A 57,671-nucleotide genomic window follows, 5' to 3' on the forward strand; every position below is an offset into this window, starting at 1 on the left:
CAGCAGCAGAGAGAGATGCAAAATCTGACAAATTACCTGTAATTACTTTTGATAAAAAAGAGCATGACTTTGGTCAAATAGTTTCTGGTACTCCTCAAGAAACAGTATTTACTTACACAAATACAGGTGAGGCACCATTAGTAATTACAGATATTAAAAGTACATGTGGTTGTACTGTACCAAAAGATTGGTCAAGAGAGCCATTAGCAGTTGGAGCATCAGACAAATTTACTGTTAAATTTAACGGTAAAGGCGCTAACAAAACATCTAAAGTAATCAACATAACAGCTAACACAGCTTCAGGAAAAGAGTCTGTAAAGATTTCAGCTTTTATTACTCCAGACCCTAATGCAGCAGCAAAAGGAGCTAATACTAATTTAGGACCAGTTATTAAGTAATGGAAAGTATTAGCAGTTTTTTACCTATAATTGCCATGTTTGCTGTAGTGTATTTCTTTATGATTGCACCACAAATGAAACGTGCAAAAAAAGAAAAGCAATTTGCTGCAGATTTAAAACGTGGTGATAAAGTAATAACTAAAAGTGGTATGCATGGTAAAATTGCCGAGCTTAACGACAAAGACAATAGTTGTGTTATTGAAACCATGTCTGGAAAATTAAAATTTGATCGTTCAGCTATTTCAATGGAAATGAGCTCTGCGTTAAATAAACCAGCAACTAGCTTAAAAAAGTAAATACATTTTACATTATATTATAAAAAGGCGACCAATTAATTGGTCGCCTTTTTTTATTCAACAGTTTTTGTATTTATCATATAATCCTTTATGGTCTATTATTAAGGGTTTGATTTTTTCTATTCGTTTTTGTTTAGTTTGCCTCTGTTAAGTAATTACAATATTCATGTTGTTTATAGATTTAAGTGTTTTAAAAGCTAATAGTTAACGTTAGCCTAAAAGCAAAACTGTCTCAAACTTTTTTAAGGATTTTTAAGTGTACGCTATTTATTCTTCTTTTTTGATTATATAGAGCTTTTTTTAAATAAGTATTTATAATATTTAAGTCTACATCATTAATGGATTTAAATCTTAATTGTCTAAGTAACTTGGTTTTTCCTTCTTGTGTATTATATAATAATCTATGCTTATCTTTTAATTCTGTTTTAATATTTTAAGTATTTATTAAATTTAGGACCTCTCTATAGACATGATTATTTTGGATATATTCTTCAACAGAAGATACTTTTTTCATTATATATTATTTAGAGCAATTTAAAAAACTACATTTTTTATCTCTATCTATTTCTATCTCTGACTAATATTTATTTTTATTTAGATTAAATATAAATAAACTTTGAAATTTTAGTTTTGAAGATTATATTTGCGCTTTATTTAAAATCAATCTAAATAATATTATGTTTAAGCAAATAACTTTTATATTAATTATGGCAGTTCAGTTGTCATTTTCACAATCTAAAATAACTGGTACTGTTACTAATGAAGCAGATGAAATAATTCCGTATGCATCAATCACCTTAGAAGGAACATATATAGGTGTATCAGCAGATGCTGATGGTTTTTTTATGTTCGAAGATCTTAAAAATGGGACTTACACTATTAAGGTGTCTTCAGTTGGTTACAAAATAGTAAATCAAGTTGTCAACTTAACTGAAAACGAAACAAAAACATTAACATTTAAACTTCAATTTGATGGTGATTTAGACGAAGTAGAAGTTTTTGGTAACCGTTTTAAGCATCCTGATAAAATTGAAGCTTTGACTAGATTACCATTAGCGCCTTATGAACAAATTCAAAGTATATCTATAATATCAGATAAATTGATAGAACAGCAAGGTAATTTAACAATTTCTGATGCAACCAAAAACGTTCCTGGTGTGTATACATTTGCTACCTATGGTAATAAAAGAGAAAGTATGTCTTCTCGAGGCTTTAGAGGAATTCCTGTTTTAAAAAACGGAGTTAGAGTGCATTCAGATTTTAGAGGTCAAGGTATTTTGACAGATATGCAAGGTGTAGATAATATACAGGTTTTAAAAGGTGCAGCATCAATTACGCAAGGTGTTGCAACCGATTTAGGAAGTCCAGGAGGTATTATAAATCTTGTTACTAAGACTCCTAAATATGAATTTGGTGGTAATGTATCTTTACGTGGTGGAAGCTTTGGTCAAGCTAGAACTACTTTTGATGTTTATGGTCCTTTGGCCAAAACTGAAACAACTGCTTTTAGATTAAATGGAGCTTTAGAGCGTGCCGATAGTTATAGAGATGGAATAAGTTCTGATCGATTTTACATCAACCCTTCTTTTCAATGGAAAGCAGATGACAAAACAACTATAACTTTAGAATTAGATTATTTTGAAGATAGCCGAACTCCAGATTTAGGAACTGTAAACCTTGGTGAAAATGATCAGAATTTAATTTATGACTTACCATATGATCAGTTTTTAGGTTTTGAAGATGATAAAGCATTAACGACTAATACAACTTATGCTGTTAGATTTGATAGAGTATTATCTGACAAATTAAGCTTAAAAGGAGCTTATTATAAATCTAATTTAGAGCTTGATGATAAAGGAGCTAGTTTAGGTGGTGTAGTTAGTGATGTAGATGGTAATTCAATTTATAATCAAAGATCAAGAGGGTATTCTCTGTCAACTAGAGAAGACAATAATAGTGTCATTCAATTTGACTTAATAGGTGATGAACTAAAAACAGGAAATATTTCACATACTTTTCAAGTAGGATTTGACTATCGCACCAATAATTATAATACAACTTCACAACGTGCAACTACTGTAGATACCATAGATGTTTTTACTAGCAATACAAGTGTATTGCCTAGTGATATAGACTTTTCAGCAATTTCAATTCAATCAGCTAAATCAAAAGCGTTAGGATTTGTTGCTCAAGATGTTGTAAAGTTTAACAAGTATTTAAAAGCCTTTTTTGGATTACGTTACAGTAAAACCAGAACAATCACAGAAACTGAAACAACTGAAAGTGATGCTTTTAATCCATTAGGTGGTATTATTGTTTCTCCAATAGAAAATGTAAATGTCTTTGCTTCTTATACCAATAGCTCCTATCCAAGAACAGCAACAAGATTAGATGTTAATGGAAATGAGTTAGGTAATGAGCGTTACGACCAATTTGAAGCAGGTATTAAAACCAATTGGTTAAATAGCAGATTGCGTTTTAACTTAACTTACTTCAAAATAAATAATAAAGATATTAATCTACCGGTATATGATGTTAACTGGGAAGAAACAGGGTATTATGCTAAAGGAGGTAATGATGAAAGAAAAGGAATAGAAGTAGAGCTTACAGGTCGTATTTTAGATAATTTAGAAGTCATTACTGGATATTCATACATTGTTGCACAGTACAAAGAACACACGTCATATGTATATGGTTCAGCACCTTTAAACACACCTAAGCATACGTTTAATGTGTATGCTAATTATAGTTTTAAAGAAGAATTACAAGGTTTATCAGTTGGAGCAGGAGTCTATTATACAGGAGAACGTCCAATTAATGACTGGAGTGCAGGAGCAGTAACACATGAAGGTATTGTACCAAATCAAGAACCATTTGATGTTGATACTAATACCCAAGTTAATGCCCAATTAGCTTACAAAGTTGATAATCATTGGAATTTTAGAGTATTAGTTAATAATGTATTTGACTCTATAGGTTACAATGCCTATAGAACAAGTTTTATTAATCAAACAGATCCAAGAAATTTTTCAGGAGTATTAACCTACAAATTTTAACCCAAATCTACTTTGTTTAAAGCGTAACATTAAAAAATGTTACGCTTTTTTTATGTTTTAATTTTTTATTTAATTTTTTTTCAGGTCTAACTTATTAAAAATCAACTCCGAAAAAAAAGACGTCAAAAAACTGCACTTTTTTGTTTGTTATATATTAAAAGTTAGTATATCTTTGCCGTCAGTTTTGGGGAGATACTCAAGCGGCCAACGAGGGCAGACTGTAAATCTGCTGACTACGTCTTCGCAGGTTCGAATCCTGCTCTCCCCACATTATAACTAAAAAAGCCTTCTTATAATAAGAAGGCTTTTTTTTATGCTTTATATTTTAATCTTTAATGACTTAGTAGTCCATTAAAGCTTTTTTGTAATATTTTAAATCTAAGATATTCATGCTGTTTTCTAGATTACCTATTAACGCAATTAAATATTTTAAACTCTCAACAGGATCCAATGTCGAAGCTTCAGTGGTGTCCACATCAATATCTTCATCTTCAATTGGACTATCTTCAGGAATAGGAATTAAAAAAGAGTCGTTAGCTTCAATATGCTCATAAGCATAACGTAAAACTTTAACAGCTAAAGGAACTTCTAATTCTAAAACATAAGTTCTTAATTGTTTGATGTCGTCAATTAAAGTATCTGTATTAATACCTGTAGCGTCTAGGTTACTTTGGATACTGTCTATTAATTTAAGTGCTTTTTTATTTTCCAAGATGTAAAATTAAAATAAGGTTAGTTACTGTGTTTATGCAAATTTAATTTTTTCTTTCCTTACGGGAAATCAATTACAGATGTTTATTTTAAAATAAATATTATTCCTGATGCTTTTTCCAGTAAGCTTTACCATAACCACAAAAAATCTCTTGACCAGATTTTATTTTTTTTGTTGCTTTAATGCAGACGTTTTGATTGTCATCTAAAGTGATTTCTGCATTGTTTTTAAACTTAGTATTGATGCTTCCTTTGGTGTCGTTAGCATATTTAGCAAAACAATCAGTATGCATACTATCCATTATAGTACCATTTAATAGATTAATAAAATATCTGTCGTTATTTTGTTTAGCTCGTTTATGTGCTTCATTACTATCTAAAATTTCACCTTTAAAAAGCGTTATAATTTCATCTTTATAAATTTCAATTGCAGTAAACAATCCATTACCAGCTTTAGGTATTTGTGAAGGTTGTACGTATAAGTAATCCGCTTCATCTGCATCAATTGTATTGTTTTGTGAACTCGTATTTTTGATGGAATTTAATTTAATTATTAGTAATAATTTTTAAAATAATCTTAGTTATTTGTACGAAGTTAATTAAAATAGCAAAAGCCAAAACATAAGTTTTGGCTTTTTTAGGTTATATTTTGTGATTAATTGGTTTTGAAATGTTACAATTCAATTGTTTTTAAATCAATGTAATCACCATTCCAGTCTTTATGTTTTTTTACAATTTCTAAAGTTTTTGGAATCGAAAGGTTTTTTGAAACTTCTAATTTTTTATTGAAAATACTTAAGGTATTATTACTGGTATTATAAATCATATTAGCTCCATTTATAGGTGCTTTTATAGCTTTACCATTACTCATTTTTATGCTATTGGTAATAACATTTTCTCTTAGGTATTGTTGATTACCATCTGTACTTACAGTACCTTCAAATTGTAATAGTGTATAAAAATTTAATGTACTATCATTAGATTTTTGATTTTGAACCTTTTTAGTAGCTGTTGATAAAAAATCAATGTGATAAGCACTGTCTTTTACTATTTTTAGCACAACAATTTCATTGCGACTGGTTTTGTAAATAGACTGTTTAATGTGGCTGTTTTCGCTTTTTGTATCAGTTTTATCTTTGCAACTAATAACTACAGATAGTATTAATAATAAAAGTATGGTTAGTTTTTTCATTTGGGACATTACATGGTTATTTAAGACTTATTTTATTGACTTGAAAAGTCATGGTAGGTATTGGACCAGATATTTCGTTTATTCTAGAATTAGTATAATATAAGGTGTCATTATAAATGCTAAAAGTATCAGCCCAACGTACTAAATCACCTTTAGCTATAGTGGTTGTCTTTCCGTTTAAATCTCTTTTTAATATGGCGTTATTTTCTAGATCTGCGTAATAAAGATTACCAGATTGGTCAAAAATCATTCCGTCAGGTGCTGCGGTTTTATCAACAACTTCAACAGCTGCTTCAATTTGTTGATCTGTACCATTAATTAACACATCAGTTGATACTGCATATAAAGTGTAACCAGTTAACGCATGAAAATATAATGTGTTATCTATTTGGTTTAATGCAATTCCGTCCGAATGTACAGTGTTTACCCATTGCTTACCATTAATCGTTAAATGATCTACTTCTGCTGTAGTAGATTTATGATCAGTCAATACACGTTTGAAAATTCCTGATTCTAAATTTAGAATTATTAAACCAGCATGTCCAGAGTCCGTAAAATAAGCAACATTATTTTTTCGATCTATACGCACGTCATTTATATATGAGTCTTTAAAAAACACATCGTTTGTTAGCGTAAAGGTTTGTTTTAAAGCGTTTTTTTGTAAATCAAAAACAAAAATTTTAGGGTTAGAAATAACACCTTTAAACATAGGGTTTCTTGTGTCCACTACAAACAATTCGTTTTGAGAGGCAACTACAGATTGTACAGCTACAAAAGTAGAATCTGTTACTGTTGCGTCTTCTGTCCAGTTGTTCCAATTTTTATTTGGAAATGGTATAGATTGTCCGTTTACAATTTCGGTTACAGAGTGCTTTACTGTTGGTCTCCATCTAGGAAAATTAACAAACATACGTCCAGTCTCACTAACAGTAACACCTGTAACTTGTTGACCTGTAAATTGTGCAACTTCTGTAATAACAGGTAAAGTGTCTGTTTTTGTAGCAACTTCTGTTGTAATATTTGATTGTTTTTTATCTGTTTTGCAAGCTATTGTACACAGTGCAATAGCAGAAAGTATTAATATTTTTTTCATCATATTTTACTTGTTTTGTTCAGCACTAATTTCTGCAATTTTGCAAATCACTTCAGTAGCCTTGATCATGCTTTCTACAGGAACATACTCATAACGACCATGAAAGTTATGTCCACCAGCAAAAATATTAGGACACGGTAAGCCCATATAACTTAATTGTGACCCATCTGTACCACCACGAATGGCTTTTATAAGTGGTTTAATGTCTAACTGTTTCATAGCTTCTTCAGCAATATCTACAATATGCATTACAGGTTCTACCTTTTCTTTCATGTTAAAATACTGATCTTTAATTTCAATAGTAACAACCTCTCTTTCGTATTGGTTATTTAATTCATCAGTTAATTTTTGCATCATTTCTTTTCTAGCTTCAAAATGACCTAAATCATGATCTCTGATAATGTATTCTAAAACAGTTTCTTCCACTTCACCTGAGATAGAGTATAGGTGGAAAAAACCTTGGTAACCCTCAGTATGTTCTGGCGTTTCAAGTCTTGGTAACGAGTTTATAAACTCGGTTGCAATGTACATTGAGTTTACCATTTTACCTTTAGCATATCCAGGATGTACTATTTTACCTTTTACTTTGACAACAGCACCTGCAGCATTAAAATTTTCGTATTCTAATTCTCCAATTTGACTACCATCCATAGTATAAGCCCAATCAGCACCAAATTTTTCAACATCAAATTTGTGAGCTCCACGACCAATTTCTTCATCAGGAGTAAATCCAACTCTGATTGTTCCGTGTTTGATTTGTGGATTAGCAATAAGGTATTCCATTGCCGAAATAATTTCTGTAATTCCAGCCTTATCATCAGCGCCTAAAAGTGTTGTTCCGTCTGTAGTAATAATAGTTTGACCTTTATATTGTAATAAATCTTCAAAATAATCTGGTGATAATACAATGTTTTCATCTGCATTAAGGACAATGTCTTTACCATCATAAACATCAATAATCTGAGGTTTTACATTAGCTCCAGTAAAATCTGGAGTCGTATCAAAATGAGATATAAAACCAATAGTTGGTACGTCATGATCTACATTACTTGGTAAAGTTGCCATAATGTAAGCGTGCTTATCTATAGTTACATCTTGCATACCAATAGTTTTTAGCTCGTCAACCAAAGCATTAGCTAAATCCCATTGTTTGGCAGTACTTGGTGTGGTGTCACTAGCAGGATCAGACTCAGTATCTACAGTAACATAACTTACAAACCTTTTAATTATATCTTCTTTTGAAATCATTTTATTGTGATTTTATATTTTAATTTTTGTCTTAAATTTACAGCTAAATTAATTAATTTAACTGTAGGCCAAAGTTACGATTATTAAGTTTTTCAGCTTTTGAATTGCTCAATTTTTTAATTAGAATTACTTTTGTGCAAACCTATTACAATGTACAAATCCCTTCTAAGACCATTTTTTTTTAGTTTCGATCCTGAAAAAATCCATCATTTCACGTTTTCATTAATAAAATCGACCTCTAAAATACCTGGAATGTCTAAACTTTTTAGACGTTTATATACCATTGAAGATCCTAAACTAGAGCGTGAACTCTTTGGTTTAACCTTTAAAAACCCAGTCGGATTAGCAGCAGGTTTTGATAAAAATGCAGTGTTATATAACGAACTTGCTAATTTTGGTTTTGGTTTTATTGAAATAGGAACCGTTACACCAAAGGGTCAAGCTGGTAATCCAAAACAACGTCTATTTAGATTAAAAGACGATCAAGGGATTATTAATAGAATGGGCTTTAATAACGAAGGATTAGAACAAGCAATACTTCAACTTAAAAAAAATAAAGGTAAACTTATTATTGGTGGTAACATTGGTAAAAACACACAGACTAAACCTGAAGATTATACTAAAGACTACTTGGAGTGTTTTAATGGTTTGCATCCATATGTAGACTATTTTGTGCTAAATGTTAGTTGTCCAAACGTTGGTAGTCATGCTAAACTAAATGATAAAGACTATTTATTAGAGTTAATAGGAGCTGTGCAAAAAGCTAATAAAACGTTTGATAAACAAAAACCAATTGTATTAAAAATTGCTCCAGACTTAAATAATAATCAATTAGATGAAATTATTGAGCTTATTGCAGAAACCAATTTAGATGGTGTAATTGCTAGTAACACTTCTGTGGATCGCTCCAATCTTAAAGCTTCCGCAGAAAGATTGTCAGACATAGGTAATGGAGGTGTTAGCGGTCAACCAGTGAAAGAAAAATCTACTAAAGTCATAAAGTATCTAGCTGAAAAAAGTAATAAAGCTTTTCCTATTATTGGAGTTGGCGGAATACATTCGGCTAAAGACGCATTAGAAAAAATTGAAGCAGGAGCAGATTTGGTTCAAATTTATACAGGATTTGTTTATGAAGGTCCAAGTCTAATTAAAAATATAAACCAAGCTATTTTAAACAAAAGCTAAATGAATTTTGAAATTCTTTTCAGTTTTGTTCTAGCCACAGCAGCATTAGCTATCTCTCCAGGACCAGATAATATTTATGTGTTAATGCAAAGTATTACAAATGGTCGTAAATATGGATTAGCGACGGTATGTGGTTTAATTTCTGGTTGTTTAGTCCATACAACTTTAGTAGCCTTTGGTGTCTCTGCTATTATAAAAGAAAGTGATACTCTTTTTTTTATAATAAAAGCCTTAGGCGCAATATACCTATTGTATTTAGCCTATAAAGTTTTTAAAAGTGATGCTAATGTAACCTTGTCTGATGCAGCAGTCCCTAAAAAAAGTTTAGGACAATTATTTAAGCAAGGTGTGATCATGAATGTGTTAAATCCAAAAGTATCTATTTTCTTTTTGGCATTTTTTCCAGCTTATTTATACAGTGAAACTATTAATACGGTTACTCAGTTTTACGTTTTAGGATTATTATTTATGACTACGTCTTTTGCTGTTTTTGCATTAATCGCAATTTTAGCTGGATTTATTTCGGATTACTTAAAACAAAATAAAAATATTGGTCTGATTTTAAAATGGTTACAAATTGTGGTCTTTATTGGAATTGCAATTTTTATCTTTCTTTCAGAAAAATAAAGTACTTTTATAGAACAATACAAAGTGCAAATGTCAAACCAAGTTAAAGTTATAGAATGTCCTAGAGATGCCATGCAAGGCATTAAGCAGTTTATTCCTACAAAACAAAAAGTACAATATATCCAATCTTTGCTTCGTGTTGGTTTTGATACTATTGACTTTGGTAGCTTTGTGTCACCTAAAGCTATACCACAAATGGTTGATACAGCAGAAGTATTGGCACAATTAGATTTAAGCCAAACTAAAAGTAAATTGTTATCAATTATAGCTAACTCTAGAGGTGCTACTGATGCTTGCAAGCATCCAGAGATTGATTATTTAGGCTATCCATTTTCTATTTCAGAAAATTTTCAAATGCGTAATACACACAAGACTATTGCACAATCTATAGTTTTACTTCAAGATATTTTAAATCAGGCAGATGCAGCTAACAAAGAAGTTGTGGTTTATATATCAATGGGATTTGGTAACCCATATGGTGATCCTTGGGATGTGAATATAGTAGGAGAGTGGACTGAGCGTTTAAGCAAAATGGGAGTAAAAATCTTGTCTTTAAGTGATACTGTTGGCACTTCAAACCCTGAAAATATTGACTATTTATTTTCTAATTTAATTCCAGAATATCAAAATATAGAGTTTGGTGCGCACTTGCATACCACACCAGATACTTGGTTTGAAAAAGTGGATTCAGCCTATAGAGCAGGTTGCAAGCGTTTTGATGGAGCTATTCAAGGTTTTGGAGGTTGTCCAATGGCTAAAGATGACTTAACTGGTAATATGCCAACAGAAAAGGTATTGTCTTATTTAACTTCAAAAAAAGTTAATAATCTAAATGCGATGTCTTTTGAAAGTGCTTATAATGAATCTTCTAAGATATTTAATGCATATCATTAACTACTACACATTGTCTTTCAATTAAATTGAAAGATTTTTAACTATTTTAAAACGCTGTAATATAGGTTTTTATGTTGTTTTTTTTGTTTTAATTTAAATTTGGTCTAAATAAACTTGTAATAAAAGCTTTAGGTTTTTATTTTTGCATAAAAAATACAGAGCTATCTGTATTTAGTCTAAATAATAATAGAAACAAAATTATTTTTAAATGAAAAAAATCGCATTCGGATTAGCAGCATTAGCAACCTTAGCATTAACCTCATGTTCTAGCGACGATGATGGTGGAAACGTTACACCAACGACTTCTGTAACAACTCCAGACACATATACTTTTGAAAGAGATGGAAGTACAACAGTAAACTTTAGTGGTCAAACAACACGTATTCAAATGGCTCAAGAGTTAATCGCAGGTTTTTTAGATACTTCAAATACAGAAGCAACTTTAGATGCAATGTTTGCTCATGAAGAAGGTAATGCAGATTTTAGTGATGCAGATTTAAATGCATCAAACAAAAGCATTAGAAGTAAAACAGCAGCTTCTACAGATTATTTTTCAGCAAATACTACAGATGCAGCAGTAATAAAAGCAATATTCGATTATTATATTTTTGCACAAGTAGAGGATGTATTCCCTAACTGGACAACTATCGCAACAGCTGGTTATGCAGGTCAATTACAACAAGCTGGTGGAGGAACTACACGTTATGTAAATGAACAAGGTTTAGAATATAACCAAGCCTTTGCAAAAAGTTTGATAGGTGCTTTAATGACAGATCAAATATTAAACAACTACTTAAGTCCTTCAGTTTTAGATGCGGGAGATAATGTTGCAAATAATGATGCAGCTGTTTTAGATGGTGATAATAATTACACTACTATGGAACATAAATGGGATGAAGCTTATGGTTACTTATATGGTAACGAAGACAATCCAGCTGTTCCAGTTTTAGGAGCAGATAACTTTTTAAACGAGTATTTGTCAAGAGTAGATAGCGATACAGACTTTAATGGTATTGCAATGGATGTATACAACGCGTTTAAATTAGGTCGTGCTGCAATTGTAGCTAAAGATTATGACGTACGTGATGCTCAAGCAGACATTATTAGAGAAAAAATATCTCAAGTAATTGCAGTTAGAGCAATCTATTATTTACAACAAGGAAAAAATAATCTAGGAACAAGTAATGCATTAGCTTTTCACGCATTATCTGAAGCTTACGGATTTATTTATAGCTTACAGTTCACAAGAAAACCAGGGACTACTGAACCATATTTTTCTAAAGACGAAGTATTGTTTTTAACAGACTCTTTAATGCAAGGTGATGGTTTTTGGGATGTAACTGCCGAAACTTTAGATACTCTTTCTGATACAATTTCAGCAGAGTTTAGTTTCACAACTGAGCAAGCAGGAAGTTAAGATTTAAACTTATTAATAGTAGTCATTTATTTAAATGGCTACTATTAAGTATTTTTGCTCACTGAAAAAAGAAAAATTATTATTTATATGAAAAAGTTAATTTACATTTTTGCGGTATTTGTACTAGTAGCAGCATGTTCAGAATCTGATGATTCTAATGACAATGGTGTTGTAGACAATTATAATAGAGCTGCCATGCAAACCAATTTAGCAGACAATATTATAATACCAAGTCTTGAAAGCTTCAAAACCTCTTTAGAAACATTTTCTGATGCTAACTCAACATTTGTTGCTAGTCCAGATCAAGTTAATTTAGATAATTTAAGAGCAGCTTGGTTAGATGCTTACAAAAAATGGCAGTTAGTAGAACCTTTTGATATCGGTCAAGCCGAAGTTATTGGTTACCGTAACCAAATGAATATATATCCTACAGATGTAGATAATATTGAAAGTAATATTGAAAACGGAAACTATGACTTAACGCATGACAATAATAATGACGCAGTTGGATTTCCTGCATTAGATTATATGCTTTATGGTTTAGCAGATTCTGATACAGAGCTATTAAACAAATATCAAGACGTAAAATACATTACGTATTTAACAGATTTGATAGAAGCTATGAGCATGATTACCGAAGAAGTTCTTACAGATTGGACAACAAATTACAGATCTTTATTTGTCTCTAGTACAAATAATACCTTAACAAGTGCTGTAAATAAATTCATCAACGATTATATTTTTTATTTTGAAAAAGGTTTAAGAGCAAATAAAATTGGTATTCCTGCAGGAGTTTTTTCAACAAATCCATTATCTGAAAAGGCAGAGGCTATATACAATGGAAGTAATTCAAGAGATTTAGCAATTTTAGCTTTAGATAATGCTCAAAATATTTTTAACGGTAAAACTTCTATTAATTCAGAAATTGGAGAAGGTTTTTATTCTTATTTAGTTCAGTTAGGTAGAACAGATTTAGCAACACTTATTAATACCAGAATAGATGATGCTAGAGAGAAAATTCTACTTTTAAATCAAGATTTAAAAACTCAAGTTGAAATCGATAATACTAAAATGAACGAAGCTTATGATGCATTACAGTTAGTAGTCGTATCTTTAAAAGTTGATATGTTACAAGCGTTTGATGTAAGTGTTGACTATCAAGATGCTGATGGTGATTAATACTAAATAACACTAATTTTAAAGGTTGATTGTAATATATCAACCTTTTTTTGTAACATGAATTTTAGCTTTAAAACATATTTAAATAAAACCACAGATGCTGCAACTTTAGCAGTGTTCAGGATTGGTTTTGGTGTAATGATGTGCTATGGTATAATTCGTTTTTGGGCCAAAGATTGGATTGACACAGTTTACCTACAGCCCAAATTTCATTTCAAGTATTATGGTTTTGAGTGGGTTCACGTTTTAGGTAATTACACCTATTTATTATTTTTAATATGTGGTTTGTCTGCCATTTTTGTAGCTATAGGTTATAAGTATAGATTAGCCATAATTACCTTTTTTATTAGCTTTACTTATATAGAGTTAATGGATAAAACTGTGTATTTAAATCATTATTACTTTATAAGTATACTTAGCTTTTTAATGATTTTTTTACCTGCTAATGCCTACTTTTCTTTAGATAATTATAAGTCTAAAAAAGCTTTTAATACCATGCCTAAATGGTGCGTTGATAGTATCAAACTGCTATTAGGTATTGTTTATTTTTATGCAGGATTGGCTAAAATTAATAGTGATTGGTTATTTAGAGCACAACCTTTAAAAATTTGGCTACCCTCTAAATATGATTTACCATTTATTGGCGAAACTGTGATGCAGCAAGAGTGGTTTCACTTTGCCATGAGTTGGTCAGGTATGTTGTATGATTTACTTATTCCGTTTTTTCTATTGTATAAACGTACACGCTTTGTAGCCTTTTTATTTGTTATTTTTTTCCATGTATTTACAAGAGTGTTATTTCCAATAGGTATGTTTCCTTTTGTAATGATAGTTAGTGCAATCATCTTTTTTGATGCTACAATACATCATAAAATATTAAATAAAATAAAGTCGTTGCTTGGCTTTATTTCCGCGAAAGCGAAACCTATACAATACAAACAAGTATACGCTGTAAGGTATAGTAAATTAATACTACCTATAATAGGATTATTTTTTGCGATACAATTATTATTTCCGTTTAGATATCTATTATATCCAGGCGAATTATTTTGGACAGAGGAAGGTTACCGTTTATCATGGCGTGTGATGTTAATGGAAAAAATGGGAAACACTACGTTTAAAATTGTAGATAAAAATGGGAATTCATTTTTGGTTAACAACTCAGATTTTTTAACACCATTACAAGAAAAACAAATGAGTTCTCAACCAGATTTTATATTAGAATACGCTCATTATTTAGGTGATCATTTTAGTAGTCAAGGTCATAAAGGTGTAGAGGTTTATGCTAAAAGTTATGTGGCTTTAAATGGAAGATTAAGTCAATTATTTGTTGACGAAAGCGTAAATTTGTACCAAGAAAAAGAATCATTTAAACACAAAGATTGGATTTTACCATTTAAAGATGAAATTAAAGGACTTTAACCTATTATTACTAGTAACGTTATCTGCTTTTAGCATGATGGCACAACAAAAAATTTCTGGTACTATTATTAATCACAAAGGCGAAGCATTAAGTAATATTGGTGTTTATGACTCTGCTAAAGGGTTGATAACCATGTCAGATCCTAATGGTTTTTTTAGTTTTACTACTGAAAAAGAAACTTTAAAATTAACCTTTTTTGATTATGAATACGAAGTTTTAGAACAAACCATAAATACAGCTGATGCTGAAAACTTAAGCATTAAATTATTTCCTTTAACGGAAACCACATTATCAGAAGTAGAAATTACCGTTAGAAAAGCAAAATTATTTAGTTTAAACCGACTGGCAGATGTTGAAGAAACTGCTATTTACGCAGGAAAAAAGACAGAAGTGGTTTTAGTAGACCAATCTATGGCTAATCTTGGCGCTAACAATGCAAGGCAGTTATATAGTCAAGTGGCTGGTTTAAACATTTATCAAAATGATGATGCAGGTTTACAGCTAAACATTGGTGGTCGTGGTTTAGACCCAAACAGAACCGCTAATTTTAACACTAGACAAAATGGATATGATATAAGTGCAGATGTGTTAGGTTATCCTGAGAGTTATTACACACCAACTGCTGAAGCTTTGCAAGAAATACAGATAGTTAGAGGTGCTGCATCACTACAATACGGAACGCAGTTTGGAGGTTTGGTAAACTTTAAAATGAAAACACCAAACACACAAAAACCATTAGAAATTATTACAAGAAATACCGTTGGTAGCAATGGGTTATATACCAACTTTACAAGTGCTAGTGGTACTAAAGGTAAGTTTAGTTATTATACTTTTTTTAATTATAAAAAAGGAGATGGGTTTAGAGATAACTCTAACTTCGAGTCTAAAAATTTTTACGCACATTTAGGGTATCAATTTAATGATAAAACCAAGTTGAAAGGTGAGGTCACGTATTTAAGATATTTAGCAAAACAGGCTGGAGGATTAAATGACGATATGTTTGAAGACGATCCTTACCAAAGTAATCGAGAGCGTAACTGGTTTCAGGTAGATTGGTTGTTGTATAATTTAAAGCTATCACATCAGTTTTCTGAAAACACAAATTTTACATTTAACGCATTTGGATTAAATGCTTCAAGAAATGCATTAGGTTATAGATCCAATCGTGTGGATCAAGGAGATAGTAATGGCGTTAGAGATTTAATTAAAGGCGAATTTGATAATATTGGTTTTGAAACTAGAGTTTTGACCAATTATAACCTGTTTAATAAAAAAGCTATAGGACTTTTAGGTGCTAAATTTTATAAAGCAGAAAACACCTCTGAGCAAGGACCAGGAAGTGATGGTTTTGATCCTAATTTTGATTTTCAATATGAAACTTTTCCTAATTATTCTAATCAATCAAGTTATACGTACCCTAACTTAAACTTGGCTATTTTTGGAGAAAATATTGTGTATTTAAACGATAAGCTATCTATAACACCAGGTTTTAGATTTGAATATATTAACACCCAAAGTGATGGTTTTTATAGAGAAATTAATACCGATGGTGCTGGTAATGTTATTTTAAATGAATATACAGAGGATGACTTAACCAGAGAACGCTCGTTTGTACTTTTAGGCTTAGGTGCAAGTTACAAACCAAGTAATACGTTTGAAGTCTACGGAAACTTATCTCAAAACTACAGATCTGTAACATTTTCGGATATTAGTATAAATAATCCAGCCTTCATAATTAGTCCTGATATTGATGACGAAAGTGGTTTTACTCTAGATGCAGGTATAAGAGGAAAACTATCCAATAAAGTATCTTTTGATGTTAGTGCTTTTAGCTTATTTTATAACGATAGAATAGGTTTAGTTCAACGTGTTATAGAAGATACAAGTATTAAAACCGAAAGAGGTAATGTTGGTGATGCTATGATGTATGGTATTGAGAGTTTAGTAGAATTTAACTTAGAAAGCTTATTACTTAAAAACGAAGATTATATTTTTAACTACTATGTTAACTTTTCTTATGTAGACTCCGAATATACAAGGTCTAATGCAATAGGAGTAGTAGGTAATAAAGTTGAATTTATACCAAACTATAACTTTAAAACAGGTGTTAGATTAGGTTATAAAGACTTTTTATCTAATATACAATATACCTATTTATCGTCTCAGTTTACAGACGCAACAAATTCCGTTGATGGAAATTTAAGTGGAGTTGTTGGTCAGATACCAGCTTATGATGTTTTAGACGTGTCTTTATCTTACAAGTACAAGCAATTTAAGCTTGAAGCAGGTGTAAACAATGTATTGGATAATGCTTATTATACAAGACGTGCTACAGGTTATCCAGGACCAGGAATTATACCGTCTGCCAACCGTAATTTTTACACAACATTGGAAGTGAAATTTTAAAATCACTCATTTATTTTAAGACAGTCTAAATAGAAACTGTTGCTAATCAGTGTGTTTGTTTGGTTTTTGACTTAATGTTTTAATATCTTTAAGTAGTATTAATCTATAAAAGAAGAAAAATTATGTCAATAAGAATAGGAAATAGCTGTGTAAACTGTGAGAATTTAACTGAGAATGAAGTATGTAAAGTACACGCTGTAAAAGTAAGTGATAATTATACTTGTGATAGCTTTGAAATGAAAGCTGCACTAAAAAATGATCCTAATTGTGGGACTTGTGCACGTTATGAATCTACTAACTGTGTTAATCCGCAAAAAGCTGCACCAGGAATGTTATGTTCACATTGGGCACCACAAAATGCTCAAGCTTAATTTTAATTATAGTTAAAGTAAAAGCCCACTTTTAAAGTGGGCTTTTTTATTTTTAATCTCCATCATTATCTGTAGATGTGATAATGATGGATAAAATACTTCTAACATCAACACTAAATAATATACCTAATGCATCAAGTTCTGTATGCAAGTGTGCAACCAAATCAGGATGAGAGTTTATAGCGTCAAATAAAGGTACAGGAATAGCATCAATTGCATTTTGTACGTCTTCAATTTTATTTTCTACTGCTTGATTTAAATCATTATTTTTAATAATGTGGTAGACATAATCATCAATACCTAAACCTTCAGAATTAAAATAAACGTTTTTTACACTATTAATGTTTTCTTTTAAAATAGTTAATGATAAACTACTAAAATAAGCTTGTGTAAGTTCTGGATTGGTAATTTGAGAATTTTCTAAACCTGCAGGTTTTCCAATTTTAGTTACTTTTCCTGTATCTATCAAATTATATAAACCATTGTATAATCTATTAAAAGAATCTCTTATTCCGCTTTCATTATTATCAATAAATGCACTAGCATAATTACCAGGACTATTCCAGATACCAACAAGTCTTTCTGATTGTGATTTTAAATCTAAGGCTGTGTATTTTAAATAATCTTGTCTTTTAATATCATTAATAAATTGAGTGTTTATAGTAGTAATATCTGTATTAAACAATAAATACTCTAAAGCAGACAGTGTTTTAATTTGTGGACTTTTAGTTGCTAACAATTCTTCAGTAATAGCATCATTGTCATTAATAACGTTTTCTAAAGCACTTGGTAGTGTTGGCCAATTGTATACTGCTAAATGCATAAACTGATCTCTAACATCACCAATATTAAAGGCGTAAATATTAGCATACGCTTTAGCTGTTATTTTCCATTGGTCTTTAGCAAGACTTAAATTAGCTTCAGTTAAAGTGTTTAAATAATTTTTAATACTAGTATTCAAAGTATTGCTTTCAGTATTAAAATGTACGACACTTGGTAGTATTTGGTAATTTGTGACATCTTCTAAAAGTTGCATAACATTAAATGCTACCTCTTCTTCTTGATCGTTATCACTATTACAACTTAATGCTAATAGGCAAATTAGTAGTAAGGCTTTATATATGTTTTTCATAATTATAATGAGTTTACAAAATCAATTAATTGTTGACGTTTTTCAGCAGGTAAATTTTTGAAGTTTTGTTTAATAGTTTCAGCTTCTCCACCATGCCATAAAATAGCTTCTTCTATGTTTCTAGCACGACCATCATGAAGTAGGTTGGTGTGGTTATTAACGGTTTCAATTAAACCAATTCCCCAAAGTGGTTGTGTTCTCCATTCGTTTCCGTTGGCATTAAAATCGTCTCGATTATCAGCTAAATCGTCTCCCATATCGTGTAATAAAAAATCAGAATATGGTTTGATTGTTACATTTTTTAAAAATTCGCTTTCTGCATCAGTACCTGTAGTTTGGTTAATAGCATGACATGCTATACAGTTAAGTTCATCAAATAATATACGTCCTTGTATGACATCTTCATCTAAATAATTACGACGATTAGGTACTGCTAAATGCGCTTGATAAAATACGACTTTATCCAATTGGTCATCGGTTACCTCAGGAGCTCCTCCATTAGGAGCATCAAAACAGTCTTGTTGTGGAGACGGACAGTTTTGCTCGCTAAAAATTGTTGTAGTTAATCCCATATCACCATGAAAAGCACCTGCTACTTGTTGTTTTAAGGTTGGTGCATTAGCTTTCCAACCGTATTTACCAACTTCCGTAGTATTGGTTTCATAGTTATATACAAAATTAGCACGACCAGAGATACCATCGTTGTTACTATCATTAATATCTTCAAATTTAGTGATTTCAATATCTGGTAAAGCAGAAATTAATCCTAAGCCAATCGTTTGTTGCCCAACTCTTGGAGATGTATTTACACCATCTAAACTTCCAAATTGTTCGTCTTCAAACGTATAAATTGGTTTTTGTAACTGGTAAGTTGTTCCATCAGGATAAGTCCCTTCTATTATTTGATAGTTAACAATAACTTTGGTTTCATATTGTATACTATTATTGGCTAGTTCTTGTAGTTGTAAACCATAACCTGGTACAGGAATTGCGTCTCCATTAACATCTTGTCCATTTAAACTAACACGCATTAAAAATCCGCTAGAATTTTGTCCATTTACTAAAGGTTGACCTCGACCATCTTTAAAATGGCAGTTTGCACACGCACGAGCGTTAAACGTTGGACCTAATCCATCTCTAGCTGTTGTAGACGCTGGAGAAGAAACCCATGTTTGATTAAATAAAGAATTACCAGTTGCAAATTTAGCTTGTTCTTGAAAGGATAATCCATCTATTTCAAATCCAAACGCATTTCCACTAGTAGAGTTAACACCTAGTGCACCAGTTAATAATTCTTCTCTATCAACATACCCATCTAAAGGGGTTTGAATATCGATATAATTATCATCATTTTTGCAGCTTATTACTGTCAAAATAATTAGACTAAGTGTTAATAATAGGTATTTCATTATGTACATATTTAAAACAGAAAAAATCTCGAAACTTAATTCGAGATTTTTAAATCATTGTATTTTATAATCTATTATAAGCTAATTCCTATAGCATTAGCAGATGCACTAATCTCATCAGCCCACTCTTGAAGAGCTACTACACTTTGCATAACTACTCCAAAATTAGAATCTGTTGAGCTTTCTAAGGTTATTAAATAATCAAATGGTTGAGCGTTATTAGCAATAGCATTTACTTTTTCCATTGCATTTTCAGCAGCAGTTAATAAAGTTGCAGCTTGCGCTGGGTTAGCTTGTTTAACTAAGTCGTAAAAAGAAGCACCACTCACAGTACTATATTCACCAAAAACCACATTGTAAACTCCTTTTGCATTAGAATAAATATCACGATGAGTGTTGTCACTAAAACAAGAATGTTCGTCTTCTTGACCTAATCCACCAATACCATCGGTAGAATCTACAGGAGCAATGATACGTTCAGAGCTTAACTCATCTCCAGCAATAAAAAAGGCTCCATTTATTAATTGTTTAAGTGCAACATCTTGATCTAAGTTTTCAAAAACAGTTCTGTATGTTCCTCCAGTAGCCCAAGTTGTTGTTAAAGCATTTAAATCGCTAACTAGTAAATCGGTTGCTGTTTGTAAATACAGAGCGCGTCTGTCTGCATGATCAGCAGTTGTATAATCGGTAAATGCTCTTGTTCCTGGTAAGTCGTCCACTGGCATTGTGTTGTCTTGTCCCCAAAGTAAAAACTCAATAGCGTGCCATCCAGTACTTATAGACTTTTCTTGCTCTACGTCAAAACCTTCATTGTAATTTGCAAGAGTAGCTTGATCAATAGTAATAGTGTCGTCACCTATAATACTGTCGTAATCGTTAGCATATTCCTCTGTCCCAGCAGCAACATAGTCGATATAACTTTCGTCTATGGGCCAAGCATTCATTTGTCCCTCTGTACCTAAAGACCAAGTTTCAGATTCAGTATCAACAGGTCCAGTAGCTTCTCTAAAGGCTTCTGTTAATCCGTAAAATTCTCTTGCATCTAACCAGGCTTGCTTAGCAGCAGTAAAACTGTCTTCTGTAGGAGTAGCTATAAAATCTTCAATAGCTGATTGCATATCTAAAGCACTATTGTAGCTATCTAAATAGGTTTGATAAACTAAGTTACCATAAGTTGCAGTCACATCAGATTTACTAACTGCATTTGCGTCTTCTGTAATTGTATAATCATCATTATTACATGAAAATATAGATAAAGATAATCCAAGTACTAATGTGGTTTTAAAAAAATTGGTTTTCATTTGTTGTTATTTAGACTTAATAAAAATAATAACGCAAATATATTTTTAGATTCAATACAAAACAAGTTATTTAGAATTAATCTTAATAAATTTTTAAGATTAAATTTCAATTCTAAAATCATTGAATTAAATATTTAGTTTTCATTCTGATTGTTAAAAAGTATTGTAGTAATAATATAATGATTACCTTTACACGCAATTAATTCTAATTGCAACATGACAGCACACGAAAACAAAATTGTCGGAGAAGGTCTAACGTATGATGACGTACTTTTAGTTCCAGCATTTTCAGAGGTACTTCCACGCGAAGTCAACATTCAATCTAAATTTACAAGAAATATTACCATTAACGTACCAATAGTTTCTGCAGCTATGGATACTGTTACAGAAAGTCAAATGGCAATTGCTATGGCTAGAGAAGGAGGTATTGGTGTGTTGCATAAAAACATGACTATAGAGCAACAAGCGACTAAAGTACGTAAAGTTAAACGTGCAGAAAGTGGTATGATTATAGATCCTGTAACTTTACCTTTAACCGCTGTTGTAAGTGATGCTAAAAATGCAATGAAAGAACATAGCATTGGAGGAATTCCAATAGTAGATAAAGACGGAGTTTTAAAAGGTATTGTTACTAACAGAGACTTACGTTTTGAGCATGAAAATAGTAGGCCAATTGTTGAGGTTATGACAAGTGAAAAGCTAGTAACAGCTCCTGTTGGAACATCATTAAAAGATGCTGAAAAAATATTACAACAAAATAAAATTGAAAAGCTTTTAATAGTTGAAGGTGATAAGTTAGAGGGTTTAATAACCTTTAGAGATATCACTAAAGTCACACAAAAGCCTATAGCAAATAAAGATACTTTTGGACGTCTACGTGTTGCTGCAGCAATTGGTGTCACTGGAGATGCTGTAGATCGTGCTGAAGCTTTGGTTAAAGCCGATGTTGATGCCATAGTAATAGATACTGCACATGGACATACAAAAGGTGTAGTTAGTGTTTTAAAAGAAATAAAATCTAAATTTCCTAAACTAGAAGTTATAGTAGGTAATATTGCAACAGGAGCAGCTGCTAAGTATTTAGTAGAAGCTGGAGCAGATGCAGTAAAAGTTGGTATTGGACCAGGTTCTATTTGTACAACTCGTGTTGTTGCAGGTGTTGGTTTTCCTCAATTTAGTGCAGTATTAGAGGTGGCAGCAGCTATAAAAGGAAGTGGAGTGCCAGTTATTGCAGATGGAGGAATCCGTTACACAGGTGATATACCTAAAGCCTTAGCTGCAGGAGCAGACACTGTTATGTTAGGGTCTCTTTTAGCAGGAACCAAAGAAAGTCCAGGAGAAACGATTATATACGAAGGACGTAAGTTTAAGTCGTATAGAGGTATGGGATCTGTAGAAGCTATGAAAAAAGGAAGTAAAGACCGTTATTTCCAAGATGTTGAAGATGATATTAAAAAATTAGTACCAGAAGGTATTGTCGGACGTGTCCCTTATAAAGGTGATTTATATGAAAGTTTACACCAATTTATAGGTGGTTTAAGAGCAGGAATGGGTTATTGTGGAGCAAAAGATGTAGCCACTTTACAAGATACTGGACGTTTTGTTAAAATTACGGCTTCAGGAATTAATGAGAGTCATCCACATGATGTGACTATCACCAAGGAAGCTCCAAATTACTCAAGATAACACCTTGTTAAAATATAAAAAAAAGCACAACTTTTGAGTTGTGCTTTTTTTATTAAGATTAGTTATGTTATTGAAAATTACTTGAAATATGAGCTAAATTGAAACTTTAATGGTTTATTTAGAATGTTAATTTTACTTTAAGATAACTTGATGAATGCATATTTATATTTATTTTCAAATTATTGTTCACTAGAAGAGTTTCTCTTTTAGAATTAATACAAGTAATCAACTTACATAACCATGGAAATTATAGGAAATATTATAAAAGGTGCTATTCATTTAAAGGATGCTTTAACACCAGAGGTCAATCCAATTGAAGCACAAGAAAAAGTATTGGAAATGCTTTTAAAAACAGCCAAAGACACCCAGTTTGGTAAGCACTATAATTTTGAAACTATACTAAATCAAGAAACGCCTAGTTTAGCTTTTGCAAATCAAGTTCCGTTTTTTGACTATAATCAAATTAATGAAGCTTGGTGGTCTAAATTACATGAAGGAGAAGAAGATGTTACCTGGCCAGGAAGTCCTACTTATTTTGCATTAAGTTCTGGTACAACCGGAAAAACCAGTAAGCGTATTCCTGTTACAGACGCAATGTTATCTGCTATAAAACAAGCAGGAATAGATCAAGTTACTGCACTTAGTAATTTTGATTTGCCAGCAGAATTTTTTGCAACAGAAGCGATGATGTTAGGTAGTTCTACCGATTTAACAGAAAAGGACGATCATTTAGAAGGTGAGATTAGCGGAATTACTGCAAGTAATATTCCATCATGGTTTAAAGGTTTTTATAAACCAGGCGAAGCGATTGCTAAAATAAACGATTGGGATAAACGTGTTGTTCAAATAGCAAAACGAGCAAAACAATGGGATATTGGAGCATTAAGTGGTATTCCTTCATGGATGGAGTTAATGCTTAAAACAGTTATAGACTATCATAAAGTAGACAATATTCATCAGGTATGGCCAAACTTACAAGTCTATACTTCTGGAGGAGTCGCTTTTGGGCCTTATAAAAAAAGCTTTAATGTCTTACTTGGTAAACCAGTCACTGTTATTGATACTTATTTAGCTTCAGAGGGCTTTTTGGCTTTTCAAGCCAGACCAGAAACCACTGCAATGCAGTTAGTGACTAATGGCGGAATTTATTTTGAGTTTGTACCCTTTAAGCCAGAATACATAAATCCTGATGGATCCATAACACAAGATGCACCAAGTTTAACTTTAAAGGATGTTGAACTTGATCAGGATTATGTTGTAATAATAAGTACTGTTAGTGGAGCTTGGCGTTATTTAATAGGTGATACTATAGAATTTACAAATATTGAAAAAGCAGAAATAAAAATAACAGGTCGTACTAAATTCTTTTTAAATACAGTTGGTTCTCAGCTATCAGTTAATAAGTTAGATGATGCTATTAGGTTTTTAGAAGAAAAATTTAAGACTACAATTCCTGAATACACATTATGTGCTAAGCGTTTTGATGATGGTTTTTATCATTCTTGGTATTTAGGTTCTGATAATTTAACATCAGAAACTGTTGCTGATGTTTTAGATGAATTTTTGAAAGACGCTAATAAAAACTATAAAGTTGCTAGAAGTAAAGCTTTAGAAGGTGTTAAAGTAGAAGTAGTCAGTCCAGAAGTGTTTCATGATTGGAGTGGAGCTAATAAGAAAAAAGGTGGTCAAGTTAAAATGGAACGCGTTATGGGAGAAGATAAGTTTAAAACTTGGGAGGATTTTGTCGTTAAATATTAAGATTTAGAGATTTCTAAGTCACGTTGATGTATTAGTTCCATAATTTCTTCTGGAGATAAATAGTATTTTTTGATTCTAGCAATATATGATGCATCAATATTTGCTTGACTTAAGATAAACTCTTTTGTAATCAAAATATATTTTTCCATACCAGATTTAACAGCATAAGTGTCTGCAGCTCTTTCTGCTTCAGCAATATGGTTGTCTGACAATAAATACTTAATACCAAACCAAATTAAATTACTGTTACTGCGGTTTCTGTAATCCATAATATGACCTAATTCGTGACCAATCCAACCTATAATAACATCTTTTGGCATGTCTTTAGTATAAAAGGTTTCGCCTGAGATTTTAACAGTTTCACTAATAAAAATATTATAGGATCTGTTACCTTTTTTCTTAAAAAAACTACCAAAACTAGGTTGTGCTTGCATGGTAGATTTTTTAATGTTTTTCTTAAACTCAAAATTAATAGTCGTATCCTTTAAATCAGGATAGTAAGATAGAGCAATTTCTATTTCTGTTTTAATAGATTCTGGTATTGTACATTGTGGATAGGTCGTATTTGTCATTAAAAGTATTAGGATTAATTTTAGTTTCATTTATACAATAATATATGATTTTACTACTTTGATTGAAAGTCTTTTAACTTTTAATAGGTTGTTTTTAACAGACATAAAAAAAGCACAACTCTAAAGTTGTGCTTTTTTTATGTAAATTATATTTATTTAATGCGATCTGGCCAGAAGTTAGGATGCTCTCCACTAAAACCCAATTTTGGTATTGCATTGATTTGTTCCATTTCTGAAGTTGATAACTCAAAATCAAAGATTTTTAGATTTTCTTCCATACGTTGAGGTGATGAAGATTTAGGAATTACAATTACGTCATGTTGTAAAACCCATCTTAAACAAATTTGCGGAATAGTTTTTTGATGTGTATTGGCAATGTCTATTAATATTTGATTATCAAACACGCGACCTCTGGCTAAAGGAGACCAAGACTGTACTGCAATATTTTTAGATTTACAATACGAGGTTAATTCTTCTTGCCAATATCCAGGATGGAACTCGATTTGATTTACAGCAGGTATAACATTAGCTGTTTTAAATAAAGCTTCTAAGTGCTCTTGAAAAAAATTACTGACTCCAATGGATTTGATTTTACCTTCAGCTTGTAATTCTTCCATTGCGCGCCAGCTTTCCGCATTAGCGTGTTCCCAGTCCTTATAGTTTTTAGCATTTCCAGGCCAATGGATAAGGTAAAGGTCGATATAATCTAAATTTAATTTTTTAAGAGATTTATTAAATTCAGCTTTAGCTTGGTCATAACTTAAGTTTTCTCGCCAAAGTTTGGTTGTAATATATAATTCGTTTCTGTCGATTCCACTTTTTTTGATGCCTTGTGCTACAGCTTCTTCATTACCATAAATTGCAGCAGTGTCAAATAATCTATAACCTTTTGCTATAGCATTGGCAACAGACTGAATACCTTCTTGCTCTGTACATTTATAGGTTCCGAAGCCTGCGATAGGTATTTTAGTGTCATCATTTAAATGTTTAAATGTCATGATTTAATATTTAATAATTGCTAATTACAAGGTACGTCTTATCTAATTTTATATAAAATTGCTTAATCTGTTTAACGACTTTTTAGCATTTGTAAAACTATTTTATAAAGGTGTAATACAATTTACTTCTACAATTTGACCAGCCATACAAATATCCATTCTGTCTTTAATTTCTGTATAGCTAAAAGTTATTTTCTTTTGATCTTTTAATGTGATATCAAATGTTTTTAAGTTAATGGGATTAACTTTTTTATTATTTTCTAATAAAATCATCCAACCACAACCATCTAATCCAGTCATATTTACTAATGTTCCATTAACTTGATTAGGACAGGTTTTGTTTTTAGTTGTTTTAGAGTTTGCGCATGACAAACCTAAAATAGTAATAGCAATTAGGTAAATAAATTTCTTTTTAAAAATTAAGTTCAATTGGCTTTTTGACATGATTTTGTGTTGGTTTAAAATTAGTTTAAATAAAAAACACAACTTATAAAGTTGTGTTTTTTATATCTATTATAGGTTATTTACAAAGTCTTTAAAAACTTTTTTATGTAGTTCTAAATCTAAATTTGGAGATAATGATGCACGTACAATATAATCTTTATCACCTTCTTTGGTGGTTCCTTGTGTAGAGGTTGCAGGAATAGTCCAATAACAACCTTTTAACTGTCCATAACTAACGCAAAATTTACTTTGATCAGGAATCTCAGTAATCATTAAATTAATTAATTTTAAGTTAAGTGCTCTTTTGTAAGTTTCTTTTTCTTCGTCTGTGTTTCCTTTTGTTGGAAGATCTAAAGAGAATACAGAAGGTGTAAAGCCTTGTGAGGCTAACTCTTCTGATACAAAATTGATTTTAGCATCAGGTAATGTCTCTTGTATAAATGTTACAAAATCGCGAGTGTTAGTATACGCATCAGCAATTCTTTGGTTCATAGACGGTAACTGTTTTGCTAAAATCTGATATTGTAAAGCGGTTGCTTCGTTATCACACAATAATAAATGTTGTTCTATTTTTTCGATTAAATCGAAAGTCTTAGAGTTACCAATACAATAACCAGCTGTACATTGTCCACCACTAGGAAACTTAGATCCACTAGCAAAAGATATAGTTCTAACCGAAGCTAATATTTTATCTTCTCCTAAAAACTGAACATTTGGGCAAAACGTTTGATCTAAAATAAAAACAGGATCAATAGCGTTTTGTCCGTTAGGTGTTTGACGCACTTTAGTTAAAGCAGCTTTTAATTGTATTAAATCCGGAACTTCAACTCTAGGATTTGTTGGTATTTCGGCAATTATTAATGGAACTGCATCTTGCGTTGCAATAGTGTTTAATACATTATCGATGCTTTGTACCATATCGTTATCACCATCTACTAGTAAATCAACAATGGATACATTGTCAATACATGCAGCAACACGACGTGCTTGGTCATTTGTTCCTCCATAACAATTGGGTGGTACAACTATTTTTATGTCTTTACCCTTGTGATTTTGTTTAGCATCATCAATTAATCCCATTAAAATAGCATATTGAATAGATAATCCACTTGATGCCACTAATGCTTTTGTGTTAGATCCTGTAACGGTTTTAATAGCATCTAATACAGCTGTTTTATTTTGCTGGTTGCTTTCGGGAGTATTGTAATTGGCTTGATTAGCTAAAGCTTGCAAAGCCAACAGAGTGTTTGATGGTGTCATCGCAACAGTTTCACGACGACGTACATGTTGGATATCAGAAATATAATGGTCGTTTTCTGATTCATTTATAATTAAAATACTTCCTAATGGTCCATGAAGATTAATATGAAAATCAACTGTATTAATTAAGTTTGTTGCTCTAATATGTTTGTCTTCAGCTATAAAAATAGTGCTTCCATCAAAATCAGAAATGTCGTTAATATTTTTTATCTGATTTAACTCAAAATTATAACCGTAAACACTTTTAATAATGTCATTATTAAACACTTCTGGTAATTGGCCAATATAATTAATTTGAGTGTTTTTATTATCTAAAAGGTTTTTTCTTAAAACCGCTAAGATTGGTACTGTTTGAGAGTCAAAGCTTATTACGTTTTGAGCACTAATGTTATTTAATTTAGCAATGGACCACTCTAAAACACAAGATAGAGGATGACCTAGGCGTATGTAATCATAGGCAGTTGGAAGATTATCTAAAGCTGAGGTTTCTGAATTATTGTCGTTGTAAAGCGTTTCAAAAAGTTCTAAAAACTGAACTTTTGCTAAAGCTTCGTTATAAATATCTAATCTGTGTGTTGTGGTACTTAGCCAACCTTCAGGTTTGTTATTTAATACGTCTTTTATATAATTTAATAAGTTATTGTTTGTCATGAAGTTTAAACTTTAATAAGTTTGTTTGTAGTGTTGCAAAATTAAGTCGATAATTTATACTTAAACTTACATTGTTTTAAAATATAAGTTAGCATTGCAAATTTAGTAATTTTAGTAGTTTACTGGATTAGTAAATGGTATTAAACCTTTGTTAATTATGGTTGATATACCTGTCCACGATGCGGTTTTAAGGCGTCCCGAATTGGTTTCATTTCGGTTTCATTTACTACCATATATGCAATACAATGCATATCATTTATAGTCTCGACACCTGTGATGTTTAATTGGGTATTTTTAATAGTTATGTATTCTTTAAGATGTATAACGTGGTGTTCTGCTATTTTTAAAGCGTCAGGTCCTCTAAAATCCCAAATTAGTTTAAGTTGTCTCATTATTATTTTTTAGTAGCAGTTTGTTTTTCGGCGAAAGCCTTAAAATCAATTAAATATTTTTTAGACTGTTTTTTAAATGCTTTAGGCATTAACAGCATCATTAATCGTGAACTAAATTTGGTAGGTACAAATTGATTTATACTAGACCATTTAGTAGTATTTTTATCTATAATCTCAAAATAATTCTCTTGAATATTATGCATGTTACTAGTGTCAAAATTAAAATTTAAAACACAATTTTCTTCTATTTTGGTTATAATTTCCTTGACACTCATTAGACGTTTCCCAAACGCATAATTAATTTTAATAGTTTCTCCAACCATACCAGGTTCGCCTGACAGATGCTCGTAACTTAATAAGCCATCTTGCCAATACTTCATGTTGTCGTGATTTTTAAGTAAGGCAAAACAATCTTCAACAGATTTGTTTATGATAATTTGTGTAGTGTATTTCATATTTTGGGATTATATATAAAAATATAAATTATTACTTTATTTACCCATTACAATCGCTAAGGGTATAAAGATTACCGATTAAGTACAATTTAGTTTTAATTTAAAGTTTTTAGCTAATTTTTGAGTTAAAATGTGAAATGCTAATTTTAGATTAAAATTAACAAATTGTTTACTTATTTATCATGCAATAAGTTGTTTATTGTATCACTGTCAAAAGTGCTTGTATTATAGTGTAATATTGCTATTTTTGCAGACATTGCTAATTAAACTAAGCTTTTTATGAAATTGAATATGTTACGCTTAACATTATTTGTTTTTTTTGTCTCCAATTTTATGGTTAAGGCGCAAAATAAGTCTGTATTGTTTACTGTTAATGATGTGCCAGTCTATGCTTCTGATTTTAAGCGTGTTTATAATAAAAACCTAGATTTAGTTAAGGACGATTCACAAAAAGACATTGATAATTATTTAGATTTATTTATAAAATATAAGCTAAAAATTGCCGAGGCTAGAGCTTTAGAGCTGGATAAAAAAACATCTTACATAAGAGAATTTGGTAACTATAAAAACCAATTAGCCAAAAATTATTTAAATGATAATAAAGTTACAGATCAATTAGTAGAAGAGGCTTATCAACGCTTATTGACAGAGATTGATGCCAATCATATTTTAGTTAGAATAGAAGAAAACGCTAGTCCACAAGATTCTCTTTCAGCCTATAAAGAAATACAAAAGCTTAGAGGTCGAGTTATAAATGAAGGTTTTGAGGCTATTAAGCAAGATGTACATAATGGACGTACTATTTTTGCTGAGCAGTTAGGCTATTTTACAGCTTTTAAAATGGTGTATCCCTTTGAAACTGCTGCATACAATACAGCTGTTGGACAATGGTCACAACCGTTTAGAACGCAGTTTGGTTTTCATGTTGTTTTTGTAAAAGACAAGAGGAAAAATAGAGGAGACCTTACTGTAGCACATATTATGCTTACAGATAAAGACGGACAGCAAACAGCACAACAACGTATTGACGAGATTTATAAACGTATCCAACAAGGAGAAGCTTTTGGTGCTTTAGCAAAACAATTTTCTGAAGATAAAAGCTCAAGTAGTAAAGGAGGACAACTTAATACGTTTTCGTCTGGACAATTAAGTTCTAAAGCTTTTGAAGAAGTTGCTTTTGGATTAAAAAATATAAACGATGTAAGCAAACCTTTTAAATCAGAATTTGGTTATCACATTGTTAAACTTATTGATAAAAAAGGAATTAAGTCTTTTGAAGAACTTGAGCCTGAATTAAAAAACAAAATTAAGCGCGACTCTAGGTCTAAAGTTATTAATGATAAACGTATAGAGGCACTATATGCTAAGTATAACGTATCCAAGACTCTGCCAAACCTTCAGCCAATTACTTCTATTTTAAATGATAATTATTTTAAAAGTACTTGGAATATTCCAAATAATTTTAAAAACGAAACAGTTTTAGTAAGCATTAAAGATAAGCCATTAACATACATGGATTTTGCTAAGTTTTTGGCAAAAAGCCAACGTCAACGTCAGCCTAAAATAGATCTAAATCAATTAGTAAAAAACAACTATAAAGTATTTTTAGAAAGTCACTTAAAAGCTTATCAAGAAGAAAACTTAGAAAATGAAAATGAGGAATACGCTCATATTTTAGGCGAATATAGAGATGGGTTATTACTATTTGACCTTATGGAAACACAAATTTGGAATGTTTCAAAACAAGATTCAGTTGGATTACAATCCTTTTACAATGCACATAAAGACAATTATTTTCATGACGTTAGATTAGATGCAATTGTAGCGTCTTCAGCAGAAAAAAGTATGATTAAAAAGACAGCAAAACTGTTAAGTAAAAATACTACTGTAGATCAAATTAAAGGGCAATTAAATTCTGATTCAAAAATTAACGTCAGTTTTATTACTGATACATTAAATGTAAATCATCAAGCTTTACCAAAAGGTTTAGATATTAAGACTGGAGTATCAAAGATATTTAAACATAATGATGCTTATAGTGTTGTTAAAATCATACGTGTATTACCAAAAACAGCAAAGACTTTTGAAGAGTCAAAAGGTAATGTTATTGCAGATTATCAAGCTAAAATTGAAAAAGAATGGTTAGAAAAATTAGCTAAAAAATACACAGTAAAAATTAATCAAGATACTTTAAAACAAGTCAAAGACGAACTTAAATAAATTTGAAAAAATCAATCTACATAGTGTTATTAGTTAGTGTTTTGTGGTCTTGTGACTACTTTAAACCAGTACAGGAAGATGAAGCAATTGCTAGAGTAGAGGATGCCTTTTTATATCATAAAGATTTAAAAAAGGTTTTGCCTGAAAATTTAAATGCAACTGATAGTACCATTTTTGCTAATAATTTTATTAACAGATGGGCAACACAACAATTGCTTGTTCAAAATGCACAAGTCAATTTATCAGATTCAAAATTAGAAAAATTTGATAGGTTAATTCAACAATATAAAAGTGATTTATATAGTAAAGCATATTTGGAGGCTTTAGTGTCTAAAAACCTAGACACAACAGTATCAAATCAAGAAGCAACAATATATTATGATATCAACAAAGATGCTTTTAAATTAAACGAAGACTTAATAAAGTTTAGATACATTAATTTGGATGCTAATAGATTGGACCTTGACGATGTCAAAACTAAATTTAAACGCTTCAATATTGAAGATAAGAAAGAATTAGATTCAATATCAATACAATTTAAAACGTATTCATTAAAAGATTCAGTTTGGATAAGAGTAGACCAAGTCATAAATAAAATTGCAGCAGTACAACCTGAAAATCGAAATGAATTGTTAAAAAAATCTAATTTTATACAACTCAAAGACTCATTAGGATTATATTTGATGCAAATAAATGATGTGTTGTTACGAAACGAAACAGCTCCATTAGAGTACGTAAGACCAACAATTAACCAAATCGTTATTAATAAACGAAAACTGGAATTGATTAAACAATTAGAAAAGGACATTACTAAAGATGCCATTAAAAACAAACAATTTGAAATTTACAATTAAATCTAAAACGTTAACAGCTTTTACGTTTTTATTATTAGCAAGTTTTACTGCTTCTGCTCAAGAAATTATTGAAGAGACAGCTCCAGAAAAAACTATAGATTCTACTTTAACAACAGGAGCAACTAAAGTTGATGGTGTTGCAGCAGTAGTTGGAGATTACATTGTTTTGGATAGTGATGTAGATAAAATGATCTTACAATTAAAAGCACAAGGCGCATCTTTACAAGGTGTAACACGTTGCCAGTTATTTGGTAAATTATTAGAAGATAAATTATATGCACACCATGCTATCCAAGATAGTATTGTAATTAGTGATGCAGAGATAAGATCATACGTTGACCAACAAGTTGAGCAGTTTTTACAGCAAACTAATGGTAATATGGATGAATTATTAAAATTTTACAACAAAGAAGACGAAGCTAGTTTCAGAGAAGAAATGTTTGAAATTAACAAGAGTAACAAGTTAGCTTCAGAAATGAAGAAAAAAATTATTGATGAAGTAGAAGTCACTCCAGAAGAAGTAAGACAGTTTTTTAATGACATACCAAAAGAAGAAAGACCAAGATTTGGAACAGAACTTAAAGTAGCACAAATTGTAATTGAGCCTAAAGTTAGCGAAACCGAAAAGCAACGTGTTATTGATAGATTAAAAGAATTTAAAAGAGAAGTTGAAGAAGACGGAAAAAGCTTTAGATCAAGAGCAGCCTTTTATTCTGATGATCCAGGATCAAAAAGATCAGGAGGAAAATTACCTCCAATGGTACGTTCTACACCAAGAATGGTAAAAGAATTTAGAGATGTTGCATTCTCATTACAAGAAGGTGAAATTTCAGAACCTTTTGCAACAGACTTTGGGTATCATATTATATACCTTGAAAAAATTAGAGGTCAAGAGTATGATGTAAGTCACATTTTATTAGTTCCAGAAATTTCTGATGATGAAGTGTTAGAAGCTAAAGAAAAGATTGAAAAAATTAAAACAGAAATTGCTAATGGTGATTACACTTTTGCCGAAGCAGCTTTAGAGTTTAGCGATGAAAAAGAAACTAAATTTCAAGGAGGTCAATTAATTAACCCTCAAACTCAGGATTATAATTTTGAATTAACAAAAATGGATCCTGAATTATATGGTCAATTACAAGATTTAGAAAACAATACAATAAGTGAAGTCTTGACTGATACAGACAGACAAGGTAACATTAAGTTTAAGTTAGTAACAGTTACAGATAGAATTGACGAGCATGATGCAGATTACGCACGTGATTATTTGAAAATTAAAGAACTAGCTTTAAACGAAAAACAATACGACGCTATTGGTAAGTGGCAAAACGAAAAAATTAACGATACTTATATTAAAATTAGCGAGTCTCACAGAGATTGTGATTTTTCAAGTAACTGGTTAAAAAACTAACAAAATTTATGTCAGACGTTGCAGCAGTAAAATCTCTAGTAACTAAATACAATTCATTAAGACAAGAAGTTGCCAAAGTAATAATTGGTCAAGACGATGTTGTAAATCAGATTTTAATTTCTATTTTTTCTGGTGGTCATGCGTTATTAATTGGTGTTCCTGGTTTAGCCAAAACACTAATGGTTAATACAATTTCTCAAGCTTTAGGATTGGATTTTAAGCGTATACAATTTACTCCAGATTTAATGCCAAGTGACATTTTAGGAAGCGAAATCCTTGACGAAAACAGACAATTTAAATTTATTAAAGGACCCATTTTTGCTAATATTATTTTAGCAGATGAGATTAACCGTACACCTCCAAAAACTCAAGCAGCTTTACTAGAAGCAATGCAAGAGAGTGCTGTTACAGTATCAGGTCATCATTATAAATTAGATTTACCTTATTTTGTATTAGCAACCCAAAACCCAATTGAGCAAGAAGGTACGTATCCACTTCCAGAAGCACAATTAGACCGTTTTATGTTTGCTATTAATTTAGATTATCCAACATTTCAGGAAGAAGTAGATGTTGTTAAAGCAACCACATCAGACCATAAACCTAAAGTTAATGCATTGTTTACTGCTAAAGAAATAACAGATTTTCAACAGTTAATTAGACGTATTCCTGTAGCAGATAATGTTATCGAGTATGCAGTTACAATGGTTGGTAAAACAAGACCACATAGTGATGCAGCTTCAGATTTAGTAAAACAATATGTAGATTGGGGAGCAGGACCAAGAGCGTCTCAAAATTTAATATTAGCAGCAAAAACTCATGCAGCAGTAAATGGTAAGTTTTCTCCAGATATAGAAAATGTCCAAGCTGTTGCAACAAGTATTTTGCGTCACAGAATGATTAAAAACTATAAAGCTGAAGCAGAAGGAATCACTATTGAGCAGATTATAAAAAGTTTATTTTAGTATGAAGCTTAAGCAATTATTAGTGCCTTTTATTATCTTACTAATAGGTATTGCATTAACAATCGTAGGTGCGTTATTTAAAATACAACATTGGCCAAACGGAAGTTTACTACTAACTTTAGGAACTTTTATAGAGTTTTGTGCTATTTTTTATGCTATCATTAAACTAGTAAAAATAGCAAGACAAAAATAATTAAATCTAATTTTTGAAATCAATAACAACTTACAAGCAAAGAGTATTTGGTTTAGACGTTGTTAGAGCAATCGCTATTTTACTGATACTTTGCTCACATTCTACTATTTTATTATTTCCAGAATCATCCTCAACAATTGTCAAAACCATTCAGTTTTTTGGTACAATAGGCGTAGACATATTTTTTGTGCTCAGTGGATTTTTAATTGGTACTATATTAATAAGACATATACAAAATCAACAAACTAGTCTTAAGCAATTTATTAGTTTTTGGATACGTCGTTGGCTTAGAACACTTCCAAACTATTATCTGGTTTTAATTGTTAATATTGGTTTATTGTATGTTTTTAATAGCGAAATACCTAAACAGCTTTATAAGTTCTTTTTCTTTCTTCAAAATTTTAGCTCACAGCAACCTGATTTTTTTACCGAATCTTGGAGCTTAACAATAGAAGAGTTTGCATATATTATTGGTCCCGTAATATTATTAGCCTTGGGCTTATTCTTTAAAAAACTTAATAAATGGAGTTTTTTAATAATGACTTGTTTAGTAATTGTGTGTATTACAATACACAGATTTATTTTTGATGTTCATTTAACCAAAATCCCAGAACATCTTTCATGGAGTAAGATTTTAAGAAAAGTAGTTATTTATAGAATTGATAGTATTTATTATGGTTTTTTAGGAGCTTTTTTTGCTTTTTATTTCACAAAATCTTGGAAACAACTAAAATGGTTAAGCTTTGGTTTTGGGGCTTTTTTATTTGTAATTATTCATTTAAATATATTTTCAAATCAATTAAATCCAGATCATTTCTCAACGTTTTTTAATATTTATTATTTACCCTTAGTATCTATAAGTATTTTGCTGACGTTTCCTGTGTTTTCAAATTGGAAAAAACATGTTTTATTAACACCTTTAATTACTAAAATAAGTTTGTGGTCTTATTCTATTTATTTAATTAATTATTCAATTGTTTTGTTAACTATAAGACAATTTATAGATGTCGATCAAGTCAGTCTAATTGCTAAATTTTCAATTTTAGTGTTGTATTGGATCTTAACATTTGCATTTTCTTATCTATTATTTACTTTTTTTGAATATCCATTGATAAAATTTAGAAACTCTATAAATAACAAGTATTTATATTAAATGTAATTTTTAGTTAATAAATTTTGATAATGATTTTTTTGTGGTATCAAAAATGTGGAATTAATAAAATTAAAGATATTATCTCATCAAATTTATCAATAATTCAATTTTATAATTAGCTTTCAAAATACCTCAAAATTTTCGTAATTTTGCTAGACTTGAATTGTATGTAATTTTCTAGTTTACCTATGATTTTAGTTCGGTTAAAATGTACACTTACAACATTTTTTTCAGTAATAAATTTAAAAGAATTCTATTTTAAACTATATGAACATTTATAAAGATTACCTTAAAGAGATTGAAGACAGAAAAGAATTAGGTCTTCATCCTAAGCCAATTGATGGTGCAGATTTATTAAGCGCAATTATTGAGCAAATTAAAGACACAGATAACGAATATAGAGAGCAGTCTCTAAACTTCTTTATTTATAACGTTTTACCAGGTACCACAAGTGCTGCAGTTGTTAAAGCTAAGTTTTTAAAAGAGATTATTTTAGGTGAATCTATTGTTCCAGAAATTTCAACCGAGTTTGCTTTTGAGCAATTATCACACATGAAAGGTGGACCATCTGTTAAGGTATTATTAGATTTAGCTTTAGGTGAAGACAAGTCAATAGCTTTACAGGCAGCTAAAGTGTTAAAAACACAAGTTTTTCTTTACGAAGCTGATACAGACCGTTTAGAAGAAGCACTTAATAATGGTAGTGAAATAGCTAAAGATATTATCGAAAGCTATGCTCAAGCCGAGTTTTTTACAAAACTACCAGAAGTTGAAGAAAAAATAGAAGTTGTAACTTATGTTGCAGGTGTTGGTGATATTTCAACAGATTTATTATCTCCTGGTGGTGATGCACACTCTAGGTCAGATCGTGAGTTACATGGTCAATGTATGTTTGAGCATAACAAAGACATGCAAAACGAATTATTAGCATTAAAAGAAGCACATCCAGACAAGCGTGTAATGCTAATTGCAGAAAAAGGAACAATGGGAGTTGGTTCTTCCAGAATGTCAGGTGTAAATAACGTAGCGCTATGGACAGGTATTTCTTCAAGTCCTTACGTTCCATTTATTAACATTGCACCAGTAATTGCAGGTACTAATGGTATTGCTCCAATTTTCTTAACAACAGTTGGTGTAACTGGAGGTATAGGTTTAGACCTTAAAAATTGGGTACAACAAAAAGATGCAGATGGTAAAACTATCGTAGATGAAGATGGAGAACCTATCTTAAAAGAAGTTTACTCTGTAGCTACAGGTACTGTATTAACTATAAACACAAAAGAGAAAAAATTATATAACGGAGACCAAGAACTTAAAGATATATCGGCAGCATTTACACCACAAAAAATGGAGTTTATGAAAGCTGGAGGATCTTACGCTGTAGTCTTTGGTAAAAAATTACAAACATTTGCTTGTAAAGTTTTAGGTATTGAGGTACCTCAAGTATACGCAGCTTCAAAAGAAGTATCAATAGAAGGTCAAGGTTTAACAGCTGTAGAGAAAATTTTTAATAAAAATGCAGTTGGTACATCAGGAGCTACTTTACATGCAGGTTCTTACGTTCGTGCAGAAGTAAATATTGTTGGTTCTCAGGATACTACAGGATTAATGACTTCTCAAGAACTAGAGATGATGGCAGCTACAGTTATCTCTCCGATTGTAGATGGTGCTTACCAATCTGGTTGTCATACAGCTTCAGTTTGGGATGATAAATCTAAAGCTAATATACCAAGGTTAATGAGCTTCATGAACGATTTCGGTTTAATTACTGGTCGTGATCCAAAAGGGAAGTATTTCCCTATGACAGATGTTATTCATAAAGTACTTAACGATATTACTGTTGGAGATTGGGACATCATTATTGGGGGAGATTCTCACACACGTATGTCTAAAGGTGTTGCTTTTGGAGCAGATTCAGGTACTGTAGCCTTAGCATTAGCAACAGGTGAGGCGTCAATGCCTATTCCAGAATCGGTTAAAGTTACCTTTAAAGGACAAATGAAATCTTATATGGATTTCCGTGATGTAGTACACGCAACACAACAACAAATGTTAAAGCAATTTGGAGGTGAAAACGTATTCCAAGGTCGTGTAATCGAAGTACATATTGGTACTTTAACTGCAGATGAAGCGTTTACATTTACAGATTGGACTGCCGAAATGAAAGCTAAAGCATCTATCTGTATTTCAGAAGACGATACTTTAATCGAGTCATTAGAAATTGCAAAAGGTCGTATCCAAATCATGATTGATAAAGGTATGGACAATGCTAAACAAGTACTTAAAGGTCTTGTAGATAAAGCAGAAACTAGAATTACTGAGCTTAAAACAGGTATTAAACCATCGTTAAGACCAGACGCAAATGCTGTATATCATGCAGAAGTTATTATTGATTTAGATGAAATCGCTGAGCCAATGATTGCGGATCCAGACGTAAACAATGATGACGTATCAAAGCGTTACACTCACGATAATATCAGACCATTATCATACTATGGTGGAACTAAAAAAGTAGATTTAGGTTTCGTAGGATCATGTATGGTTCATAAAGGAGACATGAAAATTTTAGCTCAAATGCTTAAAAATGTCGAAGCCCAACATGGTAAAGTAGAATTTAAAGCACCTTTAGTAGTTGCACCTCCAACATATAATATTGTAGACGAACTTAAAGAAGAAGGTGATTGGGATGTTTTAGTAAAATACTCGGGATTCGAGTTTGACGATAGCGCACCAAAAGGATTAGCACGTACTAAATACGAAAACATGTTGTATTTAGAGCGTCCAGGATGTAACCTTTGTATGGGTAATCAAGAAAAAGCAGAACCAGGAGATACAGTAATGGCAACCTCTACACGTTTATTCCAAGGAAGAGTTGTAAAAGATTCAGGAGAGAAAAAAGGTGAGTCATTATTATCATCTACACCAGTTGTGGTCCTATCAACAATCTTAGGTAGAACACCAACTATGGAAGAATATGAAGCAGCAGTAGATGGTATTGTTTTAACCAAATTCAAACCTTCAACAAAGCAATTAGTAAGATAATCTACAAGATATTTTACAATATTTTAAAAGTCCGAGTTTAAAAAACTCGGACTTTTTTGTATTAAAAAATCTTTCTTTATTATTAAAATTTGGGCGTTACCACAAGGGTCGGGCTTTTCGTTCCCAATCTTTTTTTAACTAGATTTATTTTAAGCAATTGTTTTATTATTAATCTAACTAAAACTTTACTAAGCATCATAAGTGTTAAAAAAAGGATTTCCACTGCAATCCCTAACGCGATACAAATCAAATAGTTAATATTTTGGTATTACTCAAAACACGTTAAAACACTTTCATAGTCATACTATAATTTGTATATTAGGATACTAATAATCACAACTAAATAAACAAAAAAAAAGAACTTATGGCATTTGATATTGATATGATAAAAAAGGTGTACAGCCAAATTGCAGAACGTGTAGATAAAGCACGAGACGTTGTTGGAAAACCTTTAACACTTTCTGAGAAAATTTTATATTCTCACCTTTGGGATGGTAAAACAGACAAAGCTTTTACAAGAGGTAAAGATTATGTAGATTTTGCTCCAGACCGTATTGCATGTCAAGATGCAACCGCACAAATGGCATTATTGCAATTTATGCAAGCAGGAAAAGATAATGTTGCTGTACCAACTACTGTACATTGCGATCACTTAATCCAAGCTAAAGAAGGTGCAACAAAAGATCTAAAACACGCAAATAGTGTAAGTAGTGAAGTTTTTGATTTTCTAGAATCAGTATCTAATAAATACGGAATTGGATTCTGGAAACCAGGAGCAGGTATTATTCACCAAGTAGTATTAGAAAATTACGCTTTTCCAGGAGGAATGATGATTGGTACAGATTCTCATACAGTTAATGCAGGAGGATTAGGTATGGTTGCTATCGGAGTTGGAGGTGCAGATGCTGTAGATGTTATGGCAGGAATGGCTTGGGAACTTAAATTTCCAAAATTAATTGGTGTTAGATTAACAGGTAAATTATCTGGATGGACAGCGCCTAAAGATGTTATATTAAAAGTAGCAGGAATTGTATCTGCCAAAGGTGGTACAGGTGCAATTGTTGAATATTTTGGCGAAGGTGCTAAAGCTATGTCATGTACAGGTAAAGGTACTATTTGTAACATGGGAGCAGAAATTGGTGCAACGACATCAACTTTTGGTTATGATGAGTCTATGGAGCGTTATTTACGTGCCACAGACAGAGCAGATGTTGCAGATGCTGCAAATCAAGTGAAAGAGTATTTAACTGCAGATGATGAAGTATATGCTAATCCAGAACAGTATTTTGATCAAGTTATAGATATTAACTTATCAGAGTTAGGGCCATTATTAAATGGACCTTTTACTCCAGATTTATCAACTCCAGTTGGTGATAAAATGACTGAGATTGCAACTACTAATGAGTGGCCTTTACAAGTAGAATGGGGACTTATTGGATCGTGTACTAACTCGTCTTACGAAGATTTATCACGTGCGTCATCAATAGCGCAACAAGCAATAGATAAAGGTATAAAAATGAAAGCTGATTTAGGTATTAATCCTGGATCTGAACAAGTTAGATATACAGCAGACAGAGACGGTATTTTAGGGATTTTCGAAAAATTAGATGCTAAAATATTTACAAATGCTTGCGGACCATGTATTGGGCAATGGGCAAGATATAGCGATCCAAAAAATGCACCTAAAAATAGTATTGTACACTCTTTTAACCGAAACTTTGCTAAGCGTGCAGATGGTAACCCTAATACACATGCTTTTGTTGCTTCTCCCGAAATAACTGCTGCTATTGCAATTTCTGGACGTTTAGATTTTAACCCACTAACAGATAAGTTAATTAACGAAGATGGACAGGAAGTTATGTTTGATGAGCCTACAGGATGGGAGTTACCACCTAAAGGTTTTGAAGTTAAGGATAATGGGTATTTAGCTCCTGATCCAGATGGAAGTGGAGTAGTAGTAAAAGTGGCTTCAGATTCAGAAAGACTTCAATTATTGACACCTTTTACTCCAATTGGTAATGATATTTCAGGTGCCAAATTATTAATTAAAGCATTTGGTAAATGTACTACGGATCACATTAGTATGGCTGGTCCTTGGTTACGTTTTAGAGGGCATTTAGATAATATTTCTAATAATTGCTTAATTGGTGCAGTAAATGCATTTGGTATGAAAACCAATTTTGTAAAAAATCAATTAACTGGTGAGTTTGCAGGTGTACCTGATACAGCTAGAGCATATAAAGCAGCTGGAGTTAAATCTATAGTTGTTGGAGATCATAATTACGGAGAAGGTTCTTCTCGTGAGCACGCAGCAATGGAACCAAGACATTTAGGTGTTGTAGCTGTAATTGTTAAATCTTTTGCTCGTATCCACGAAACTAATCTTAAAAAACAAGGAATGTTAGGTCTAACATTTGCAAATGAAGCAGATTATGACCTAATTCAAGAGGATGACACATTTAATTTCTTAGATTTAAATGAATTTGCACCAAATAAACCACTAACAATTGAGGTGGTTCATGCAAATGGAAATAAGAATAATATTATCGTAAATCATACATACAATGAAGCGCAAATCGCCTGGTATAACGAGGGAAGTGCTCTTAATTTAATTAAGAAAGAAAACAATGCATAATACTTGGTAAAAAGTGTTAATTATTAAAACTCCTGAATCTTTCAGGAGTTTTTTTTGATATTTATGTAAGGTTTTAAATTAAGTGTCGACTTTTTAATAAAAATTGTTCAATTAATTAAAACCAAAAATTATGATTAGAAAAATGTATTTAGCTGTAATGGCTTTAGGAGTATTAAGTGTATCTTGTAGTGACGACGATGACGCTCCTGTAAACCCAGTTTCAAATCTAACTATTGACATTCCAAATCTTGAAGCTTTAGGAGATGATTATGTTTACGAAGGATGGATTATTGTAGATGGTAATCCAGTATCAACAGGAACATTTAGTGATGTAACTTTTCCTAAATCTTTTCCTGTACTAGAGTCTCAATTACAAAGTGCAACAACCTTTGTGTTATCCATTGAGCCATCTGTAGATTCTGATCCAGCTCCTGCAGATACAAAAATTTTAGCAGGTGATTTTTCTGGAGATTCAGCAGTAGTCAATTCAAATTTAGTAGCAGATTTCTCTACAGTTGCTGGTAAATTTATATTAGCAACTCCAACAGACATGGATGACACTAATGAAGCTAGTGGTGTTTGGTTTTTAGATAACGAAGCAGCACCAGCAGTAGCAGGTTTAGAGTTACCTGTACTTTCTGACGGTTGGGTTTATGAAGGTTGGGCTGTAATAGATGGTACACCAATTAGTACAGGTACTTTTACAGATCCATCAATGGCAGATAGTAATGCAGCAACATCACCTTATAAAGGAGATGCAGGAAATGGACCTGGTTATCCAGGAGAAGATTATTTACAAAATGCTCCAGATGGATTTACGTTCCCTACGGATTTAAGAGGACAAACTATAGTTTTATCTGTAGAGCCTAGTCCTGATAATAGTCCATCACCTTTTACATTAAAACCTTTGTTACATACTATAGCTATTGATGCAGAAACACACAGCACTATAACAATGGGAGCAGGACCTACACAATCATTAACAGGAACTGTTAATAGATAAAACAAATAGTTTTTATTACTTTTAAGCACCTAATGTATTAGGTGCTTTTTTTATAAAACAAATATGACTAAACCTAAAATTTCATTAAATAATACATTGTTTGTTGCTATTTTGGTACTTATGATTATCCCAACAACTAGACAATTTATTCAAATACAAGTACATAGAGGTTTAGCTCTATTATCACCAAGTATTGAAAAACCAAACAACAGAAAAATAATAACTAACTACAATTGGCAATTACAAAATAGTACTGGTCAACCTTTTAATTTCCGTCAAGCGGAAAACAAAATCGTATTAGTTAGCTTTTGGGCAACTTGGTGTCCACCTTGTATAGCAGAATTACCAAGCATGCAGCAGTTGTATGAAACTTATAAGGATAAAATAGAATTTGTTTTTATTTCAAATGAAAAAATAGAGACTATAAATGCATTTATGGCAAAAAATAATTACTCATTCAAAGTTTATACGCCTTTAGAGAAGTCTTCAATCAATACTTTTGAAATAAATAGTATTCCTAGAACTTTTTTAATTAATCAAAAAGGTGAAGTTGTAATAGACAAAAATGGAGCTGCTAATTGGAATAGTGAAACGGTCAATAAAATTATTAATGGCTTATTAGAATTATAAGGTCTTAAAAAAGGCTTTTATAAAGCTAAAGCTAAATAAGGACCACATAATTTTTAAATCTTCTTTAAAAGTAGAAGTTTCATCTAAAAATTTGAACATAGTTGTTGGGTTATTTTTACTGTAGTATTGCTGAAAAATCCATTCGCCTTTATAGTTTTCGTCTTTTAATACTTTAAGAAATATTTTATCGTAAAATTTATATTTGCTTTTATGTAATCCTGATGAAGGTATTTTATTATTTTTTAAATTAGAAATAATTAAACTAACCTTATGTTCAGTATTTTTAAATGAATATCCTGTTGATGGCTTAACCCAGCCTCCAGCTGTACCAATTTTTGTTACAGATCTAGTATTGTAACTATCAAACGGAAAGGTGGTCATTGGTATTTGTCCAGCTTCGGTTTCGATTATATTGTAATTTTTAATCTTTAAATATTGACTTATATACTGTTTTATGTATTTATCATAAGTTTTTTCTTCTACTAAATTTTCAGTAAAATAGGTGAATTCTATTAAAGCTTTGTTTTTAGCAGTTGGTAGCACATACATAAATGTGGTTTGATTATCATCTTTTAAACGATAATCCATCATAGTTAAAGTGGTGTCGTCAAATACATTATTTTCAGTATTTATAACCCAACCTTTAAAATGTTGAATGATATTAGTATAGGATTTGTCGTTTAAATCGTAATCTTTAGTTAGTCTGCTGTCAAAAACATGATTGGCTGTGTAGCTATTGGTTTCGGTAGTGACTATTGGTGTTTTTGTTTCAGAAACATCTGTAACGGTTTCAATTAAAAAAGTAAAATTTTTGTTCTGCTGAATTTCAGCTTTAGCTAAATTATAAAAATCAATACCACGAATACTTTTATAAGTGTATGGATTTAAGTTTAAACGGATTTGTTTTTTACTGGTGTAAATGTTAGCCTTAGTCCATTTTTTATTAACGATTTTCTCCCATTTACCAGATTTTTCTTCCCAAAAACTCCAAGTTTTATCGTTTACATTTTTAGGAGAAGGATCTATTAAGGCAATAGATTTTTCTTTAAAAAAAGAATCTTGATTTAATGCTAATGCTAATTGTAAACCAGCTAATCCATTACCAACAATTATGTAATCATAATGGTTTTTGGGCATATAAAAATATTATTTTTTAAAGTATTTGAAAGGTACAAATAGCATTCCAAAACATTCTCCATCAGATTTACCTAAGTGTTTATGATGCATTTTATGTGCACGTCTCACACCTTTTGCATATCTATTATTTGCTTTACGAAATAATTTAAAACGTTGGTGTATAAAAATATCGTGCACTAAAAAATAGGCAGCTCCATATGCCATGATTCCTAATCCGATAGGTAAACAATACCAAACGCCTTCGTAACTCCAAAGGTAAAAGCATGTCATACTTACTATGGCATAAAATATAAAAAAGGCATCGTTACGCTCAAACCAACTGTCGTGATCTTTGTGGTGATGGTCTTTGTGTAAACTCCACAAAAAGCCATGCATGATATATTTGTGTGTAAACCATGCCATAAATTCCATTGCTGAGAATGTTCCTAAAAAGACTAATATCCAATAAAGGGTTTGCATTATTTTATAATAAATTAAGTTGATATTTTACATAACTACGTGTTAGTAACTCGGCTTTTTTATAGTTAGGTACTCTAATACGTGTGTTTTTAATTTCTAAAGCTGGTGTCTTTTTTAGCTTTTTTAATAATTGGTTGTAATACCTGTAAGCCATGAAAACTCCAAACTTAGCTTCTATTGGTAATTGTTTAATACCTTTTAAGCCTTCTTCAAAATCGTGTTCGATGTCTCTTATAATAAAAAGTTTGTCGTCTTCAGTAAGATTTGTTAAATCTGTATTAGGGAAATAGGTGCGATCTAACAATTCGTGATCTGCTTTTAGGTCTCTTAAAAAGTTTACTTTTTGAAAGGCAGAACCCAATGACATAGCTGTACTTTTTAATGTTTCGTACTTTTTATTATCACCTTTAACAAATACTTTAAGGCACATTAAGCCAACAACATCTGCAGATCCATAGATATAGTCTTTGTATTCTTGATCGGTTGTATATTTAGTTTTAGATAGGTCTAATCGCATACTTTTCATAAACGAGTCTACCATGTGTTTATCTATATTACACTTGTGATATGTGTATTGAAAAGCATTTAAAATTGGGTTTAAACTTATTTTATCACGCAAGGCAAATTCTAAATCGTCTTCAAAACGTTTAAATAACTCTTTTTTATTATAGTCATGAAAGGTGTCTACAATTTCATCTGCAAATCTTACAAAGCCATATATGTTATAAATATCTTGTCTAATGCTAGTAGATAGCATTTTTGTAGCTAATGAAAATGAAGTGCTGTAAGAGTTAGTTACCACTTTACTACAATTGTAAGATACAGTATCGAATAATGCTTTCATGTTACTTGTTATGGTATTTGTTTATTAATTGAGCTACTAATTTTCCAGATATTAAAGCTGGAGGGACACCTGGTCCTGGTACTGTTAATTGACCTGTAAAGTAAAGATTGTCCAGTTTTTTACTTTTTAGTTTTGGTCTTAAAAATGCAGTTTGGAGTAGTGTATTTGCCATCCCGTAAGCATTTCCTTTATATGAATTATAGTCTTTAATAAAATCGTTTACACAAAATGACTCTTTAAAGATAATATTATTTTTGACATTTTGATTTGTTAATCTTTCAAACCTGTTTAAAATTATATCTAAATATTTAGCTCTTATTTCTAAGGTATCTTCTATTCCTGGAGCAATTGGGATTAAAAAAAATCCTGTTTCACATCCTACAGGAGCCATAGTCAAGTCCGTTTTAGAAGGGAAGTTTGCATAAAATAATGGATTACTTGGCCATTTTGGATCATCATAAATGTCTTCTGCATGAGACTCAAAATTAGTATCAAAAAATAAATTATGATGCTGAATATTATCTAGTTTTTTATCAAAACCAATGTAAAAGAGTAGAGAAGAAGGAGCGAAAGTCTTTTTGCTCCAATATTTTTCAGAATATTGTTTATGGTTTATATCTAAAAGCGTCTCAGTATGATGATAATCTGCACCACTTAAAACAACATCAAAGCTTAATTTGTTATTGTTAACTGTTATGCTAGAAACTGATTTATTTACAACGTCTATTTTACTTACATTACTATCCGTTTTAATGATTACACCAAGACTTTTAGCTAAACTAGACATCGCTAATACGATTTGGTACATACCACCTTTAGGATGCCAAGTACCAAGACCAAAATCAGCAAAATTCATAAAACTATAAAAAGAAGGTGTTTTGTTAGGTTTTGCTCCTAAAAATAAAACCGGAAACTCAAGTGTTGAGATTAGTTTAGGGTTTTTAAAGTTTTTTCTAACTTCACTACTTATAGTTTTAAAAAACTGATCTACACGCATTGCTGTCTCTGGAGTAATAAGTTCTAAAGGTGAAACTCCAGGTTTTAACACGACTTTATTAATAGCTATATCATAATTATCTCCAGCTTTCTTTATAAATTTTTTAAGCGGAATAGAGCTACCAGGTTCAATACGTTCAAATTCAGTACAGATTTTGTCAAGTGTATCTCCAATAGTAATGTTTTCATCTTTAAAAAAGATTTTATAAGCAGGAGATAATTTGTCTAATTGGTAATAGTCTAAAGTTTTTTTACCAAAATCAGCAAAGAACTTATCAAATATATCAGGCATCCAATACCAGCTAGGACCTATGTCAAAGGTAAATCCATCTTTTTTAAATTGTCTACAACGTCCACCTATGGTGCTATTTTTTTCAAATATAGTTACTTTGTGACCTTGTTTAGCCAAATAACAGGAAGCGGATAATGCTGAAAACCCAGAACCAATTATTGCAATGTTTTTACTCATTAAATATTAATTAAAAGTTAAAGGTTTTCGATAACCTCTTTTGTGGATTTATAAGCTTTGATTTGATTAAAATCATCATTATTTATTAAAGAAGACATTCTTCCAGAAATAACAAGTGTATTATCAGTTTTATGTAATATTTTTTTATAAAACTCTTCTAAATAATCATTTAAATTATCCTTTTCAGGCTTTACAGTAAAGCATGAAATAAATATAATTTTATCATATTGTGAATTTAAAAACTGTAAGCTGTCTATTGGTACACTTTGGCCTAAATAAATGGCGTGAGCACCTTTATTAATTATAGAATAATTAGTAAAAAGTAATCCTAATTCATGTACTTCATTATCTGGTAAAAACAAAACATAAGCTTCTGTTTGGTTTGATAAGCTTGTGGTGTTAATTGCTTTTTCAGTGTTTAGTATTATTTTTTGTTTAATAAGCTCAACTATAAAGTGTTCGTGAGCAGGAGTAATAGTATCTGTTTGCCACAATAATCCAATATCATCTAATAGTGGGACAAAAACTTGATTGAAAATAGTTTCAAACGAATGATTTGTAATTAAGTCACTATAAGTTTTGTAAAACAAACCTTGATCAAAATTAATCATAGCAAGTTTTAAAGCATTTATAGAATGGTTGTTTTTATCGTTTTTATCAGCTATTTCTTTGACTAATTTAGGTATGTCCTCTGTATCTAATTTTGCAATTTTAGATATTTTGTAACCGTTTTTATTTAGGTAGCTAATATTTAATATCTTTTGTAAGCTTGCTAAGCTGTAATATCTAATATTGGTATCTGTTCGGTTTGGTTGAAATAGATTATAGCGTTTTTCCCAAATCCTAATGGTATGGGCTTTAATCCCAGAAAGGTTTTCTAGGTCTTTAATGCTAAATTTAGATTTTATATTGTTCATTATTTTTCAAAAATAGTTAAACAAAATGAATTTTTAACTCTTAATTAAAAAGATTTTGAAATAATTAACAATAAAATAAATAAGTATGTTGCTGCTTATTTTAGAGTTAGTTGAGTTTAAAGCAAAAAAAAAGCTAAGCAAAATGCTTAACTTTTTTGTGACCAGTCTGGGGCTCGAACCCAGGACCCTCTCCTTAAAAGGGAGATGCTCTACCAACTGAGCTAACTGGTCTTAAACTATTATAAACTAGTTTAAGTGTTTATGTCATTTGTAAAGTTAATAATTAATTAACTTAGTAGTGACCAGTCTGGGGCTCGAACCCAGGACCCTCTCCTTAAAAGGGAGATGCTCTACCAACTGAGCTAACTGGTCATTTGTTTAAATGAGGGTGCAAATATATTACCTTTTATTAGAACAACAAGCGTAAATATGATTTTTTTTTCGTTTTTTTGTCACATAATTTTCTATCGATTTAATAATCAATTTATAAGCTCAAAAATGAATTTAATTTTAGTTGGATATATGGCCTCAGGAAAGTCTACAATTGGAGTAGAATTGGCAAAAATGATGAATTTTCAGTTTGTAGATCTTGATAGATTTATTGAAAAAAACGAAAATTTAACCGTTTCAGAAATTTTTAAAACAAAAGGAGAACTACATTTTAGAAAATTAGAACAGTCATATTTAAAAGATTTGACATCTAAGTGTGATAAAACTATTATTTCTTTAGGAGGAGGGACCCCTTGTTTTTATGATACAATGATTTGGTTAAACAAACTAGATAATGTGAAGACTATTTATTTAAAAGCAAGCTTAGATATTTTGACAGATAGGTTGTTTCAAGACAAAACTAGACCATTAATAGAGCATTTAAATGCAAAAGAGGAGTTAAAAGATTTTATCGCTAAACATATTTTTGAAAGATCGTTTTTTTACAATCAAGCAGATATAGTTGTTAATACTACTAGGTCTATTGAGGAAACTTTACAAAATATTATAATAAGTTTAAGTTAGATAGGCTTTCCAATCTTTTCCTTCAAGGTTAACATGGACATGTTCTTTTAAAGATGTAGAAAGCGATATCCCTTTGTAATCTGCTTTTACTGGAAATTTTTTATGATTTCGGTTTACCAAAACAGCGGTTTTAAATTGTTTTAAAGGGACTTCTAGAAAATGTTTTACGCTATATATCAAAGTTGTTCCAGAATTTAAAACATCATCTATTAAAACAACAGATTTATTTGTGTAATTCTCAGCCTTAATAGAAGTTTTTATAGGTAATCTTGGGTTTTTCTTATCTATGGATATTTTACAAAGTATAGGTTTAATATCAGAAATTTTAGAAAGTATAGTTTTTAGTTTTTTAGCTAATATGTATCCATTTACATCAATACCTGCTAAAATAATTTCAGTTTCAGTCGTATTAGCTTCATATATCTGGTATGCAATACGTCTTAGTTTATTATTGATTTCATTTGAGTTTAAAATCATATTTTGTCCTTCCATTATTACTGTTCGTTTTCTAAATTTAAGTTATCTAAATCTCTTCTATCTTTTTTTGTTGGTCGTCCAACGCCTTTTTTTCTGTAGTAATCTTTAGCTAATTTAAGCATTTCTTGTGCTTCAAAAGCAGATTTTGGTGTTTTATCAACCCGATAAAGATCTACAAGTTTGGCTCCTACACGATTAGGAGGTATGTCCAAAACAATTAATTTATAATTTACTTGGTCTTTTCTAAGTTCTATTACATCTGTTGGATAAACGTCTCTACTTGGCTTAACAACAGCATCATTTATTTTAATATGACCTTTTTTACAGGCAGTAGTAGCAATGTTTCTTGTTTTATAATATCTGACACACCATAAATATTTGTCTATTCGCATATTATTTATCTAAAATTGACGTTAACGTTATTGTGCAAAATTATATTAAAATGTATCTTGCACTTCAAAAATAACAATAAATGAGATTAAGAAAATTTACTTTCGCACTTTTATCTATATTACCTCTTGCCTTTTCATGTAATTCAGATGATGATGATGATACAGTTACATTTGAAGAAAGAAACAGACAAGAAGTATACGATGAAGATATTTTAGAGATAGAAGAGTATCTAAGTACTCATACTTATAATTATGATGATTTTGATTTTGCTAATCCATATTCGTTAGCTAACGATACATTTGAAATTGTTATCGACACAATTAGTGCAGCTAATAACAACTTGGACGCTGACCCCTTAATTAACAGACCTGAATTGTTAAGTAAGCAAGTAGAGAGTGAAATAGATACAGATACTGTTGTCTACACTTTATACTATCTAAGTCTAAGAGAAGGTTTAGGAGAGTCGTTACACCCATTAGATGCTGTAGGTGTTAGTTATGAAGGAGCATTGCTTGATGGGGAGGTTTTTGATACTAGTAATAATCAGGCTTCAGTTTTTAACCTGTCTAGTGTATCTTCTTTTTTTGGTGTAATAACAGGCTTTAGAGACGTGTTACTTGAGTTTAAAACTCGTGATGGCTACAGTGAAAATGGTGATGGTACTACTACAAATCATAATTTTGGTATTGGTGCAGTTTTTATACCTTCAGGTATAGCTTACTTTTCATCTGGAACTAATACTATACCGACGTATACTCCAATAATGTTTAAATTTGGTTTGTTAACTAGAATTGAATTAGATCATGATTTTGACGGAGTACCATCTTATATTGAAGATTTAGATGGTGATGGTGATGGTGAAAATGATGATACAGATGGTGATGGAATTCCAAATGTGATTGATCAAGACGATGATGAAGATGGAGTTAACACTATTGACGAAGATATAGATGGAGATGGAGATCCAACTAATGATGATACAGATGGTGACGGAATACCAAACTATTTAGATTCTGATTCAACCGAATCTATTTAAGATTCAAATTATTTAATAGAATAAAAAAAGAGCCACTTTTAAAGTGGCTCTTTTTTTATTCTATTATAACATTATAGATAAACTTAATATTAATTGCTCTGGTCTTGTATCTAATCTGTTAGGGTTTACTGTTGATATGTTATTGTTAATTAAAACCGCTTCATTATCATTAAAACCTCTTTCATATCTTAAATCTATTCCAATTTTATCTAAGCTAAAACCAATACCAAAATTTAATCCTACAGAATAATCATTTTCAATAGTATTTATAGTGGCATTTTCAAAGTCACTATTTATTATATATTGTAAAGAAGGACCAGCAAAAACATTAATTGGCCCTAATACTTTAAAACCAACTAATAAAGGTGCATCTAGTTTTTTAAATTCAAATGCTCCAGCATCATAGTCACTTTTTGTAGCAGTGTAAATTAATTCTGGTCTAAAATATAGTTTTTCACCTATTTTACCAAACACACCTATATGATAGCCTATGTTTCTATCTGGAGTCTGATAATTATTATTTATTGACTCGAAGTAATCGCCATTTCCATTGTAGTTTAAGCCTCCTTTTATACCAAAACCACTTTCTGTTTGAGCTAAAATAAATGTTGAAAATAATAGCGTTGCAATTGATGTTAAAATCAATTTTTTACTCACAATTATTCTACTTAGAGTAAAGTATTCGTGAAATTCTTTTAAAATTTTCATAATTGTTGTTTTTTGATGAACACATACTATAACGAAAATTATGCCAAATTGTTTTAATTTCTGTTTAACAGCGTATTATGTAAATAAAAAAGCGTTTAAAACAAAAATGTTTTAAACGCTTTAAATCTGTTGATTATAGTTTTGTTACTTTCGTTTTATAACTTTTTCACAAGCAGTAACAATTGCATCCGCATTTAAACCATATTTTTCCATCAATTGTGCTGGTGTACCTGATTCTCCAAAAGTATCATTTGTAGCAATAAACTCTTGAGGTGTTGGTTGGTACTGAGATAAGACTCTAGCAATACTTTCTCCTAAACCACCTAATTTATTATGTTCTTCAGCAGTAACAATACATTTAGTCTTTTTAACAGATTCAATGATAGCATTAGCATCTAAAGGTTTAATAGTATGTATGTTGATTACTTCGGCAGATATGCCTTTTTCATTTAAAACCTTAACAGCTTCTAAAGCTTCCCATACTAAATGACCAGTTGCTACAATAGTAACATCGCTACCATCTTGTAAATGTAAAGCTTTACCAATTTCAAAAGTTTGATTGTCTGGTGTGAAATTAGCAACTTTTGGACGTCCAAAACGTAAGTATACAGGGCCTTCATGTTTAGCAATAGCAATTGTAGCAGCTTTAGTTTGATTGTAATCACATGGGTTAATTACTGTCATACCTGGTAACATTTTCATTAAGCCAATGTCTTCTAGTATTTGGTGTGTAGCACCATCTTCACCTAAAGTTAAACCTGCGTGAGAAGCACAGATTTTTACGTTTTTATCAGAATAAGCAATACTTTGTCTTATTTGGTCATAAACACGACCTGTTGAGAAGTTAGCAAAAGTACCAGTAAAGGGTATTTTACCTCCAATTGTTAATCCTGCAGCAATACCCATCATGTTAGCTTCAGCAATTCCTATTTGAAAAAAGCGTTCTGGATTTTCTTCTATGAATTGGTTCATTTTTAATGATCCAATTAAATCTGCGCAAAGTGCAACAACATTAGGATTTGTTCTACCTAATTCTGTTAAGCCATCACCAAAACCTGATCTTGTATCTTTACTTCCTGTGTTTGTATATGTTTTCATTTTCTCTAAATTCTAGTGTATTAATAGTCTCCTAAAGTTTCAGGGTTTTGTTCTAATCCAATAGCAAGCTGTTCGTCATTTGGAGCTTTACCATGCCAAGCGTGAGTATGCATCATAAAGTCAATACCATTACCCATTATTGTTTTTAGTAATACACAAACTGGTTTACCTTTTCCTGTTAAGCTTTTAGCTTCAGCCATACCTTTTAATATAGCCTCAATATTGTTTCCGTCTTCAATTTCTACAACAGTCCAACCAAATGCTTCAAATTTAGCTTTAAAGCTTCCCATTGGTAAAACAGTATCTGTAGATCCATCAATTTGTTGACCATTAAGATCTATAGTAGCAATAATATTATCTACTTTTTTACCAGAAGCATACATTATAGCTTCCCAGTTTTGACCTTCTTGCATTTCACCATCACCATGTAAGCTATACACTAAATGATTATCACCATTTAATTTTTTTGCTTGTGCAGCACCTAACGCAACACTTAGTCCTTGACCTAAAGATCCGGAAGCAATTCTTACACCAGGTAAATCTTCATGGGTTGTTGGATGACCTTGTAGTCTACTGTTAATTAGTCTAAAAGTATTTAACTCTTCCACTGGAAAATATCCAGATCTTGCTAATACACTATAATAGACAGGAGAGATGTGACCATTGGATAGGAAAAAAAGGTCTTCATTAATACCATCCATTTCAAATCCTTCTTTTCTGTCCATTATATCTTTGTATAATGCTACAAAAAATTCGGCACAACCTAATGAGCCTCCTGGATGACCAGAATTTACTTTGTGCACCATACGTATAATGTCTCTACGTACTTGTGTTGTTAAATCTTCTAATTGTTGTATGCTTGCCATGACTTATGGGTTAATTATTTTTGTCAAAATTAGTTTTTTAATATTCCCTTACAAAAGTAGAGGTATTACAGTTATTAACGAAATGTACTGATTTCTTAACAATTGAATCTATTTAAGTTAACTATTAACAATATTTTTAAATTTAGCAACTATTTAATATCCTTTGAGTTTTTCTTATTTATATTTGCTAGCTGAAGATTTAACAGATACAATGACTTTCGATTTAAAAGCAAAAGACACACAAAGTAATGCAAGAGCAGGAGTAATGACAACAGATCATGGCGAGATAGAAACGCCTATTTTTATGCCTGTTGGAACTGTTGGATCTGTAAAGGGTGTGCACCAAAGAGAACTTAAAAATGATATTAATCCTGATATTATATTAGGTAATACTTATCATTTATATTTAAAACCTCAGATTGATATTTTAGAAAAAGCTGGTGGGTTGCATAAATTTATGAACTGGGATCGTAATATACTTACTGATTCTGGTGGTTATCAAGTATACTCTTTATCAGGTAATAATAAAATTAAAGAAGAAGGAGTTAAGTTTAAATCTCACATTGACGGAAGTTATCACACCTTTACGCCAGAAAATGTTATGGAAATCCAACGTAGTATTGGAGCAGATATAATTATGGCTTTTGATGAGTGTACACCTTACCCATGCGACTATAATTATGCAAGACGATCTATGCATATGACACATCGTTGGTTGGAGCGTTGCTTAACGCATCTAGATAAAACACCTTTGAAATATGATTATTCTCAGTCATTTTTTCCAATAGTGCAGGGTAGTACCTACAAAGATTTACGTAAACAATCAGCCGAATATATTGCAGGTGTTGGAGCAGAAGGTAATGCAATTGGAGGTCTATCTGTAGGAGAACCAGCAGAAGAAATGTATGCTATGACAGAAGTCGTAACAGATATACTACCTTGGGATAAACCTCGTTATTTAATGGGAGTAGGTACACCAATAAATATTTTAGAAAATATTGCATTGGGTGTAGATATGTTTGATTGTGTTATGCCAACCCGAAATGCAAGAAATGGTATGCTTTTTACAGCTTATGGCTCTATAAATATTAAAAACTTGAAATGGAGAGATGATTTTTCTCCAATTGATGAAATGGGTATAACGTTTGTTGATACAGAATATAGTAAAGCTTATTTAAGACATTTATTTAATGTAAATGAATTATTGGCTAAACAAATTGCTACCATACACAATTTAGGTTTTTACCTTTGGCTAACAAGAGAAGCAAGAAAACATATTATTGCAGGAGATTTTAAGGTATGGAAAGATAAAATGGTTAAACAAATGAATAATCGTCTGTAGGTGAAAATTTTAGACTGGTATATATTAAAACGCTATTTAATGACTTTTGCGGTCATGTTATTGCTATTTATTCCAATTGGAATAACTGTGCATTTAGCTGAAAAGATTGGGAAAATTTTAGAGAATAATGTGCCTTTAGTAGAGGTCTTACAGTATCTACTAGATTTTACAATTTATTTTGCCCATTTATTATTTCCATTGTTTTTATTTTTATCAGTAATTTGGTTTACTTCAAAATTGGCTAATAATACAGAAATTGTTGCTTTTTTAAGTTCAGGGGTTTCATTTACACGTTTTTTAAGACCTTATTTAATTGGTGCAACTATAGTGGCTATTCTTTCCATTGTATTGGGTCTATATTTAGCACCTAATGCAAGTAAAGGTTTTAATGATTTTAAATATAAATATTTATCTGGTCGTAAAGCATCAAATAGTACAAATGTATTAAAGCAGATTAATGATAATGATATCATTTATGTGACTAGTTTTAATGCTAAAACAAAAACTGGTATAAATTTTACTTTAGAGCATTTTGAAAACGACAAAATGACTTATAAAATCAGTGCATCTAATATTAGATATATTCAAGAGGATTCAGCTTTTGTATTAAGAAACTATCTAAAAAGAAAAGTTGGTCAAAATAATGATCTTCTTGAAATTGAAAGAAAAAAAGACACTGTATTCTCCTTTGATTTAGAAGATTTAACTCCAGAAGATTATATAGCCGAAACGCTCAAGTATAACGAATTAGTGAATTTTATAGAGCGTGAAGAAAAAAGAGGCTCTAAATTTATTGGACGTTATAAATTGGCAATGTATCAAAAATGGAGTTTGCCAGTTTCTGTATTTATTTTAACTATAATTGCTGTTTCAGTGTCTTCTATAAAACGTAGAGGTGGTATGGGTGTAAATTTAGCATTTGGTATATGTATAGCAATGATTTTTGTGTTTTTCGATAAAATTTTCGGTACACTTGCTTCGCAATCAAATTTTTCACCTTTATTAGCGGTTTGGTTTCCAAATATAATTTTCGGAATTTTGGCTCTAATATTGTTGCGTAATGCAAAACGATAAATTAAAAAATTATTTACACTTACATCTTTTAGTATTTATTGCTGGATTTACAGCTATTATAGGTAAATTAATTACTATTAATGCAGTTAGTTTAGTTTGGTACAGGATGCTTATGGCTACTCTTTTAATGTTTCTTTACATTAAAAGAGCTAAAATAAATGTAGATATTACTAAAAAAGCTTTAATCAAACTATCCATTGCAGGTATTATTATAGCTTTACATTGGATTACTTTTTTTGGTTCTATTCAAGTATCCAATGCTTCCATTGCACTAGCCATGTTTTCTACAGGTGCTTTTTTTGCTTCATTTATAGAGCCAATTATATATAAAAGAAAGATTATTAAATATGAAATTGTTTTTGGTCTAATTGTTATTGTCGGAATTTATTTGATAGTTAGAAGTGAATTTAAATACATTGATGGAATGATTTTAGGGGTTATTTCAGCTTTTCTTTCATCTTTATTTGCAGTATTAAACGGGAAATTTCTTGAAGAACATTCAGCTACAAAAATTTCATTCTATGAATTTATAAGTGGTGTATTTTTTATTTCAATATATATATTAGTTTTTGGCGATGGTTTTAATGCTAATCATTTTAATATTTCTATATCAGATGCCTCGTGGTTATTTATTTTAGCATCAGTTTGTACAGCCTATGCTTTTATTGCATCAGTCTATGTTATGAGGTACATAAGTCCATACACGGTTGTTCTTACTTATAATTTAGAACCTATTTACGGAATTGTGTTAGCTCTTATTTTATTTCCAGAATCAGAAACCATGTCGTCATCGTTTTATATTGGAGCTTTCATAATATTAGGAGTTGTTTTAAGTAATGGAATACTTAAAAATTGGAAAAAAATTAAGGCTAAAAAAAGCAATTAAACCCGTTGATTATCAAATTATAACGTTAAAAAGAAGTCATTTTAATTAAAATCTTAAAATTTAAAGCAAAAAATATGTAATTTTGCTAGCTAACAAATAAACAAAACTATCATTCCCTATGGAATATTTAGAATTTGAATTACCTATAAAAGAACTAGAAGATCAACTAGAAAAGTGTCAAATTATTGGAGAAGAGAGTGATGTAGATGTGACACAGACTTGTAAGCAAATTGAAAAAAAGCTTACAGCAACTAAAAAAGAAATATATAAAAATCTTACCCCTTGGCAACGTGTACAA

General features: G+C 30.9%; 53 protein-coding genes and 3 tRNA genes (2 of these 56 only partly in view). 30 read left to right on the forward strand and 26 right to left on the reverse strand.

Annotated features, from left to right (window positions below; all coding sequences use genetic code 11):
* From JAO71_RS07965 to JAO71_RS07980, 4 genes are all read left to right on the forward strand, one after another.
* Positions 1-398 carry the 3' portion of a DUF1573 domain-containing protein gene (locus tag JAO71_RS07965; RefSeq protein ID WP_036599036.1) on the forward strand. It extends 100 nt beyond the left edge of the window, so 398 of the gene's 498 nt are visible here — the last part of the coding sequence; its start codon lies beyond the left edge, outside the window; its stop codon occupies positions 396-398.
* The gene (yajC, locus tag JAO71_RS07970) at positions 398-694 is read left to right on the forward strand and encodes a preprotein translocase subunit YajC (RefSeq protein WP_054852786.1); all 297 of its coding nucleotides are present in this window, start codon (positions 398-400) and stop codon (positions 692-694) included. Before JAO71_RS07965 ends, yajC begins: the two co-directional genes overlap by 1 nt.
* A 677-nt stretch (positions 695-1,371) precedes the next feature.
* Positions 1,372-3,750, forward strand: coding sequence for a TonB-dependent receptor (locus JAO71_RS07975; protein WP_116824385.1), 2,379 nt, complete (start codon positions 1,372-1,374; stop codon positions 3,748-3,750).
* Between the two features lie 186 nt (positions 3,751-3,936).
* Positions 3,937-4,018: transfer RNA gene (locus tag JAO71_RS07980), tRNA-Tyr, on the forward strand.
* A 72-nt stretch (positions 4,019-4,090) separates the two neighbouring features.
* Here JAO71_RS07980 and JAO71_RS07985 read toward each other — a convergent pair.
* The 5 genes from JAO71_RS07985 to pepT form a co-directional block, all read right to left on the reverse strand.
* Positions 4,091-4,462: a hypothetical protein gene (locus JAO71_RS07985; RefSeq protein ID WP_054852784.1), complete on the reverse strand. Its 372-nt coding sequence runs from the start codon at positions 4,460-4,462 to the stop codon at positions 4,091-4,093.
* Between the two features lie 100 nt (positions 4,463-4,562).
* Positions 4,563-4,901, reverse strand: a complete 339-nt coding sequence (locus JAO71_RS07990) for an SET domain-containing protein-lysine N-methyltransferase (RefSeq protein ID WP_215906974.1) — start codon at positions 4,899-4,901, stop codon at positions 4,563-4,565.
* A gap of 233 nt (positions 4,902-5,134) precedes the next feature.
* Positions 5,135-5,653 carry a hypothetical protein gene (locus tag JAO71_RS07995; protein WP_203000097.1) on the reverse strand — a complete coding sequence of 173 codons (519 nt, stop codon included), beginning with the start codon at positions 5,651-5,653 and terminating at the stop codon, positions 5,135-5,137.
* Between the two features lie 16 nt (positions 5,654-5,669).
* Entirely contained in the window at positions 5,670-6,749 is a 1,080-nt protein-coding gene (locus JAO71_RS08000) for an L-dopachrome tautomerase-related protein (RefSeq protein ID WP_317193470.1), read from the reverse strand.
* Between the two features lie 3 nt (positions 6,750-6,752).
* Entirely contained in the window at positions 6,753-7,994 is a 1,242-nt protein-coding gene (pepT, locus tag JAO71_RS08005; protein WP_203000098.1) for a peptidase T, read from the reverse strand.
* 150 nt (positions 7,995-8,144) lie between these two features.
* Here pepT and JAO71_RS08010 point away from each other — a divergent pair, with 150 nt between their 5' ends.
* The 8 genes from JAO71_RS08010 (at position 8,145) to JAO71_RS08045 (ending at position 17,496) form a co-directional block, all read left to right on the forward strand.
* Positions 8,145-9,179 (forward strand): quinone-dependent dihydroorotate dehydrogenase, encoded by a 1,035-nt coding sequence (locus JAO71_RS08010; protein ID WP_203000100.1) that lies wholly within the window; start codon positions 8,145-8,147, stop codon positions 9,177-9,179.
* The gene (locus tag JAO71_RS08015; RefSeq protein WP_203000102.1) at positions 9,180-9,806 is read left to right on the forward strand and encodes a LysE family translocator; all 627 of its coding nucleotides are present in this window, start codon (positions 9,180-9,182) and stop codon (positions 9,804-9,806) included.
* A gap of 30 nt (positions 9,807-9,836) precedes the next feature.
* Positions 9,837-10,700, forward strand: coding sequence for a hydroxymethylglutaryl-CoA lyase (locus JAO71_RS08020; RefSeq protein WP_203000104.1), 864 nt, complete (start codon positions 9,837-9,839; stop codon positions 10,698-10,700).
* 208 nt (positions 10,701-10,908) lie between these two features.
* The gene (locus JAO71_RS08025) at positions 10,909-12,117 is read left to right on the forward strand and encodes a DUF4856 domain-containing protein (RefSeq protein WP_203000106.1); all 1,209 of its coding nucleotides are present in this window, start codon (positions 10,909-10,911) and stop codon (positions 12,115-12,117) included.
* Positions 12,118-12,204: 87 nt separating this feature from the next.
* Positions 12,205-13,296 (forward strand): imelysin family protein, encoded by a 1,092-nt coding sequence (locus tag JAO71_RS08030; protein ID WP_054852776.1) that lies wholly within the window; start codon positions 12,205-12,207, stop codon positions 13,294-13,296.
* A gap of 57 nt (positions 13,297-13,353) precedes the next feature.
* On the forward strand, positions 13,354-14,718 hold the full coding sequence (locus JAO71_RS08035; RefSeq protein ID WP_203000108.1) for an HTTM domain-containing protein: 1,365 nt from the start codon (positions 13,354-13,356) through the stop codon (positions 14,716-14,718).
* Positions 14,699-17,125 carry a TonB-dependent receptor family protein gene (locus JAO71_RS08040; protein WP_203000110.1) on the forward strand — a complete coding sequence of 809 codons (2,427 nt, stop codon included), beginning with the start codon at positions 14,699-14,701 and terminating at the stop codon, positions 17,123-17,125. The genes JAO71_RS08035 and JAO71_RS08040 overlap by 20 nt, the downstream gene beginning before the upstream one ends.
* A 122-nt stretch (positions 17,126-17,247) precedes the next feature.
* A complete protein-coding gene (locus JAO71_RS08045) occupies positions 17,248-17,496 on the forward strand; it encodes a hypothetical protein (RefSeq protein ID WP_203000112.1) in 249 nt (82 codons plus the stop codon).
* Positions 17,497-17,548: 52 nt separating this feature from the next.
* Here JAO71_RS08045 and JAO71_RS08050 read toward each other — a convergent pair whose 3' ends face one another.
* The 3 genes from JAO71_RS08050 to JAO71_RS08060 all read right to left on the reverse strand — a co-directional run bounded on the left by JAO71_RS08050 (position 17,549) and on the right by JAO71_RS08060 (position 21,338).
* Positions 17,549-18,628 carry an imelysin family protein gene (locus tag JAO71_RS08050; protein ID WP_203000114.1) on the reverse strand — a complete coding sequence of 360 codons (1,080 nt, stop codon included), beginning with the start codon at positions 18,626-18,628 and terminating at the stop codon, positions 17,549-17,551.
* Between the two features lie 2 nt (positions 18,629-18,630).
* Complete coding sequence (locus JAO71_RS08055) at positions 18,631-20,037, reverse strand: di-heme oxidoreductase family protein (RefSeq protein ID WP_203000116.1); 1,407 nt, start codon at positions 20,035-20,037, stop codon at positions 18,631-18,633.
* Between the two features lie 74 nt (positions 20,038-20,111).
* Positions 20,112-21,338, reverse strand: coding sequence for an imelysin family protein (locus tag JAO71_RS08060; RefSeq protein WP_203000118.1), 1,227 nt, complete (start codon positions 21,336-21,338; stop codon positions 20,112-20,114).
* A gap of 216 nt (positions 21,339-21,554) precedes the next feature.
* Between JAO71_RS08060 and guaB the strand changes: the two genes are divergently transcribed.
* Positions 21,555-23,024, forward strand: coding sequence for an IMP dehydrogenase (gene guaB, locus JAO71_RS08065; protein ID WP_054852771.1), 1,470 nt, complete (start codon positions 21,555-21,557; stop codon positions 23,022-23,024).
* Positions 23,025-23,264: 240 nt separating this feature from the next.
* Entirely contained in the window at positions 23,265-24,782 is a 1,518-nt protein-coding gene (locus JAO71_RS08070) for a GH3 family domain-containing protein (protein WP_203000119.1), read from the forward strand.
* On the opposite strand, the gene JAO71_RS08075 is transcribed toward JAO71_RS08070, so the two are convergent.
* From JAO71_RS08075 to JAO71_RS08100, 6 genes are all read right to left on the reverse strand, one after another.
* Positions 24,779-25,384, reverse strand: coding sequence for a hypothetical protein (locus tag JAO71_RS08075; protein WP_054852769.1), 606 nt, complete (start codon positions 25,382-25,384; stop codon positions 24,779-24,781). The genes JAO71_RS08070 and JAO71_RS08075 overlap by 4 nt on opposite strands.
* A gap of 122 nt (positions 25,385-25,506) precedes the next feature.
* The gene (locus JAO71_RS08080) at positions 25,507-26,352 is read right to left on the reverse strand and encodes an aldo/keto reductase (protein WP_203000121.1); all 846 of its coding nucleotides are present in this window, start codon (positions 26,350-26,352) and stop codon (positions 25,507-25,509) included.
* A 102-nt stretch (positions 26,353-26,454) separates the two neighbouring features.
* A complete protein-coding gene (locus JAO71_RS08085) occupies positions 26,455-26,796 on the reverse strand; it encodes a hypothetical protein (RefSeq protein ID WP_116824403.1) in 342 nt (113 codons plus the stop codon).
* A 69-nt stretch (positions 26,797-26,865) separates the two neighbouring features.
* Positions 26,866-28,707, reverse strand: a complete 1,842-nt coding sequence (locus JAO71_RS08090; RefSeq protein ID WP_203000131.1) for a PLP-dependent aminotransferase family protein — start codon at positions 28,705-28,707, stop codon at positions 26,866-26,868.
* A 155-nt stretch (positions 28,708-28,862) separates the two neighbouring features.
* Complete coding sequence (locus JAO71_RS08095; protein WP_054852765.1) at positions 28,863-29,099, reverse strand: hypothetical protein; 237 nt, start codon at positions 29,097-29,099, stop codon at positions 28,863-28,865.
* A gap of 2 nt (positions 29,100-29,101) precedes the next feature.
* A complete protein-coding gene (locus JAO71_RS08100) occupies positions 29,102-29,554 on the reverse strand; it encodes an SRPBCC family protein (protein ID WP_203000133.1) in 453 nt (150 codons plus the stop codon).
* A 279-nt stretch (positions 29,555-29,833) separates the two neighbouring features.
* Between JAO71_RS08100 and JAO71_RS08105 the strand changes: the two genes are divergently transcribed.
* The 10 genes from JAO71_RS08105 (at position 29,834) to JAO71_RS08150 (ending at position 43,657) form a co-directional block, all read left to right on the forward strand.
* Positions 29,834-31,774 carry a peptidylprolyl isomerase gene (locus JAO71_RS08105; RefSeq protein WP_203000135.1) on the forward strand — a complete coding sequence of 647 codons (1,941 nt, stop codon included), beginning with the start codon at positions 29,834-29,836 and terminating at the stop codon, positions 31,772-31,774.
* A gap of 2 nt (positions 31,775-31,776) precedes the next feature.
* The gene (locus tag JAO71_RS08110) at positions 31,777-32,628 is read left to right on the forward strand and encodes a peptidyl-prolyl cis-trans isomerase (RefSeq protein WP_203000137.1); all 852 of its coding nucleotides are present in this window, start codon (positions 31,777-31,779) and stop codon (positions 32,626-32,628) included.
* A complete protein-coding gene (locus JAO71_RS08115; RefSeq protein ID WP_028289904.1) occupies positions 32,591-34,039 on the forward strand; it encodes a peptidylprolyl isomerase in 1,449 nt (482 codons plus the stop codon). The genes JAO71_RS08110 and JAO71_RS08115 overlap by 38 nt, the downstream gene beginning before the upstream one ends.
* 8 nt (positions 34,040-34,047) lie before the next feature.
* Positions 34,048-35,001 carry an AAA family ATPase gene (locus tag JAO71_RS08120; RefSeq protein ID WP_203000139.1) on the forward strand — a complete coding sequence of 318 codons (954 nt, stop codon included), beginning with the start codon at positions 34,048-34,050 and terminating at the stop codon, positions 34,999-35,001.
* A gap of 1 nt (position 35,002) precedes the next feature.
* Positions 35,003-35,194: a GldL-related protein gene (locus JAO71_RS08125; RefSeq protein WP_028289902.1), complete on the forward strand. Its 192-nt coding sequence runs from the start codon at positions 35,003-35,005 to the stop codon at positions 35,192-35,194.
* Positions 35,195-35,207: 13 nt separating this feature from the next.
* Entirely contained in the window at positions 35,208-36,347 is a 1,140-nt protein-coding gene (locus JAO71_RS08130) for an acyltransferase family protein (protein WP_203000141.1), read from the forward strand.
* Between the two features lie 267 nt (positions 36,348-36,614).
* Complete coding sequence (locus JAO71_RS08135; protein WP_203000143.1) at positions 36,615-39,389, forward strand: bifunctional aconitate hydratase 2/2-methylisocitrate dehydratase; 2,775 nt, start codon at positions 36,615-36,617, stop codon at positions 39,387-39,389.
* A 364-nt stretch (positions 39,390-39,753) separates the two neighbouring features.
* A complete protein-coding gene (locus JAO71_RS08140; protein ID WP_203000145.1) occupies positions 39,754-42,024 on the forward strand; it encodes an aconitate hydratase in 2,271 nt (756 codons plus the stop codon).
* 130 nt (positions 42,025-42,154) lie between these two features.
* A complete protein-coding gene (locus JAO71_RS08145) occupies positions 42,155-43,027 on the forward strand; it encodes an anti-sigma factor (protein WP_203000147.1) in 873 nt (290 codons plus the stop codon).
* A 63-nt stretch (positions 43,028-43,090) separates the two neighbouring features.
* Entirely contained in the window at positions 43,091-43,657 is a 567-nt protein-coding gene (locus tag JAO71_RS08150; RefSeq protein ID WP_203000149.1) for a TlpA family protein disulfide reductase, read from the forward strand.
* On the opposite strand, the gene JAO71_RS08155 is transcribed toward JAO71_RS08150, so the two are convergent.
* The 7 genes from JAO71_RS08155 to JAO71_RS08185 all read right to left on the reverse strand — a co-directional run bounded on the left by JAO71_RS08155 (position 43,652) and on the right by JAO71_RS08185 (position 48,851).
* Positions 43,652-44,794, reverse strand: a complete 1,143-nt coding sequence (locus JAO71_RS08155) for a lycopene cyclase family protein (protein ID WP_116824412.1) — start codon at positions 44,792-44,794, stop codon at positions 43,652-43,654. The two genes, JAO71_RS08150 and JAO71_RS08155, sit on opposite strands and share 6 nt — an antisense overlap.
* 9 nt (positions 44,795-44,803) lie before the next feature.
* Complete coding sequence (locus JAO71_RS08160) at positions 44,804-45,253, reverse strand: sterol desaturase family protein (protein WP_028289895.1); 450 nt, start codon at positions 45,251-45,253, stop codon at positions 44,804-44,806.
* Positions 45,254-45,257: 4 nt separating this feature from the next.
* Positions 45,258-46,097: a phytoene/squalene synthase family protein gene (locus JAO71_RS08165; protein ID WP_028289894.1), complete on the reverse strand. Its 840-nt coding sequence runs from the start codon at positions 46,095-46,097 to the stop codon at positions 45,258-45,260.
* 1 nt (position 46,098) lies between these two features.
* Complete coding sequence (locus JAO71_RS08170) at positions 46,099-47,562, reverse strand: phytoene desaturase family protein (RefSeq protein ID WP_203000152.1); 1,464 nt, start codon at positions 47,560-47,562, stop codon at positions 46,099-46,101.
* A 17-nt stretch (positions 47,563-47,579) separates the two neighbouring features.
* Positions 47,580-48,479, reverse strand: coding sequence for a MerR family transcriptional regulator (locus JAO71_RS08175; protein ID WP_028607912.1), 900 nt, complete (start codon positions 48,477-48,479; stop codon positions 47,580-47,582).
* Positions 48,480-48,637: 158 nt separating this feature from the next.
* Positions 48,638-48,710: transfer RNA gene (locus JAO71_RS08180), tRNA-Lys, on the reverse strand.
* A 68-nt stretch (positions 48,711-48,778) separates the two neighbouring features.
* Positions 48,779-48,851: transfer RNA gene (locus JAO71_RS08185), tRNA-Lys, on the reverse strand.
* A gap of 126 nt (positions 48,852-48,977) precedes the next feature.
* On the opposite strand from JAO71_RS08185, the gene JAO71_RS08190 reads away from it, so the two are divergent.
* Entirely contained in the window at positions 48,978-49,493 is a 516-nt protein-coding gene (locus JAO71_RS08190) for a shikimate kinase (RefSeq protein WP_054852753.1), read from the forward strand.
* Here JAO71_RS08190 and JAO71_RS08195 read toward each other — a convergent pair.
* The gene (locus tag JAO71_RS08195) at positions 49,485-49,985 is read right to left on the reverse strand and encodes a phosphoribosyltransferase family protein (protein WP_187294283.1); all 501 of its coding nucleotides are present in this window, start codon (positions 49,983-49,985) and stop codon (positions 49,485-49,487) included. The two genes, JAO71_RS08190 and JAO71_RS08195, sit on opposite strands and share 9 nt — an antisense overlap.
* A 2-nt stretch (positions 49,986-49,987) precedes the next feature.
* Positions 49,988-50,362 carry an RNA-binding S4 domain-containing protein gene (locus JAO71_RS08200; RefSeq protein WP_203000154.1) on the reverse strand — a complete coding sequence of 125 codons (375 nt, stop codon included), beginning with the start codon at positions 50,360-50,362 and terminating at the stop codon, positions 49,988-49,990.
* Positions 50,363-50,442: 80 nt separating this feature from the next.
* Between JAO71_RS08200 and JAO71_RS08205 the strand changes: the two genes are divergently transcribed.
* Positions 50,443-51,399, forward strand: coding sequence for an FKBP-type peptidyl-prolyl cis-trans isomerase (locus JAO71_RS08205; RefSeq protein ID WP_203000157.1), 957 nt, complete (start codon positions 50,443-50,445; stop codon positions 51,397-51,399).
* Positions 51,400-51,462: 63 nt separating this feature from the next.
* On the opposite strand, the gene JAO71_RS08210 is transcribed toward JAO71_RS08205, so the two are convergent.
* The 3 genes from JAO71_RS08210 to JAO71_RS08220 all read right to left on the reverse strand — a co-directional run bounded on the left by JAO71_RS08210 (position 51,463) and on the right by JAO71_RS08220 (position 54,071).
* Positions 51,463-52,107: a porin family protein gene (locus JAO71_RS08210; protein ID WP_203000159.1), complete on the reverse strand. Its 645-nt coding sequence runs from the start codon at positions 52,105-52,107 to the stop codon at positions 51,463-51,465.
* Between the two features lie 144 nt (positions 52,108-52,251).
* The gene (locus tag JAO71_RS08215; RefSeq protein WP_203000160.1) at positions 52,252-53,205 is read right to left on the reverse strand and encodes a transketolase family protein; all 954 of its coding nucleotides are present in this window, start codon (positions 53,203-53,205) and stop codon (positions 52,252-52,254) included.
* A 20-nt stretch (positions 53,206-53,225) separates the two neighbouring features.
* Positions 53,226-54,071, reverse strand: a complete 846-nt coding sequence (locus JAO71_RS08220) for a transketolase (RefSeq protein ID WP_028289885.1) — start codon at positions 54,069-54,071, stop codon at positions 53,226-53,228.
* A gap of 211 nt (positions 54,072-54,282) precedes the next feature.
* Here JAO71_RS08220 and tgt point away from each other — a divergent pair, with 211 nt between their 5' ends.
* The 4 genes from tgt to JAO71_RS08240 form a co-directional block, all read left to right on the forward strand.
* On the forward strand, positions 54,283-55,413 hold the full coding sequence (gene tgt, locus JAO71_RS08225; protein WP_028289884.1) for a tRNA guanosine(34) transglycosylase Tgt: 1,131 nt from the start codon (positions 54,283-54,285) through the stop codon (positions 55,411-55,413).
* Positions 55,414-56,487, forward strand: a complete 1,074-nt coding sequence (locus tag JAO71_RS08230) for an LptF/LptG family permease (protein ID WP_082396259.1) — start codon at positions 55,414-55,416, stop codon at positions 56,485-56,487.
* A complete protein-coding gene (locus JAO71_RS08235) occupies positions 56,474-57,373 on the forward strand; it encodes a DMT family transporter (RefSeq protein ID WP_203000162.1) in 900 nt (299 codons plus the stop codon). Before JAO71_RS08230 ends, JAO71_RS08235 begins: the two co-directional genes overlap by 14 nt.
* 118 nt (positions 57,374-57,491) lie before the next feature.
* On the forward strand, positions 57,492-57,671 hold the 5' portion of the coding sequence (locus JAO71_RS08240) for an acetyl-CoA carboxylase carboxyltransferase subunit alpha (RefSeq protein WP_028289881.1). Its footprint extends 774 nt past the window's final position; only the first 180 of its 954 coding nucleotides appear in the window; it begins with the start codon at positions 57,492-57,494; its stop codon lies off the right edge, out of view.

Origin of the sequence: Olleya sediminilitoris, from assembly GCF_016785945.1 — a bacterium.
GTDB lineage: Bacteria > Bacteroidota > Bacteroidia > Flavobacteriales > Flavobacteriaceae > Olleya > Olleya sediminilitoris.

Bases quoted from the DNA above. Each gene is read 5' to 3' on its own strand.
- JAO71_RS08165 (WP_028289894.1), bottom strand. From the start codon at position 46,097: ATGAAAGCATTATTCGATACTGTATCTTACAATTGTAGTAAAGTGGTA.
- JAO71_RS07975 (WP_116824385.1), top strand. From the start codon at position 1,372: ATGTTTAAGCAAATAACTTTTATATTAATTATGGCAGTTCAGTTGTCA.
- JAO71_RS08170 (WP_203000152.1), bottom strand. From the start codon at position 47,562: ATGAGTAAAAACATTGCAATAATTGGTTCTGGGTTTTCAGCATTATCC.
- JAO71_RS08100 (WP_203000133.1), bottom strand. From the start codon at position 29,554: ATGAAATACACTACACAAATTATCATAAACAAATCTGTTGAAGATTGT.
- tgt (WP_028289884.1), top strand. From the start codon at position 54,283: ATGACTTTCGATTTAAAAGCAAAAGACACACAAAGTAATGCAAGAGCA.
- JAO71_RS08155 (WP_116824412.1), bottom strand. From the start codon at position 44,794: ATGCCCAAAAACCATTATGATTACATAATTGTTGGTAATGGATTAGCT.
- JAO71_RS08105 (WP_203000135.1), top strand. From the start codon at position 29,834: ATGAAATTGAATATGTTACGCTTAACATTATTTGTTTTTTTTGTCTCC.
- JAO71_RS08070 (WP_203000119.1), top strand. From the start codon at position 23,265: ATGGAAATTATAGGAAATATTATAAAAGGTGCTATTCATTTAAAGGAT.
- JAO71_RS08115 (WP_028289904.1), top strand. From the start codon at position 32,591: ATGCCATTAAAAACAAACAATTTGAAATTTACAATTAAATCTAAAACG.
- JAO71_RS08175 (WP_028607912.1), bottom strand. From the start codon at position 48,479: ATGAACAATATAAAATCTAAATTTAGCATTAAAGACCTAGAAAACCTT.
- JAO71_RS08125 (WP_028289902.1), top strand. From the start codon at position 35,003: ATGAAGCTTAAGCAATTATTAGTGCCTTTTATTATCTTACTAATAGGT.
- JAO71_RS08055 (WP_203000116.1), bottom strand. From the start codon at position 20,037: ATGAAATACCTATTATTAACACTTAGTCTAATTATTTTGACAGTAATA.
- JAO71_RS08235 (WP_203000162.1), top strand. From the start codon at position 56,474: ATGCAAAACGATAAATTAAAAAATTATTTACACTTACATCTTTTAGTA.
- JAO71_RS08210 (WP_203000159.1), bottom strand. From the start codon at position 52,107: ATGAAAATTTTAAAAGAATTTCACGAATACTTTACTCTAAGTAGAATA.
- pepT (WP_203000098.1), bottom strand. From the start codon at position 7,994: ATGATTTCAAAAGAAGATATAATTAAAAGGTTTGTAAGTTATGTTACT.
- JAO71_RS08140 (WP_203000145.1), top strand. From the start codon at position 39,754: ATGGCATTTGATATTGATATGATAAAAAAGGTGTACAGCCAAATTGCA.
- JAO71_RS08080 (WP_203000121.1), bottom strand. From the start codon at position 26,352: ATGACATTTAAACATTTAAATGATGACACTAAAATACCTATCGCAGGC.
- JAO71_RS08010 (WP_203000100.1), top strand. From the start codon at position 8,145: ATGTACAAATCCCTTCTAAGACCATTTTTTTTTAGTTTCGATCCTGAA.
- JAO71_RS08035 (WP_203000108.1), top strand. From the start codon at position 13,354: ATGAATTTTAGCTTTAAAACATATTTAAATAAAACCACAGATGCTGCA.
- JAO71_RS08090 (WP_203000131.1), bottom strand. From the start codon at position 28,707: ATGACAAACAATAACTTATTAAATTATATAAAAGACGTATTAAATAAC.
- JAO71_RS08215 (WP_203000160.1), bottom strand. From the start codon at position 53,205: ATGAAAACATATACAAACACAGGAAGTAAAGATACAAGATCAGGTTTT.
- JAO71_RS08095 (WP_054852765.1), bottom strand. From the start codon at position 29,099: ATGAGACAACTTAAACTAATTTGGGATTTTAGAGGACCTGACGCTTTA.
- JAO71_RS08200 (WP_203000154.1), bottom strand. From the start codon at position 50,362: ATGCGAATAGACAAATATTTATGGTGTGTCAGATATTATAAAACAAGA.
- JAO71_RS08085 (WP_116824403.1), bottom strand. From the start codon at position 26,796: ATGTCAAAAAGCCAATTGAACTTAATTTTTAAAAAGAAATTTATTTAC.
- JAO71_RS08020 (WP_203000104.1), top strand. From the start codon at position 9,837: ATGTCAAACCAAGTTAAAGTTATAGAATGTCCTAGAGATGCCATGCAA.
- JAO71_RS08150 (WP_203000149.1), top strand. From the start codon at position 43,091: ATGACTAAACCTAAAATTTCATTAAATAATACATTGTTTGTTGCTATT.
- JAO71_RS08050 (WP_203000114.1), bottom strand. From the start codon at position 18,628: ATGAAAAACATATATAAAGCCTTACTACTAATTTGCCTATTAGCATTA.
- guaB (WP_054852771.1), top strand. From the start codon at position 21,555: ATGACAGCACACGAAAACAAAATTGTCGGAGAAGGTCTAACGTATGAT.
- JAO71_RS08045 (WP_203000112.1), top strand. From the start codon at position 17,248: ATGTCAATAAGAATAGGAAATAGCTGTGTAAACTGTGAGAATTTAACT.
- JAO71_RS08220 (WP_028289885.1), bottom strand. From the start codon at position 54,071: ATGGCAAGCATACAACAATTAGAAGATTTAACAACACAAGTACGTAGA.
- JAO71_RS08135 (WP_203000143.1), top strand. From the start codon at position 36,615: ATGAACATTTATAAAGATTACCTTAAAGAGATTGAAGACAGAAAAGAA.
- JAO71_RS08060 (WP_203000118.1), bottom strand. From the start codon at position 21,338: ATGAAAACCAATTTTTTTAAAACCACATTAGTACTTGGATTATCTTTA.
- yajC (WP_054852786.1), top strand. From the start codon at position 398: ATGGAAAGTATTAGCAGTTTTTTACCTATAATTGCCATGTTTGCTGTA.
- JAO71_RS08205 (WP_203000157.1), top strand. From the start codon at position 50,443: ATGAGATTAAGAAAATTTACTTTCGCACTTTTATCTATATTACCTCTT.
- JAO71_RS08120 (WP_203000139.1), top strand. From the start codon at position 34,048: ATGTCAGACGTTGCAGCAGTAAAATCTCTAGTAACTAAATACAATTCA.
- JAO71_RS08160 (WP_028289895.1), bottom strand. From the start codon at position 45,253: ATGCAAACCCTTTATTGGATATTAGTCTTTTTAGGAACATTCTCAGCA.
- JAO71_RS08195 (WP_187294283.1), bottom strand. From the start codon at position 49,985: ATGGAAGGACAAAATATGATTTTAAACTCAAATGAAATCAATAATAAA.
- JAO71_RS08015 (WP_203000102.1), top strand. From the start codon at position 9,180: ATGAATTTTGAAATTCTTTTCAGTTTTGTTCTAGCCACAGCAGCATTA.
- JAO71_RS08145 (WP_203000147.1), top strand. From the start codon at position 42,155: ATGATTAGAAAAATGTATTTAGCTGTAATGGCTTTAGGAGTATTAAGT.
- JAO71_RS08075 (WP_054852769.1), bottom strand. From the start codon at position 25,384: ATGAAACTAAAATTAATCCTAATACTTTTAATGACAAATACGACCTAT.
- JAO71_RS08000 (WP_317193470.1), bottom strand. From the start codon at position 6,749: ATGATGAAAAAAATATTAATACTTTCTGCTATTGCACTGTGTACAATA.
- JAO71_RS08040 (WP_203000110.1), top strand. From the start codon at position 14,699: ATGAAATTAAAGGACTTTAACCTATTATTACTAGTAACGTTATCTGCT.
- JAO71_RS08190 (WP_054852753.1), top strand. From the start codon at position 48,978: ATGAATTTAATTTTAGTTGGATATATGGCCTCAGGAAAGTCTACAATT.
- JAO71_RS08025 (WP_203000106.1), top strand. From the start codon at position 10,909: ATGAAAAAAATCGCATTCGGATTAGCAGCATTAGCAACCTTAGCATTA.
- JAO71_RS08030 (WP_054852776.1), top strand. From the start codon at position 12,205: ATGAAAAAGTTAATTTACATTTTTGCGGTATTTGTACTAGTAGCAGCA.
- JAO71_RS07995 (WP_203000097.1), bottom strand. From the start codon at position 5,653: ATGAAAAAACTAACCATACTTTTATTATTAATACTATCTGTAGTTATT.